The sequence below is a fragment of the Afifella sp. IM 167 genome, assembly GCF_020144925.1.
Classification (GTDB): Bacteria; Pseudomonadota; Alphaproteobacteria; order Rhizobiales; family Afifellaceae; genus Afifella.
In genome coordinates, this window is the sequence record NZ_NSLC01000011.1 from 55,709 (window position 1) to 112,278 (window position 56,570).

The 56,570-nt window shown below is 66.9% G+C and carries 49 protein-coding genes (2 of these 49 running past the window's edge); 23 read left to right on the forward strand and 26 right to left on the reverse strand.

What is annotated here, in order from left to right:
- The 4 genes from CLD20_RS17870 to CLD20_RS17885 all read right to left on the reverse strand — a co-directional run.
- A protein-coding gene (locus CLD20_RS17870; RefSeq protein ID WP_224408029.1) for an SMP-30/gluconolactonase/LRE family protein crosses the window boundary here: on the reverse strand, positions 1-1,136 show its 5' portion. The gene continues 985 nt to the left of window position 1, outside the view; 1,136 of the gene's 2,121 nt are visible here — the first part of the coding sequence; it begins with the start codon at positions 1,134-1,136; the stop codon falls past the left edge of the window.
- Positions 1,137-1,190: 54 nt separating this feature from the next.
- On the reverse strand, positions 1,191-2,198 hold the full coding sequence (locus CLD20_RS17875; RefSeq protein WP_224408097.1) for a sugar ABC transporter substrate-binding protein: 1,008 nt from the start codon (positions 2,196-2,198) through the stop codon (positions 1,191-1,193).
- A gap of 45 nt (positions 2,199-2,243) precedes the next feature.
- A complete protein-coding gene (locus tag CLD20_RS17880) occupies positions 2,244-3,224 on the reverse strand; it encodes an ABC transporter permease (RefSeq protein ID WP_224408030.1) in 981 nt (326 codons plus the stop codon).
- Positions 3,225-3,416: 192 nt separating this feature from the next.
- Entirely contained in the window at positions 3,417-4,319 is a 903-nt protein-coding gene (locus CLD20_RS17885; RefSeq protein ID WP_224408031.1) for a LysR family transcriptional regulator, read from the reverse strand.
- Positions 4,320-4,430: 111 nt separating this feature from the next.
- Between CLD20_RS17885 and CLD20_RS17890 the strand changes: the two genes are divergently transcribed.
- The 13 genes from CLD20_RS17890 (at position 4,431) to otnC (ending at position 20,097) form a co-directional block, all read left to right on the forward strand.
- Complete coding sequence (locus CLD20_RS17890) at positions 4,431-5,534, forward strand: ABC transporter ATP-binding protein (protein ID WP_224408032.1); 1,104 nt, start codon at positions 4,431-4,433, stop codon at positions 5,532-5,534.
- Positions 5,535-5,536: 2 nt separating this feature from the next.
- A complete protein-coding gene (locus CLD20_RS17895; RefSeq protein ID WP_224408033.1) occupies positions 5,537-7,312 on the forward strand; it encodes an ABC transporter permease subunit in 1,776 nt (591 codons plus the stop codon).
- Positions 7,313-7,373: 61 nt separating this feature from the next.
- Positions 7,374-8,456, forward strand: coding sequence for an ABC transporter substrate-binding protein (locus CLD20_RS17900; RefSeq protein WP_224408034.1), 1,083 nt, complete (start codon positions 7,374-7,376; stop codon positions 8,454-8,456).
- Positions 8,457-8,462: 6 nt separating this feature from the next.
- Positions 8,463-9,581 carry a mandelate racemase/muconate lactonizing enzyme family protein gene (locus tag CLD20_RS17905; RefSeq protein ID WP_224408035.1) on the forward strand — a complete coding sequence of 373 codons (1,119 nt, stop codon included), beginning with the start codon at positions 8,463-8,465 and terminating at the stop codon, positions 9,579-9,581.
- A gap of 56 nt (positions 9,582-9,637) precedes the next feature.
- Entirely contained in the window at positions 9,638-11,131 is a 1,494-nt protein-coding gene (argH, locus tag CLD20_RS17910; protein ID WP_224408036.1) for an argininosuccinate lyase, read from the forward strand.
- A 470-nt stretch (positions 11,132-11,601) separates the two neighbouring features.
- Positions 11,602-12,813: a substrate-binding domain-containing protein gene (locus CLD20_RS17915; RefSeq protein ID WP_224408037.1), complete on the forward strand. Its 1,212-nt coding sequence runs from the start codon at positions 11,602-11,604 to the stop codon at positions 12,811-12,813.
- A gap of 99 nt (positions 12,814-12,912) precedes the next feature.
- Positions 12,913-14,433, forward strand: coding sequence for a sugar ABC transporter ATP-binding protein (locus CLD20_RS17920; RefSeq protein WP_224408038.1), 1,521 nt, complete (start codon positions 12,913-12,915; stop codon positions 14,431-14,433).
- Positions 14,430-15,464 (forward strand): ABC transporter permease, encoded by a 1,035-nt coding sequence (locus CLD20_RS17925; protein WP_224408039.1) that lies wholly within the window; start codon positions 14,430-14,432, stop codon positions 15,462-15,464. Before CLD20_RS17920 ends, CLD20_RS17925 begins: the two co-directional genes overlap by 4 nt.
- An 86-nt stretch (positions 15,465-15,550) precedes the next feature.
- Positions 15,551-16,498 carry a 3-hydroxyacyl-CoA dehydrogenase gene (locus tag CLD20_RS17930; protein ID WP_224408040.1) on the forward strand — a complete coding sequence of 316 codons (948 nt, stop codon included), beginning with the start codon at positions 15,551-15,553 and terminating at the stop codon, positions 16,496-16,498.
- A 34-nt stretch (positions 16,499-16,532) separates the two neighbouring features.
- Positions 16,533-17,276: an FCD domain-containing protein gene (locus CLD20_RS17935; protein ID WP_224408041.1), complete on the forward strand. Its 744-nt coding sequence runs from the start codon at positions 16,533-16,535 to the stop codon at positions 17,274-17,276.
- A complete protein-coding gene (locus CLD20_RS17940) occupies positions 17,273-18,178 on the forward strand; it encodes an SMP-30/gluconolactonase/LRE family protein (protein WP_224408042.1) in 906 nt (301 codons plus the stop codon). Before CLD20_RS17935 ends, CLD20_RS17940 begins: the two co-directional genes overlap by 4 nt.
- A gap of 15 nt (positions 18,179-18,193) precedes the next feature.
- On the forward strand, positions 18,194-19,462 hold the full coding sequence (otnK, locus tag CLD20_RS17945; RefSeq protein WP_224408043.1) for a 3-oxo-tetronate kinase: 1,269 nt from the start codon (positions 18,194-18,196) through the stop codon (positions 19,460-19,462).
- On the forward strand, positions 19,459-20,097 hold the full coding sequence (gene otnC, locus CLD20_RS17950) for a 3-oxo-tetronate 4-phosphate decarboxylase (RefSeq protein WP_224408044.1): 639 nt from the start codon (positions 19,459-19,461) through the stop codon (positions 20,095-20,097). Before otnK ends, otnC begins: the two co-directional genes overlap by 4 nt.
- A 67-nt stretch (positions 20,098-20,164) precedes the next feature.
- Here the strand turns inward: otnC and CLD20_RS17955 are convergent, their stop codons facing one another.
- Positions 20,165-21,625, reverse strand: coding sequence for an AMP nucleosidase (locus CLD20_RS17955; protein WP_224408045.1), 1,461 nt, complete (start codon positions 21,623-21,625; stop codon positions 20,165-20,167).
- Between the two features lie 142 nt (positions 21,626-21,767).
- The gene (gene putA / locus CLD20_RS17960) at positions 21,768-25,271 is read right to left on the reverse strand and encodes a bifunctional proline dehydrogenase/L-glutamate gamma-semialdehyde dehydrogenase PutA (RefSeq protein ID WP_224408046.1); all 3,504 of its coding nucleotides are present in this window, start codon (positions 25,269-25,271) and stop codon (positions 21,768-21,770) included.
- Between the two features lie 61 nt (positions 25,272-25,332).
- On the opposite strand from putA, the gene CLD20_RS17965 reads away from it, so the two are divergent.
- On the forward strand, positions 25,333-25,863 hold the full coding sequence (locus CLD20_RS17965) for an Lrp/AsnC family transcriptional regulator (protein WP_224408047.1): 531 nt from the start codon (positions 25,333-25,335) through the stop codon (positions 25,861-25,863).
- Between the two features lie 21 nt (positions 25,864-25,884).
- Here CLD20_RS17965 and CLD20_RS17970 read toward each other — a convergent pair whose 3' ends face one another.
- Genes CLD20_RS17970 through CLD20_RS18010 form a run of 9 tightly spaced genes read right to left on the reverse strand, consistent with a single transcriptional unit; the run spans position 25,885 to position 35,274 of the window.
- Positions 25,885-27,528, reverse strand: coding sequence for a class I adenylate-forming enzyme family protein (locus CLD20_RS17970; protein WP_224408048.1), 1,644 nt, complete (start codon positions 27,526-27,528; stop codon positions 25,885-25,887).
- Complete coding sequence (locus CLD20_RS17975; RefSeq protein WP_224408049.1) at positions 27,525-27,947, reverse strand: Zn-ribbon domain-containing OB-fold protein; 423 nt, start codon at positions 27,945-27,947, stop codon at positions 27,525-27,527. The genes CLD20_RS17970 and CLD20_RS17975 overlap by 4 nt, the downstream gene beginning before the upstream one ends.
- Entirely contained in the window at positions 27,944-29,164 is a 1,221-nt protein-coding gene (locus CLD20_RS17980; RefSeq protein WP_224408050.1) for a thiolase family protein, read from the reverse strand. The genes CLD20_RS17975 and CLD20_RS17980 overlap by 4 nt, the downstream gene beginning before the upstream one ends.
- A gap of 12 nt (positions 29,165-29,176) precedes the next feature.
- Positions 29,177-30,565: an MmgE/PrpD family protein gene (locus tag CLD20_RS17985; RefSeq protein WP_224408051.1), complete on the reverse strand. Its 1,389-nt coding sequence runs from the start codon at positions 30,563-30,565 to the stop codon at positions 29,177-29,179.
- 49 nt (positions 30,566-30,614) lie between these two features.
- Positions 30,615-31,898: a TRAP transporter large permease gene (locus CLD20_RS17990; RefSeq protein ID WP_224408052.1), complete on the reverse strand. Its 1,284-nt coding sequence runs from the start codon at positions 31,896-31,898 to the stop codon at positions 30,615-30,617.
- Positions 31,899-32,537 carry a TRAP transporter small permease gene (locus tag CLD20_RS17995; protein ID WP_224408053.1) on the reverse strand — a complete coding sequence of 213 codons (639 nt, stop codon included), beginning with the start codon at positions 32,535-32,537 and terminating at the stop codon, positions 31,899-31,901. It lies immediately after the preceding gene.
- Positions 32,518-33,528 (reverse strand): TRAP transporter substrate-binding protein, encoded by a 1,011-nt coding sequence (locus CLD20_RS18000; protein ID WP_224408054.1) that lies wholly within the window; start codon positions 33,526-33,528, stop codon positions 32,518-32,520. Before CLD20_RS18000 ends, CLD20_RS17995 begins: the two co-directional genes overlap by 20 nt.
- 38 nt (positions 33,529-33,566) lie before the next feature.
- Positions 33,567-33,887, reverse strand: coding sequence for a DUF4387 domain-containing protein (locus tag CLD20_RS18005; protein ID WP_224408055.1), 321 nt, complete (start codon positions 33,885-33,887; stop codon positions 33,567-33,569).
- A 19-nt stretch (positions 33,888-33,906) separates the two neighbouring features.
- Entirely contained in the window at positions 33,907-35,274 is a 1,368-nt protein-coding gene (locus CLD20_RS18010) for an acyclic terpene utilization AtuA family protein (protein WP_224408056.1), read from the reverse strand.
- 229 nt (positions 35,275-35,503) lie between these two features.
- Here CLD20_RS18010 and CLD20_RS20455 point away from each other — a divergent pair, with 229 nt between their 5' ends.
- Positions 35,504-37,240: a thiamine pyrophosphate-binding protein gene (locus tag CLD20_RS20455; protein WP_224408057.1), complete on the forward strand. Its 1,737-nt coding sequence runs from the start codon at positions 35,504-35,506 to the stop codon at positions 37,238-37,240.
- Here CLD20_RS20455 and CLD20_RS18020 read toward each other — a convergent pair whose 3' ends face one another.
- The gene (locus tag CLD20_RS18020; RefSeq protein WP_224408058.1) at positions 37,241-37,903 is read right to left on the reverse strand and encodes a GntR family transcriptional regulator; all 663 of its coding nucleotides are present in this window, start codon (positions 37,901-37,903) and stop codon (positions 37,241-37,243) included. It lies immediately after the preceding gene.
- Between the two features lie 166 nt (positions 37,904-38,069).
- The gene (locus tag CLD20_RS18025; protein ID WP_224408059.1) at positions 38,070-39,026 is read right to left on the reverse strand and encodes an ornithine cyclodeaminase family protein; all 957 of its coding nucleotides are present in this window, start codon (positions 39,024-39,026) and stop codon (positions 38,070-38,072) included.
- A 200-nt stretch (positions 39,027-39,226) separates the two neighbouring features.
- Here CLD20_RS18025 and CLD20_RS18030 point away from each other — a divergent pair, with 200 nt between their 5' ends.
- Complete coding sequence (locus tag CLD20_RS18030) at positions 39,227-40,489, forward strand: FAD-binding oxidoreductase (RefSeq protein ID WP_224408060.1); 1,263 nt, start codon at positions 39,227-39,229, stop codon at positions 40,487-40,489.
- Between the two features lie 61 nt (positions 40,490-40,550).
- On the opposite strand, the gene CLD20_RS18035 is transcribed toward CLD20_RS18030, so the two are convergent.
- Entirely contained in the window at positions 40,551-42,254 is a 1,704-nt protein-coding gene (locus tag CLD20_RS18035; protein WP_224408061.1) for a thiamine pyrophosphate-binding protein, read from the reverse strand.
- Between the two features lie 145 nt (positions 42,255-42,399).
- Between CLD20_RS18035 and CLD20_RS18040 the strand changes: the two genes are divergently transcribed.
- Positions 42,400-43,251: an IclR family transcriptional regulator gene (locus CLD20_RS18040; protein ID WP_224408062.1), complete on the forward strand. Its 852-nt coding sequence runs from the start codon at positions 42,400-42,402 to the stop codon at positions 43,249-43,251.
- On the opposite strand, the gene CLD20_RS18045 is transcribed toward CLD20_RS18040, so the two are convergent.
- The 3 genes from CLD20_RS18045 to CLD20_RS18055 all read right to left on the reverse strand — a co-directional run bounded on the left by CLD20_RS18045 (position 43,237) and on the right by CLD20_RS18055 (position 46,290).
- Positions 43,237-44,745: a tripartite tricarboxylate transporter permease gene (locus tag CLD20_RS18045; protein ID WP_224408063.1), complete on the reverse strand. Its 1,509-nt coding sequence runs from the start codon at positions 44,743-44,745 to the stop codon at positions 43,237-43,239. The two genes, CLD20_RS18040 and CLD20_RS18045, sit on opposite strands and share 15 nt — an antisense overlap.
- A gap of 10 nt (positions 44,746-44,755) precedes the next feature.
- Positions 44,756-45,226, reverse strand: coding sequence for a tripartite tricarboxylate transporter TctB family protein (locus tag CLD20_RS18050; RefSeq protein ID WP_224408064.1), 471 nt, complete (start codon positions 45,224-45,226; stop codon positions 44,756-44,758).
- A gap of 101 nt (positions 45,227-45,327) precedes the next feature.
- Complete coding sequence (locus CLD20_RS18055; RefSeq protein WP_224408065.1) at positions 45,328-46,290, reverse strand: tripartite tricarboxylate transporter substrate binding protein; 963 nt, start codon at positions 46,288-46,290, stop codon at positions 45,328-45,330.
- An 83-nt stretch (positions 46,291-46,373) separates the two neighbouring features.
- Between CLD20_RS18055 and CLD20_RS18060 the strand changes: the two genes are divergently transcribed.
- The 6 genes from CLD20_RS18060 (at position 46,374) to CLD20_RS18085 (ending at position 51,943) form a co-directional block, all read left to right on the forward strand.
- Positions 46,374-47,195, forward strand: a complete 822-nt coding sequence (locus tag CLD20_RS18060) for an SDR family NAD(P)-dependent oxidoreductase (RefSeq protein ID WP_224408066.1) — start codon at positions 46,374-46,376, stop codon at positions 47,193-47,195.
- Positions 47,196-47,197: 2 nt separating this feature from the next.
- Complete coding sequence (locus CLD20_RS18065; RefSeq protein ID WP_224408067.1) at positions 47,198-48,139, forward strand: NAD(P)-dependent oxidoreductase; 942 nt, start codon at positions 47,198-47,200, stop codon at positions 48,137-48,139.
- Complete coding sequence (locus CLD20_RS18070; protein ID WP_224408068.1) at positions 48,136-49,008, forward strand: SMP-30/gluconolactonase/LRE family protein; 873 nt, start codon at positions 48,136-48,138, stop codon at positions 49,006-49,008. The genes CLD20_RS18065 and CLD20_RS18070 overlap by 4 nt, the downstream gene beginning before the upstream one ends.
- Before the next feature lie 43 nt (positions 49,009-49,051).
- Positions 49,052-50,107, forward strand: a complete 1,056-nt coding sequence (locus tag CLD20_RS18075) for a TRAP transporter substrate-binding protein (protein ID WP_224408069.1) — start codon at positions 49,052-49,054, stop codon at positions 50,105-50,107.
- Between the two features lie 67 nt (positions 50,108-50,174).
- Positions 50,175-50,675 carry a TRAP transporter small permease gene (locus CLD20_RS18080; protein WP_224408070.1) on the forward strand — a complete coding sequence of 167 codons (501 nt, stop codon included), beginning with the start codon at positions 50,175-50,177 and terminating at the stop codon, positions 50,673-50,675.
- A gap of 8 nt (positions 50,676-50,683) precedes the next feature.
- Positions 50,684-51,943 carry a TRAP transporter large permease gene (locus CLD20_RS18085; protein WP_224408071.1) on the forward strand — a complete coding sequence of 420 codons (1,260 nt, stop codon included), beginning with the start codon at positions 50,684-50,686 and terminating at the stop codon, positions 51,941-51,943.
- Positions 51,944-52,017: 74 nt separating this feature from the next.
- On the opposite strand, the gene CLD20_RS18090 is transcribed toward CLD20_RS18085, so the two are convergent.
- From CLD20_RS18090 to CLD20_RS18110, 5 genes are all read right to left on the reverse strand, one after another.
- Positions 52,018-53,352: an aspartate aminotransferase family protein gene (locus CLD20_RS18090; protein WP_224408072.1), complete on the reverse strand. Its 1,335-nt coding sequence runs from the start codon at positions 53,350-53,352 to the stop codon at positions 52,018-52,020.
- A gap of 104 nt (positions 53,353-53,456) precedes the next feature.
- A complete protein-coding gene (locus CLD20_RS18095) occupies positions 53,457-54,437 on the reverse strand; it encodes an aldo/keto reductase (protein ID WP_224408073.1) in 981 nt (326 codons plus the stop codon).
- Positions 54,438-54,469: 32 nt separating this feature from the next.
- A complete protein-coding gene (locus tag CLD20_RS18100; protein ID WP_224408074.1) occupies positions 54,470-54,865 on the reverse strand; it encodes a cupin domain-containing protein in 396 nt (131 codons plus the stop codon).
- A gap of 85 nt (positions 54,866-54,950) precedes the next feature.
- Complete coding sequence (locus tag CLD20_RS18105) at positions 54,951-55,817, reverse strand: DUF1028 domain-containing protein (RefSeq protein ID WP_224408075.1); 867 nt, start codon at positions 55,815-55,817, stop codon at positions 54,951-54,953.
- Between the two features lie 59 nt (positions 55,818-55,876).
- Positions 55,877-56,570, reverse strand: partial view of a DUF2235 domain-containing protein gene (locus tag CLD20_RS18110; protein ID WP_224408076.1) — the 3' portion only. It continues 470 nt past the right edge of the window; only the last 694 of its 1,164 coding nucleotides appear in the window; its start codon lies beyond the right edge, outside the window — the gene reads right to left on this strand; it ends in the stop codon at positions 55,877-55,879.

Below are 56,570 nucleotides of genomic sequence, written 5' to 3' on the forward strand. Positions count from 1 at the left end.
ATCACCTCGACGGTGCGCAGCTTGTCGTTTAGCCGGTAGGGCGAGGCAGGATCGGTCGTCTTCGGCGGCGGCGGCAGGTTGAGATAGGTGGGCGAGACGTAGCTCTTGCTGAGGAGCTGCTCCTTGTTGCGCACCCACCGCATGTCCAGGAAGACCGCCGCGATCAGGAATATGCCGAGCACCGTGGAGGTGATCGAACCGGGCACGCCGAAGCTGATCAGGCTGTTGGTGATGATCAGCACCAGCAAGGCACCGAGGATGGCCTTGGCCACCGATCCGCGCCCGCCGCCCAGCGAATTGCCGCCGAGCACCACGGCCGTCAGCGCCGAGACCTCCATGCCGATGCCGGTATCGGCTCCGGCGCTTCCCAGGCGGGCCGCGTAGAGGAAGCCGGCGACCGAGCACAGGATACCGGACCAGACATAGGCGAGGCACACCGTGCGGCGCACATTGATGCCGGCGTTATAGGCCGAACGGCGCGCACCGCCGACGGCCGTCAGCCGCCAGCCGGGCCGCATGCGCGACAGGACGATGTGCCAGACGATCGCAATGAGCCCCGACACCAGAAGAGAGAGAGGGAAGCCGTAGACCGTGCCGAAACCGATGAAGTCCCACAGGGCGGAATCGGCGAAGCCCGTCACCAGCGCGGTCGAATAATGCAGGAAGACGATGACGTATACGGAACGCAGGATGATCAGCGTCACCAGCGTCGTCAGAAAGGCGCGCAGCCTGAGGTAGCCAATGAGCACCCCGTTGAGGAGCCCGTAAAGGGCGCCCATGGCGAGCACACCGGCCAGCACGATGAGGACGGGCAGTTCCCAGACGTTCATCCCCAGCAGGGATCCGAGCACGGCCATGGCGAACATGGAGCCGACGGAAAGGTCGATGCCGCCCGACAGAAGGACGATCGCCAAAGCGAGCACGATCAGTCCGAACTCCGCCATCTGCCGCCCGAGGTCGGACAGGCTCGACAGGGTGAAAAAGTTCGGAAGCAGCGGTCCCAGGACTGCAATCACGATCAGCAGGACCAGGAATGGAATCGCGTTGTCCACCCAACGCTTGGAGAGCACCTCCCCGATCAGGTGATCGGGGAGGTATTTGTATCGCAGCCGCGTGAGGCTGGCCTGGCTGAACATCTGGACTAGACCCCTGGAGACACTTCTCGATCGGCCGCGCTATCGGCCGGCGACCTACTTGAGATCGTCGAGCGACCAGCAGTTACGGGGGGTCAGATTGTCCTTCGTGAGCAGCGTCAGGGGCGTGTAGTAGGTGTTCTTGATCTCGCCCGCCTTGGCGTCGGAGAGCAGGATCTCGACGATCTGCTGGTTCAAGATATCGCCCTGAAGGGGGACGTCGTAGCTGACGATCATATCGAGCAGGCCCTTCTCGATATTCTCGCAGCCATTCGTCGTGCCGCCGCCCGACGTGACGACATAAACCTGGTCGCTCTTGCCGGCTTCCTGGATCGCCGCGCCCGCGCCGACATCCTGGTTGTCCCAGTTGCCGACGACGCCGCAAAGGTCCGGATGCTGCTCGAGCACCGTCTCCATGATGGCCCGCGCCTTGGCCGGATCGTAATTGGCCGCCTGCTCGGAAACGACCTTGATGTGGTCGAGCTTGTCGAACACGTCATGATAGGCAAACAGCTCGTAAAGGTTCGACGCCGCGGTGGGCACGCCCTGCATGATGGCGATCTTGCCGGACGTGTCGGGACCGCATTTGTCGGCGAGTACCTTCGCCTCGATGTAGCCCACCTTCACCCAATCGGCGCCGACATAGGAATCGGTGGTGTAGGAGGATTCCAGATTGACCTGAAGGACCTTGATGCCGGCGGCCTCGGCGCGCTTCAGCAGGCGCGCATAGGATTGCACATCCGGGTTGTGGATGATCATCAGGTCGGGCTTTTCGGAGATCAGCGCCGTGATGGCACGCGTGCCGGCATCCGTGCTCCAGTTCGGATCGCGGATCTCGAAGGTGTAGCCGAGATCCTCGGCCTGGCGACGCATGATCGCCGCCCAGCCCTCGGTGAGGTCGAAGCCCATGGCAAGCGGGACGAACACGACGCGCTTGCCTTCAAGCGGCTTGTAGTAGGGGTCGCGGCGCTCGGCATTGTCGAGCCCCTGTGTGGCAGCGCTTGCCGCCAACGCGCTGCCCAGCAGCGCCGATGCCGCCAGGAGCACCGTGCAGACCTTTCGCATGTTCAACAAGATTCTTTCCTCCCGTTTTCGGTCTGACAGACCGTTTTAGATGTCCCCCTGCTGTTGCTGAGCGGTTTGCTCGTCGCGGGGGTTGATGAAGCTGTCGATGATCAGGGCAAAGAGCAGGATCACGCTCTTGATGAGGTTCTGCTCGGTGTAGGGAATGTCGAGGATCGTCATTCCATTCAGCAGCACGCCGACGAGAAGCGTGCCCACAAGGACGTTGCGCACGCCGCCTCGCCCGCCGCTGAGGCTGATGCCGCCCAGCACCACGACGAGCAGCACGTCGTAGATCATCGTCGAGTTGTAGATGCGCGTGCTCATGCTCGACACGGCCGAGGACATGATGATGCCCGCCGCGTAGGCGATGAGGCTGGTCAGGATGAACTGCGCCACGATCAGAAGGCGCACGGGAATGCCGACGATGCGCGCCGCCAGGATGTTGTCGCCCGTCGCGTAGACGAAGCGGCCGAAGCGCGTGTAGCGCAGCAGGACCCACATCACGAGCGCCAAGAAGCCGACCGCGATGATCGGCATCGGGATCCCCAGAACGTTGCCCGTTCCCAGAAACGAGAACCAGGGATAGTTCGAGGGCGCATTCTGCACATCGACCTGGAAAAGATACGCCCGGCCGGTGCCGTAGACGATCAGGCCCATGGCGAGGGTGGTGAAGATGGCAGGGACGAGCGCGTAGGCGACCAGAATGCCCGTGGCGGCGCCGACGAGGATGGCAAAGCCCATCCCGAAAAGCAGCGCCCAGCCGAGCGGGGTCCCCGACTGCACCATCGACAGAACCCAGGAGGAGGCGACGACCATGGTGGCGACCATCGCCAGGTCGATGCCGCGACTGATGATGACCAGCCCCATGCCGATCCCGAGGATGCCGAGGATGGAGACGCTCCTGACGAGCGAAATGAGATTGTTGACCGTCAGGAAGTTGCTCAGCGTCAGCGAAAAACCAACGAAGAGAAGCGCTGCCAGCGCCGCAACGATCCCCTCCTGCGAGAGCCTCATTCCCGATGTCATCGTCCCTCCCGGCAGCCGGGGCGCGACGCCCGAACGATATCGCGGAAAATACTTCAGTATGATTGTATGATTGTCAACGGGCCAGAGGATGCAACCGGGGAAGTCGGGCACTGGGCACCCGCTCGCCCGACCGCCGGCGCGACCGGCCGCCCAGCCGCATGATGGGCAAGCCGCCCGGCCCCAGCCGCCGGTCTATTGCGCGCTTCGCTCTGACAGGGGTGCATTCGCTCCGATGCAGGCCTCCACCAGATACTCGCCCAGCAGGATGTCTCCGTCGCGCCTGTAGATGGCCCAATAGTTTGAATCCGGCATCGTGCTGCAGTCGAGGTCGAGCTTGCGGATCTTGTGGAAGCGCAGCAGATCGGCTTCGGCTGCGATGGTCATCACGACGCCAAAGCCGAGCCCTCGCGAGACCATTTGCAGGATCGCTTCGGTGGAGTTGCTGCCGTTCAGCTCCACACCATTGATCTCGTTTTCCTTGATGTAGTCGGAGAGAGCCCGGAAGACGCTCGAGGTCTTCGAATAGGTGAAGACGTGACCGGACACGTCGGCGATCGAGCGGACGTCGCGTACCTGCGCCATCTTCCGGCTGGCAATCCAGCAATAGCCGTAGCTGGCGACCGGCGTCGAAACGAGATTGGCTTCCTCGACCGGGCCGATAACCAGAGCAAAGTCAATCTCGCCATTGGCCAGCATCTGGCGGAGGACGATGGTCCGATCGATGTGGAGCTCCACCTTCGCCTGGGGATTGCTCTTGTAGATCTCAGCCATGAGATACGGGGCCCATCTGGAGACAAGAGCGCCGGGTATGCCGATCCGCGCATTGCTCACACGCCCGCGCACCCCGCCCACGAGGCGACGCATGTCGTTGGTCGCATCGAAGACCCGCTCGACGTGCCGCATCAGGCGATGGCCCGTCACGGTGAGGCGAGCAGGGCGGGACGTGCGGTCGAACAACTCCGCGCCGAGCTCGACCTCCAGGGCCCGGATTCTCGAGGAGATGGCGGGCTGGGTCGTGTGAAGCTTCTGTGCCGCGGCCGAGAAGCTCCCCAGAATCGCGATGGCATGAAACGCTTCGAGCTGCCGGATCTCCATACCCTTAGATAACTCACGTTTATGAAATGATATCAATATTATAAATTATAAAAATCTTACTTGATGTCCTATGGTCCGGGCCGTCGTGAAATTGCCTGTCCGGAGAAGCGCTTGCAGGATCGGGATCATCGCCAGCCAAAGCTCGAGCTGAGAGGCGTCTCCAAGCGATACGGAGATTTCGCAGCGCTGAAGCGGACGGATCTGAGCGTCTCTGCCGGAGAGTTCGTCACGCTTCTCGGGCCGTCGGGCTCGGGCAAGACCACCCTCTTGACGATCGTCGCGGGTCTTTCCGCATCGAATACCGGCGAGATCTGGATCGACGGCGCGGAGGCCACGAACCAGCCGGTCCACAAGCGGGACATCGGCATGGTCTTCCAGAACTACGCGCTCTTCCCGCATCTCAGCGTCTTCGAGAACGTCGCCTTTCCCCTGCGAATGCGCCGCACACCCGAGAGCGAGATCAAGCGCAAGGTGAACCGCATGCTGGAGGTCGTGCACCTGCCGCATGTCGGAGACCGTCTCACGCGGGAGCTGTCCGGCGGGCAGCAGCAGCGCATCGCGCTTGCCCGCTGCGCCGTCTACGAGCCGTCGATCATCCTCATGGACGAGCCGCTCGGAGCCCTCGACAAGAAGCTGCGCGACCAGATGCAGGTGGAGATCAAGCGGCTCCACACCGAGCTCGGCGCCACGATCCTCTACGTCACCCACGATCAGGAAGAGGCAATGGCGATGTCGGATCGCATCTGCCTGATGAACCGGGGCGGCATCGAGCAGCTCGGAACGCCGCAGGAGCTATATTTCCGGCCGACGAGCAAATTCGCGGCCGACTTCCTCGGCACCTCCAACCTCTTCGGCGCAAAGGTCGAGGGGGTCGGCGAGACCATCGATCTCAGCACCGGCTTCCATGCCTCGATCTCGGCCTTGCGCGGGGCCGACGTCGGCCCGGGCGAGGAGGTGGATGTGATGGTCCGCCCCGAACATCTGCGCCTGCTGAAGGATGGGGAGACGGCCGACAATGTCGTCCCGGCCACCTTCGAAGGGACCATGATAACCGGCTCCGTGACGCGGCACTGGGCCCGCCTCGACGATGGCACCACCATTGTTGCGCTTTCTTTGACGACCGGTCCGACCCTCTCGTTCCAGCCTGGAGAAGCCGTGCGCTTCGGCTGGCCGAAGGACGGAACGGTCCTCATCCGGCCGGCACGGGAAGGCTGAGCATGCGGGCCGCTCTGGCAAGGCTCGCCACAGGCGTGCGCCCCCATCTTGGCCTGGGGCCGGCGCTTCTGCTTCTGGCGATCGTGTTCCTGATCCCGGTCGTCCATCTCCTGCAGCTGAGCTTTCTCGATTCCGCCAAGGGCTTCTCGCTCGAGCATTATCTGAGGCTCTTCCAGACCTCGCTCTACGTCAAAATCCTCGCCAACACGTTCAAGATCGCGGGCCTGACCACGGCGCTCTGCCTCATCTGCGGCTATCCGATCGCCTATTTCATCGCGACCAGCGCGGGACGAGGAAAGGCGTTCCTCGTGCTCCTGGTGCTCATGCCCTTCTGGACAAGCGTGCTCGTGCGCAGCTTCGCCTGGATCGTCATCCTCGGGCGCCACGGCCTCCTCAACCAGATGCTGACAGCCGCGGGCATCACCGATGCGCCACTCGACCTCATCTACAACCTCGGCAGCGTCCTCGTCGGCATGACGCACGCGCTGATGCCGCTCGCGATCCTGACGATGCTGGCGGCAATGCAGAACATCGATGCGAACCTCTCGCAGGCCGCCGGAACGCTCGGCGCCCGCCCCTCGCAGGCCTTCTGGCGCATCTATTTCCCGCTTTCGCTGCCCGGCGTCGCCGCGGGCGGGCTCCTGGTCTTCATCACGGCCGTCGGCTTCTTCATCACCCCCATCCTCCTGGGCAGCCCGCAGGAGACGATGCTCGCCCAGATCATCGTCATCCAGATCGACGAGATGCTGAACTGGGGCTTCGCCGGGGCGGTGGCGGTGCTCCTGCTCATCGCCTCGATAGCCGTCTTCTACGTGTTCGACCGCGTCGTCGGCATGTCCGCCCTGACGGGCGACATGGCCCCCGCAGGCGCCGGCAAGCAGGGCTTCCTGTCGCGCGCGGGCAGCCGGCTCGGCTACGCGCTGATCGCCGGCCTCGGCTGGGTCTGCGACTATCTCGGAAGCGGCTGGGATCGCATCTTCGGCACGCGCGGGCCCCATGGCGGGCGGCGCTACGGCGTCCCGATCGCGGCAATCCTCGTCGTCCTCTTCCTCGCCCTGCCCTCCTTCGTGCTCGTGCCCGTCTCGTTCTCGGGCAGCTCGTTCTTCCAGTGGCCGCCGGTCGGCTTCTCATTGAAGTGGTACGACGCCTTCTTCTCCTCGCCGATCTGGCGCAGCGCCATGATCCGGTCGGTCTATGTGGGCCTCGCCACGGCGGTCCTGTCCGTCGCGATCGGCATCCCCGCGGCCTTCGCCCTGTCGCGGGGCCGGATGGTCGGCAAGACGGCGCTGATGGCGTTCATCCTCATGCCGCTGGTCATGCCGCACATCATCGTGGCGCTGGCGCTCTTCTACTCCTTCTCGAAGATCGGGCTCGTCGGCACGTCGCTCGGCCTGGTGCTCGGCCACACCATCTTCTCTCTGCCCTACGCGATCGTGACGATCCTCGCGGTCCTCAAGAACTACGATATCCGCCTCGATCAGGCGGCCTGGACGCTTGGGGCAAGCCGGCTCGTCGCCTTCCGGCGGATCACGCTGCCCCTGATCAGCGCCGGCGTGATCACCGCCTTCCTCTTCTCCTTCGTCAAGTCGTTCGACGAGCTGACCGTCGCACTGTTCATCAGCGGGGGTGTCGCCACCACGCTGCCCCGGCAGATGTGGGCGGAAGCGCTCCTGAACGTCACCCCGACGCTGGCCGCCGTCTCCACCCTGATCCTCATCCTCGTCACCGTCGTCATCCTGGCAGGCGAGTACATCCGCAGCCGGCAGCCCTCTTCGTGAGCGCGCCCCCACGTCCGTCATCCGAGTGTCCCTTCAACCAAAAACCAAGAGGAAGAAGACGATGACCAAAACGAAGATCACACGCCGCGCGGTGCTGCAGGGCATCTCCGTAAGCACGGCCGCCCTTGCCATGCCCGCCGTCTGGCGTCCCGCCCGGGCCGCGCAGAGCCTCGTCATCTCCGATCCCGGCGGCGTCTACACCCGCGCCTGGACCGCCGCCTACTACGAGCCCTTCGCCAAGGAGACCGGCATCGACATCGTCCCGGTCGTCCGGCGCTCCAACCCCTCCGCCGAGTTCAAGGCGCAGGTGGAGACCGGCAACTATAACTGGGATGTCAGCGGCGGCGTGAACTCCGACGTGGCGGACCTCGTCGCCTCCCAGGGCCTTACCGAACCGCTCGACCTCAGCGGCGAGGCGATGGGACAGATCCCCGACGACATGAAGTCCGAGCATTATCTCGCGGACAGCATCGTCACGTTCGTCCTCGCCTATCGGACGGACGCCTTCCCGAACGGGCTCACATCCTTTGCCGACATCTGGGACCTTGAGGCCTATCCGGGACGCAGGGCGCTGCGGCGTCTCGCCCGCGACACGGTCGAGATCGCACTGCGTGCCGACGGCGTGCCGGGCGGCGATGAGATCTACCAGGTGCTGTCCACGGAAGACGGCTGGAAGCGCGCCTTCGCCAAGCTCGACGAGATCAAGCCGCACGTGCAGGTGTGGTGGGATTCCTCACCGCAGAGCGCCCAGCTTCTGCAGAACGGCGAGGTGGACATCTGTCCTGCCTTCAATGCCCGGGCGCAGTCCGCCGCCGATGCCGGCGCGCCGGTCGACATCAACTGGAACCAAGGATTCTACAGCGCAACGGGCTGGTGCATCCCCAAAGGCACGCCCAAGGCCGACCTCGCCCGCGAGTTCGTGAAGTTCTGCGCCAATCCCGAGCGCCAGGCGGCGGTTACAGAGATGCTGCCGAACGGCCCGAGCAATCCGAAGGCCTACGACTTCATCCCGGAAAAGACCGCGAAGATGCTGCCGACCTATCCGGCGAACTTCAAACAGACCAAGCCGGTGAACGGCGCGTTCTGGAGCGATCACAAGGCCGAGGCGGATCGACGCTTTACCGAGTGGCTCCTCCAAGGCTGATCAGAAATGAAGATCGAGAACCTGGAACTCCGGGAAATACGCACACGGCTTCCCTCCGCCTTCAGCGGGGGGACCTACCGGCTGAATGAAAGGGCGGCACTTCTGTGCCGCATCACCGCCACCGGCGGCGTGACGGGCATCGCCTGCGTCGGCAACGAGACGGTCTACGGCCCGGGGCTGAAGGCCCTGGTGCGGGAGGCTTTCCGAGAGTTCCTCGTCGGCAGCGATCCCACCGGCATCGAGACGCACTGGCAGCGGATGCTGGGCTTCGACAAGGCCTATATCGACCGCCCGGCCCTGATGGGCGCCATCGCGGCGGTCGACGCGGCCCTGTGGGATCTCAAGGGACACATCACCGGCCTGCCGGTCTGGAAGCTTCTGGGCGGCAACCAGCCAAGAGTGCCGGTGATCGGCATCGGCGGCTATTACGAGACCAGCGCCGAGGAAAGCGGCATCCGCGAAGAGATCCGGCGGTATCGCCAAGCGGGGCTTGGGGGCATCAAGTTCAAGGTGGGCGCCCGCTCGATCGAGGAGGATGTGGAGCGCCTGCGCATCGCCCGCGACGAGGCCGGCCCGGGCTTCATCATCGTGGCCGATTCCAACATGGCGTGGACGGTGCCGGACGCCATCCGCTTCGCCGAGGCGATCCTGCGCTACGATCCGGAATGGCTCGAAGAGCCCGTGCGCCCGCGCGAACTCGCGCGCGGCCTGCGGGAAGTCCGCTGGAAGACCGGAATCCGCACCGCGGCGGGGCAGTCCGAGCCTTCCGTGTTCGACGCCTACCAGCTGATCGCGTCGGAAGCGGCCGACGTCGTCAACGTCACCTACAACCGGGGCGGCGGCATCAGCGGCTGGATGAAGCTCGCCTCCGCGGCAAGCTTCTCCGGCGTTCGCATGGGACAGGTGGGCGAGCCGCATATCAGCATGCACCTGATGGCGGCCATCTCGAACCACACCTGCGTGGAATGCTATCCGGACCCGGCTCGCGACCCTTTCTGGGCGAACCTCTACACCGACCGGCCGGAGCCGGCCGATGGCTGCATCACAGCGCCGGACAGGCCAGGTTTCGGTCTCACCTTCGACGAAGACGCCATCGAGCGATACGCGGTCGAGCCATGGGCCTGACGCTGAACGACCGGGCAGCCGGGAAAGGCAACGGCGGCCCGCAAGACGATCGACCCATGTCCGAAACGGGTAGCGCCGGCCGGCTCGAACAACCGGCCGCGGATAGCCTGGTCGCGTTCTTCGAGGCACCCCACCTTGAACGGGAAAAAGCCCAGTTTCCCTACTTCCTGAAGGTCGATCTCGCACATGCGGTGATGCTCAGCGAGGAGGGTATTCTCTCGCCATCCCAGGCGGCACTCCTGCTCAGGGCGCTGACGCGGATCGAGCGGCTGGGCGTCGACGGCCTCGACCTCGATCCACTGGGTGGCAGCATGCTCTTCCAGATCGAGCAGCTCCTTTCCGCAGAGGTCGGCGAGGATATCGGCGGCCGTCTTCACATCGGCAGGAGCAGGCTCGACCAGGGGCCAACCGTCCGCCGACTCTACAAACGCAACATGCTTCTCGGCATCCTTGCCGCGATCAACGAGCTTCGGGCGACGCTGATCGAGCGGGCGAGCCTTCACACAGAGACGGTGATGCCGGGCTACACCTGCCTGCAGCACGCCCATCCCGGCGTGTTTGGCCACTACCTTGCGAGCTTCGCCGCCAAACTGGCCGACGACTTCTCCCGGCTCACGGCCGCCTATGAGCGCCTCAACCTCAGTCCTCTGGGCGCGGCCGGGCTTTCCGGCACGTCCTGGCCGATCAACCGCACCCGGACAAGCGAACTGCTCGGCTTCGACGGCCTGGTCAAAAACTCCAAGCTGGCGCGGGAGGCCTACTACGCGGCCGAGGTGGCGGGCGGTCTGGCGATGCTGATGTCGACGCTGAACGACCTGGCAACGGACCTGCATCTGTGGTCGAGCTACGAGTTCGGGTTCATCGAGCTCGCCGACGAATTCTGCGGGACGAGCAGCATCTTTCCGCAGAAGAAGAACCCCACAGCGCTCGAAGCGATCAAGTTCGCGGCCGGCGAAGCGATCTCCTGGCCCTCCGTCATCCTGACGACCTTCCGCGCCGAGGGCACCGGCGATGTCGTCATGCGGGAGGCGCCGATCCTCGACCGAGCATGCTCTCTCAGCCTCGGAGGGCTGAAGCTGATGGCACCCATCATCGAAACGGCGTCCGTCGACGAGGCGCGGATGCGTACGCTCGCATCGGCGAACTGGTCGACCGCCACGAGCCTGGCCGACGATCTCGTGCGTCATCGTGGATTCTCCTTCCGGCGCGCCCACCTGATCGTGGCGCGCTTCGTCCGGATGGCCATGCAGAGAGAAGTCACCACCGAGACGGCGACCGGCGCCCTGCTGGACGAGGCGGCCTCCAGCCTCGGCCTGCAACCGCCGGGTTTCGACGATCAGAGAGTCCGGCAGGCATTTGACGCGCCAGCCTTCGCGCGCTCGCGCATTTCCCCCGGCTCCATCAATCCGGGCGAGGTGGCAAGCCTTATCGACGATGCCCGAAGCGACCTGTCTGCGTCACAGTCCTGGCACGGAGAGAGGCTCGAACGCCTCGGCAGGGCGGACGAGATGCTCAAGCTTGCAATCGGCGAGATCGTTTCCGCCGGCTGATCGCAGCGGCAGCGTTCGCTTTCATTACGAGATCGACACGAACCCGCGCCACCCCACGGCTGGCGCGGGTCTGTTCCTTCCTCAGGGGCCCGCCCCGACAGGGCCGCATTCGCCCTGCGAACAAGCACAAGACTCGCGGCTGCGATCGTCATCTCCACCGCATCGTCGCGATGGTCCGGCCCCCGCCGCTGGAAGCCGTCTCGCTCCACGCCGCGCACCGGCAAATCTCAAGAAGCAGATTTCTCCCGGCCAATGGAAGCGGGCTCCAGACGAGCCTCCGCCTGCGGTCGATGCTGGAACTTGACAGCCGCACCCAGCGAGAAAGCCCGCGGCTCGGCATTCGAACCTGCGGTCCCCAGGAGGGCGCACCGTCCCAAAGTGCCGCCAGCTAGCAAGCAGGTTGACGATCATCCTATCAACCTATTATACCACCCGAAAAGAACTCGTAAGCCCCCAGGGAGGATGTTTAAATGAGGCATATTGAAGCCCCCAATTCCTATGGCCTTTCGGCCCGGCGAGCACTGCGGTGCGCGTCGCTCGCCGCGATCGGCCTGACGCTCCTGACGAGCGCAGGCGCCGCGGAAACGCGGGCCAAGCCCTTCGAGGCATGGCCGGAGCCGCAGGTGCGGGCGAACATGTCGGTCGACGAGGCCAAGAAGATCGTCGAGGAGCGCTCGCGCGAGCAGACCGAATGGTTCGGACCGACGAGCGGCCCGAAGGCCACCGACGAGCCGGTCAAGGTCATCTACGTCTCCGCCGACCAGTCCTACGTGTCCTTCGTCAACTGGGGCCGCGGCGTCCAGGATGCCGGCGAGCTTCTCGGCTGGGACGTTGAAGTGCTGAACGGCAAGGGCACGGTCACCGGCGTCCTGCAGGCCATGCAGCAGGCCGTCGCCAGCAATCCGACCGCCATCATCACCTCCGCCGATGCGGGCGCCCTGCAGGATCCGATCGGCCAGGCCGTCGACAAGGGCATCCCGGTGATCGGCATTCATGCCGCCGCCTTCCCGGGCCCGAACCCGGAGGCGAACCTCTTCACCAACATCACCTCCAATCCGGCCGAGATCGGCGAGACCCAGGCGGCCTATGTGCTGGCGAAGTCGGACGGCCAGGCGAAGGTCCTGCACTTCCTCGACAACAGCTTTGCTATTGCCCGTTTCAAGGCCAAGGCCGCGACCGATCCGATCAAGAACTGTGAGGGCTGCACCTTCGTCGACATGGTCAACATCCCGATCGCCGACCAGACGCGCCGCATTCCCTCCGTCATCTCCGGCATCCTTGCCAACCAGGGCAACGAATGGTGGGGGACGACCTGCTGCGACAACTTCTATCCCTATGTCGCCTCGGCCCTGCGCGCCTCGGGCGTGGCTCCAGACAAGGTCAAGCTCGTGGGCTCCGACGGCCCTCCCTCGGCCTATGACATGATCCGCAAGGGCGAGTACGAGGTCGCCACCGTTCCGGAACCGAGCACGCTCTTCGGCTTCCAGGCGATCGACGCCGTGGTGCGCGCCATGGCCGGCGAGGAGCCCTCCAAGTTCGTCCAGCCCACCTATCTGGTGACCAAGGAGAACGCGGACGCGGAAGGCGGCGACAAGAACGAGTTCATCCCGAGCAACAATTTCGCCTGCCACTACGAGAACATCTGGCGCGGCACCGACAAGGACTGTTCCTCCGGCAGCTAGACCGGCTGCTTGGGCCGGGCTCCCCCGGGAGCCCGGCCCACCTTGTCCTTGCGCCAATGTTCAAGCGTCGCCTGATTCAAGCGGCAAAGTGAGCGGATTGTGGACCACGTTCTCTCCATCAAAGGGCTGAACAAGCGCTTCTACGGCGCGCTCGCCCTCGACAATGCCGACTTCGCTCTGCGCCCCGGGGAGATTCACGCCCTCATCGGCGAGAACGGCGCCGGAAAGTCGACGCTGATCAAGATCCTTGCCGGCGTCTACACCATGGATGCCGGGCAGATCCGGGTGGAAGGCAAGCTCGTCGACCCGATCAAGGAAGACCTGCCGATCGGCTTCGTGCATCAGGATCTCGCCTTTGCCGACGACCTCAGCGTCGGCGAGAACATCGCGCTGGGCGCGGGCTATCCCCTGCGCGGCGGCCTCATCGACTGGCGCGCCGTCAACGACCAGGCGCGCCGGATCTACGACGTCATGGACGAGGAACCCCTCGATCCGAACCGGCTGGTGGCAACGCTCAGCACCTCGGAGCGCGCCATTCTCGGCATCGTGCGCACGCTCGCCAATGCCCCGAAGGTATTGGTGCTCGACGAGCCGACGGCCGCCCTTCCGGAAAACGACAGCAACCGCCTCTTCGCCGCCATGCGCCAGCTGAAGGCGGCCGGCACCAGCATCATCTACGTCTCGCACCGCCTCAACGAGCTCTTCGGCCTCGTCGACCGGGTCACGGTCTTCCGCGACGGACGGCGGGTGCATGTCACGCCGATCGAGGAAACCAATCCCGACAGGCTGGTGGAGCAGATGCTCGGCCGTGCCGTCGACCTTTCGCACAGCAACGCCCGCCCCGAGGCCGCAAAGCCGCCGATCCTATCCGTCGAGGATCTCGTCGTGCAGCGCCGGGGGCCCGTCAGCTTCACCGTCAGCCCCGGCGAGGTCGTCGGCCTCGTTGGGCTTCGCGGCGGCGGCCAGGAAGCCATCGGCCGCGCCATCTTCGGCGCCATCGAGCCCGACAGCGGCCGCATCCGGCTGGACGGCACCGAGCTGAAACCCGGACGCTCCATCGGCGACAGCATCAAGGCGGGCGTCGTCCTGCTGGCGGGCGACCGCACCGGCGAGAGCGCCTTCGCCGGGATGAGCCTGATCGAGAACCTCTTCGTCAATCCGCTGCTGGAAAAGCGCGCGCCATGGAAGCCGGTCTCGCCGGCAAGCGAGCGCAAGGCCGTGGAGAAGATCCTGGAGGACTTCGACGTGCGTCCGCGCAATCCCGACTCGCTGATCGACTGGCTGAGCGGCGGCAACCAGCAGAAGGTGTGCATCGCGCGCTGGCTCAAGGCCGACGCCAAGGTCGCCATCCTGGAAGAGCCGACCGCCGGGGTCGATGTCGGCGCCAAGCTCGCCATCTACGACCTGCTGCGCGAGGCGGCGAAGGAGGGGCTCGCCCTCATCGTCATCTCCACGGATCTGGAAGAGGTCGCGGCCATCTGCGACCGCGCCCTCATCGTCAACCGCGGACGCATCTCGTCGAGCCTCGCCGGCGAGGATCTCACCGTACACGCACTCATCGCGCATTCCTCCGCGGGCGCCGCGCCCGCCGGGACCGCGATGGCGGAGCAGCACCCATGAAAGACGCCACCCCGGGCACAGCGACGGCAGGAACGATGTCAGCAAGCCGCAACAAATCCTTTTCCGCATCCATCGTCAGCTTCGCGGCGAATTACGGTCTGGCCGTCATCTTCGTGCTGGTGCTGGTGATCTTCTCGATCCTGCGCCCGACGACCTTCATGAGCGCCGGCAATATCGGCAACCTTCTGACCAGCCAGTCGGTCTCCGCGCTCCTGGCGCTCGCGGTGATGATGCCGCTGACCACGGGACGCTTCGACCTTTCGATCGGCTACCATGTCGGCCTCGCCCAGGTGCTGATCGTCGGCCTGCAGGTCAATTCCAACATTCCCTGGCCGGTCGCAGCGGCGATCGTGCTGGTCGTCGGGCTGGCGGTCGGCCTTCTCAATGGCATCCTGGTGACGCGCCTGAAGATCGATTCCTTCATCGCCACGATGGGCGTCGGCTCGCTGCTTTACGGCATCTCCAACTGGTACACCGACGGCCAGCAGATCCCCGGCTTCAACCTGCCGGATTCCTATACGGCGGTCTCCTCCAGCCTCGGCCCGGTACCGATCCCCGCGCTCGTCGTCGTCGCCGTCGCCTTCGTGCTGTGGCTCGTCCTGGAGCGCATGCCGGCCGGCCGGGGCCTCTACGTGATCGGCTCCAATCCGCGCGCCGCCGAGCTCACCGGCCTCAACGTGCCGCGCTATGTGACGAGCACGTTTGCGACCGCGGGCGTGCTGTGCGCCATCGGCGGCATCCTCCTCGGCAGCATCCTGCGCTCGGCAACGCCCTCCGTCGGCCCGGAATACCTGCTGCCGGCCTTTGCCGGCGCCCTTCTCGGCGCCACCTCCATCCGCCCGGGGCGGGTCAATGTCGGCGGCACGCTGCTGGCGATCCTCATCCTCGCCTTCTCCTTCTCCGGCGTGCAGCAGCTCGGCGCGGCCTTCTACGTCGAATACCTCTTCAACGGCGGCATCCTCGTCATCGCGGTGGCGCTCTCCGTCTACGCCGCAGCGCGGCGCCGGGCCGCCGCCGTGCAGTCCTCATGAGCGCGCCCGCCGGCCGCCCCGCCGCCATGGGATGCGCCTGCCGGCATCCCATTGGCGGCGCCAACCAGAATATTGGAGCTTGATTGATGTCTCGTATTGCAGTGGTCGGTTGCGGTGTCGTCGGATCCTCCTGGGCCCTCGTTTTCGCCCGCGCCGGTCTCGATGTCGTCGTGCATGATCCTTCGCCGCAGGCCGCCGCGGCCGTGCCCGAATTCGTCCGCGCCTCCGCCGCCAGTCTCGCCGCACAGGGTCTGGGGAGCGAAGAAGACGTCGCGGCCATGGTCGGCCGCATCACGGTGGCCGAGAGCCTGGCGGAAGCGCTGAAAGGCGCCGACTATATTCAGGAGAGCGCCCCCGAGCGCATCGAGATCAAGCGCGCGCTCTATACCGAGCTCGACGCGCTGGCGGCGCCCGAGGTGGTGATCGGCAGCTCGACCTCCGGCCTGCCGGCCTCCGATTTCACCGAGAACCTGGCGCATCGTGAGCGCTGTCTCGTTGTGCATCCGGTCAACCCGCCGCACATCATCCCGCTGGTGGAACTCGTGCCGGCGCCCTGGACGGCGCCCGAAGCGCTCGCCGCCGCCAAGCAGATGATGCAGAAGGTCGGCCAGTCGCCGATCGAGCTGTCGCGGGAGATCAACGGCTTCGTCGTCAACCGCCTGCAGAGCGCCCTCCTCGGCGAGGCCTTCCGTCTGGTGGAGGACGGGATCTGCTCGGTCGCCGACGTGGACAAGGCCATGTCCGACGGGCTCGGCCTGCGCTGGTTCTTCATGGGGCCGTTCGAGACGATCGACCTCAATGCGCAGAACGGCGTGGCGGAGTACTGCAAGAACCTCGGGCCCATGTACTTTGGGCTTGCGAAGGAGCAGGCCGATCCGCGTGAATGGGGGCCGGCGCTCGTCTCACAGGTCGAAGATCAGCTGCGTCAGGGGACCGCGGCCGAAAACCTGCCGGAGAGGCGGGCATGGCGCGATCGGTTCCTTGCCGGCGTTGTGGCGGCCAAACGCCAGGTGACACAGGAGCAGGGAGGGTGACACCCGCCGCTGCTCCGATCTCAGGAGCGGATCGATGAAGACTGGGACCCAGTTCGTTCTGAAGCGCGACCGGCTATCGGACCAGATCGCCGAGAACCTGGAGGAGATGATCTTCTCCGGCGAACTGAGCGTCGGCGATGCGCTGCCTTCCGAGCGCGACCTGATGCAGCGCTACGGCGTCGGCCGGCCGGCGGTGCGCGAAGCGCTGCTGTGGCTCAACAAGAAGGGGCTCGTCGCCGTTTCCAACGGCGAGCGCACGCGCGTGACGGAGCCCAACCCGACCGATCTCCTGGAGCAGCTGTCGGGCGCCGCCCGGATGATGGCCTCGCGCCCGGAGGGCATGCAGCTCTTTCAGCAGACGCGCCTCTTCGCGGAAGTGGCGCTCGCCCGCGAAGCGGCGATGAACGCCTCGCCGCAGGATCTTGAGACGCTCGGCGAGTGCATGGCGCGCAACCGGGCGGCGCGAAACGACATCGCCGACTTCGCCCGCACCGACGACGAGTTCCATTTCGCCATCGCCAGTATCTCGCGCAATCCGCTGATCACCGCGCTCTACAACAGCGTGCTCGGGCTCCTGCAGGATCAGCGCCACACCTCGTTGCAGAACCTCGAAGCCCTCGATGCGGCGATCGAATGCCATCAGCGCATCTTCGACGCGATCGCCGCCGGCAAGCCGGACGAGGCGGAGGTGGCGATGCGCAAGCACCTGAAGGACGTCGAGAACTTCTACTGGAAGGTGCGCGCCGAGAAGAAGAAGGAAGGGAGACAAAGCCCATGAGCTATTTCGAAAGCCTCGACCCACGCTTCGCCGAGATGATCATTCCGGTCTGCCGGCTCGAGAAGCTTTACGAGGGACTGCGCTGGGGCGAAGGGCCGACCTATTTCGCCGACCAGCGCCATCTCATCTTCAGCGACATCCCCAACAACCGGATGATGAAGTGGGACGAGGCGAGCGGCGAGGTCTCCCTGTTCCGTTTTCCCTCTCATTTTTCCAACGGCAACACCCGCGACAGGCAGGGCCGGCTGGTCTCCTGCGAGCATGCGGGACGGCGCGTCAGCCGCACCGAGCTCGACGGCACGGTAACGACCCTCGTCGATTCCTATGAGGGAAGGCGCCTCAATTCGCCCAACGACGTGGTGGTCAAGTCGGACGACACGGTGTGGTTCACCGACCCGCCCTACGGCATCCTCAGCAACTACGAGGGCTACAAGGCCGACAGCGAGATCGGCGCCTGCCACGTCTATCGCTTCGATCCGAAGGACGGCAGCCTGAAGGCCGTCGCGACGGACTTCGTCAAGCCGAACGGCCTCGTCTTCTCCGCCGACGAGAAAAAGCTCTTCGTCGCCGACAGCGGCCGCTCGCACGACCCGAACGGGCCGCACCATGTGCGTGTCTTCGACGTCGACGGCGACGGCCTTTCCGGCGGCGGTGTCTTCTGCGAGGTCGATCCGGGCGTGCCCGACGGCCTGCGCCTCGACGAGAGCGGCAATCTCTGGGTGGCGGCGGCCGACGGCGTGCATTGCTTCGCCCCCGACGGCACCCTGATCGGCAAGATCCTCATCCCCGAATGCGTCGCCAACCTCTGCTTCGGCAGCCCGCATCGCGATCGCCTCTTCATCGCGGCGGAGACCTCGCTCTGGGCGGTCTATCTCAATACGCGCGGGATCCAGGTTCCGTGAGGCGGGCAGATTGACATGATCCTTGGATGCATCGCCGATGACCTGACGGGCGCGACGGACCTCTCCCTCATGCTCTCCAAGGAGGGACTGCGGACGGTTCAGTCGACCGGCTTGCCGCCACGGGATCTCGACCTTTCCGACGTCGATGCGCTCGTCATCGCGCTGAAATCCCGCTCCATTGCGGCCGAGCAGGCGGTGAAAGTCTCGCTTGAGGCGGCCGAGACGCTGACGGCGCTCGGGGCCCGGCAGCTCCTCTTCAAGTACTGCTCGACCTTCGATTCCACCGACGAGGGCAATATCGGTCCGGTCGCGGACGCCCTGCTCGACTTCGTCGGCGGGACGCAGACGGTCTTCTGCCCCGCCTTCCCTCGCGCCGGGCGAACGGTCTATTGCGCCAACCTCTTCGTCAACGGCGTGCCGCTGGCGGAAAGCCCGATGAAGGACCATCCCCTCAATCCGATGCGCGATTCCGATCTGCGCCGCGTGCTGCAACGCCAGACGCACAGGGGCGTCGGCCATGTCGGCTTCGAAAGCGTCGAGGCGGGAAGCGCGGCGATCCGCGCGGCGCTTGCCGAAGCCCGCAAGAAGGACCTGCCGTTCATTGTGCTCGACACGCTGACGGACCGTCACCTGCGGGAAATCGGCGCCGCGGTCTTCGACCACAAGCTCATCACCGGCGGCTCGGGCATCGGCATGGGACTGCCCGAGGCCTATCGGGCGGCCGGATGGCTGCCGGACCTCACCCCCGCACCCGTTTCCATGGAAGCGCCGGCCGGCCGGCGTGCGATCCTCGCCGGTTCCTGCTCGACGGCGACCCGCGGCCAGGTACGGGCGGCGCAGGCCGCCGGCATCCCCGCCTTGCAGATCACACCCGAGATCGCCAAGCGCGGCGAAGAAGGCGTCGCCGAGGCCCTCGCCTGGGCCAAGGCGCAGCCGCAGGACAAGCCGGTCCTCCTTTATTCGAGCGCCGATCCGGACGTCGTCGAGGCGTTGCAGCGCCAGCTCGGCCGGCAGAAGGCCGGCACGCTCTTCGAGGACGTCTTCGCGGCCCTTGCGCGCGGTCTCGCCGACGGCGGCTTCACCCGGATGATCGTCGCGGGCGGCGAAACCGCGGGGGCCGTCGTGACGGCGCTCGACGCCGGATTGCTCGCCATCGGGCCGGAGATCGATCCCGGCGTTCCCTGGACCCGCAATCTGCGCGGCGTCGATATCGCCCTTGCCCTGAAATCGGGAAACTTCGGGGCGGAAGACTTCTTCACCAAGGCCTGGGAGCAGCTGATATGAGCGAGGCGGCCCTTCGCGAGCGCATTTGCCTGGCCGGCGCCTCGCTGTTCAAGCGCGGCCTCACCTTCGGCTCCACGGGAAATATCTCGGTGATGCTGGACGATGGCGGCTGGCTGCTCACGCCGACCAATTCCTCCCTCGGCGAGCTCGATCCGGCGCGCCTTTCGCGCCTCGACAAGGACGGCAGGCACATTTCGGGCGACAAGCCCACCAAGGAGGCCTTCCTGCACCGGGTGATGTACGCGGAGCGCGGCGAGGCCCGCGCCGTCGTCCACCTGCACTCCACCCATGCGGCCGCCGTTTCCTGCATGGACGGGCTCAACCCGCATGCATGCCTGCCGCCGCTGACGGCCTATTACGTCATGCGGGTCGGGCGCCTGCCGCTGGTCGGCTACTTTCCTCCGGGCGACGAGGAGCTGGCCAAGGCTGTCGGCAAGCTCGCCGGACGGCACCATGCGGTGCTTCTGGCCAATCATGGGCCGGTCGTCGCCGGAACCAGCCTCGACAATGCCGTCTATGCCTCCGAGGAGCTGGAGGAGACGGCGCGCATCTTCCTGCTTCTGCGCTCGGAGCGGACCTCGCCTTTGAGTGAGGCGGCGGTCGACGAGCTGCGTGCGAGATTCGGCAGCGGCTAGGCTGGATTAGGCGGCAAGCCGCATCCGTCCGCGTCAGCACACTCCCACGCCCAAAGCCACACAAGCCTCAGCGGAAGGGCGGCTCGTCGAAGGCACGCAGCTTGCGCGAATGCAGGCGGTCGCCTTCCCGGCGCAGCAGCTCCACAGCGCGCAGCCCGATCTGCAGATGCTGCGAGATCACGCCCTCGTAGAAGCGGTTCGCCTGGCCCGGAAGCTTGATTTCGCCGTGCAGGGGCTTGTCGGAGACGCATAGCAGCGTGCCGTAGGGAACGCGGAAGCGATATCCCTGCGCGGCGATGGTGGCGCTTTCCATGTCGACGGCGACCGCCCGGCTCTGGTTGAGGCGCTGGGCCGAGGCGGTGTAGCGCAGCTCCCAGTTCCGGTCGTCGGTGGTGACGACGGTGCCGGTCCGCAGCCGCTGCTTCACTTCCTCGCCATGCATGCCGCTGACCTGCTTGGTCGCGTCATAGAGCGCGCGCTGCACCTCGGCGATGTTCGGGATCGGGATATCGGGCGGCAGCACGCTGTCGAGCACGTTGTCATCGCGCAGATAGGCATGGGCGAGCACATAATCGCCGATCGCCTGGCTGCCGCGGACGCCGGCGCAATGGCCAATCATCAGCCAGGCATGCGGGCGCAGGACCGCAAGGTGATCGCAGATCGTCTTCGCGTTGGAGGGGCCGACACCGATATTGACCAGCGTGACGCCGCGGCCTTTCGGCCCCATCAAATGGTAGGCCGGCATCTGATGCTTCTTCCAGGCGAGGCTGGAAATCGCCGTTTCCGGGTCGGGCGTCTCGGCGGTGACCATGCTGCCCCCGGCGCAGGACAGCGCCTGGTAGCCGCTCTGGGGGTCGCGCACCTGATCGCACGCCCAGTGGATGAACTCGTCGACGTAGCGGCTGTAATTGGTGAAGAGGATGAAGGACTGGAGATGCTCCGGCGGCGTGCCGGTATAGTGCTTCAGTCGCGCCAGCGAGAAGTCGGTGCGCAAGGCATCGAAGTGGGACAGGGGAAGATCGTTGCCGGCGACGAACAGCCCGTCGGAGACCTCATCGCCGATGAGGGAGAGCTCCGTCGTCGGCAGGTACCGCGCCAGCGCCTGCATCGTCGTGCGATCCAGCTCCAGGTGCCCGTCTTCCAGCACATAGGAAAACGGCATCTCCTGGCGGGAGGGCGCGACACTCATCGCAAGATCGCAGTCGGTGGCGAGAAGGCCGAGCTGTTCGGCGAGATAGGAACGGAAAAGCCGCGGTCGGGTGATGGTCGTCACGTAATCGCCCGGGCGGGTGAAGCGGCCATAGGCGCGCGCCTTGAAACTGCGCGGCTCGGTGCCGTCCCAGGTGATGCGCAATTCGGGATAGCAGAAAAGACCGGCCGCCCGCGCGGCCGGGTCCGGGAGCGTGCCGTCGCGGGCAAAGCGGTCGATCGCATCGCGCAGCGCCCGGTGGGCGTCGTCGTAGAGCGCCTCGATGCGGTCGAGTGCCTCCTCCACGCTTCGAGACGCTTCTGTCTCTGCCGGCTGCATGAAGCCCCCTTGCGTCCCCAGGCGCGTCTTCGCCCTGCCTTCTGGACGCGCAAGAAGAGCTACGCCATTCGGGCAGGCCGGCCAACCCCACAACGGGTCCTATGCCGCCTGCGGATCGGCCGCCAGCCGGCCGGAAAGGCCCCTACGAGGCCTCCTGCGGCAACCCGCCCGCCGCCTGCGGCAAACGCCGCGGCGACGCCTCGGCCGGCCTTGCGGCCAGCTCGGCCTGGGCGAGGAGTTGCGTGTTGCCGCCGGCGGCGGTGGTGTCGATGCACAGATGCCGCTCATGCGCGACATGGGCGATGTCGGGAAGCGAGCGGATGAGGGGCAGGATCGGACCTTCCCGCCGTGCAAGCGCCCGCGCATAGGCCTTCGCGCGTTCTTCATCGCCCCACCACAGCGCGCCCGAAAAGCCCGCAAGGCCGAGAAGGGCCTCGGGCTCGACCCCGCCATCGGCGGCGACCGCCTCGCCGCCCAGCGCCTTCACGGCCTCCACCTGCCGGGCGGAGGCCGCCTCCCCCGGGCCGAGGCAGAGGAGCGGCGCGCGGGCGACAAGCGTCAGGCGGTTGAGCTCGCCCGTCGGGCCGGGCATCTCGGTCGCGGAGATCGTCCGCCCGCGCGGTGCCGCGACAAGCGCCGCCGCAAGGCTCGCCAGATCGGCCGGCCTTTCCCAGCCAATGCCCGGCGCAGGGGAATCCGGGCGGGTGAAGCGGCGCAGATAATTGGGGCCACCGGCCTTCGGCCCGGTGCCCGAGAGCCCCTCGCCGCCGAAGGGCTGGCTGCCGACCACCGCGCCGATCTGGTTGCGGTTCACATAAAGATTGCCGGCGGCGACCTTTCCTGCGACCGCGCCGACGCGGTCGTTGAGCCGCGTATGCAGGCCGAAAGTGAGCCCGTAGCCGGTGGCGTTGACGGCCGCCACGACGGCGTCGATCTCGCTTGCCCTGTAGGTCGCCACATGCAGCACCGGGCCGAAGATCTCGCGTTCCAGATCGGCGATGCCGCCGACACGGATGAGGGCGGGACCGAGGAAGGCGCCGCCTTCCGGCGCCCCGATCTGCCGGATCAGGCGTCCCTCGTGCCGCGCCGTCTCCACATAGGCGGCGATGTCGCGCTCGGCCTCGTGATCGATCAGCGGCCCGACGTCGTTGCTCAAGTGCCAGGGATCGCCGAGCGCGAGCTCGTCCATCGCGCCTTCCAGCATGGCGATCAGGTCGTCAGCGACATCCTCCTGAACATACAGACAGCGCAGCGCCGAGCAGCGCTGGCCGGCCGACTGGAAGGCGGAGGCGACGATGTCGCGGATCGCCTGTTCGGGAAGAGAGGTGCTGTCGACGAGCATGGCGTTGAGCCCGCCGGTCTCAGCGATGAGCGGCGCATCGGCGGCAAGATGCTCGGCCATGGCGCTGCGGATGAGGCGCGCCGTCTCCGTCGAGCCGGTGAAGGCGACGCCGGCAATACGCACATCCGAGGTGATCGCCGCGCCGATGACGGAACCCGGGCCGGGCAGGAGCTGCAGGGCGTCTCGCGGCACGCCAGCCCTGTGCAGGAGACGCACGGCATGCGCAGCGATCAGCGGCGTCTGCTCCGCCGGCTTGGCGATGACGCCGTTGCCGGCTGCAAGCGCGGCGGCGACCTGCCCGGTGAAGATGGCGAGTGGAAAATTCCACGGGCTGATGCAGGCGAAGACGCCGCGCGGCGGATCGGCGAGCGCCGCCGCGCCGGCCGCATAATAGCGGAGGAAATCGACGGCCTCGCGCAGCTCGCCGACGGCATCGGCGAGCGTCTTGCCGGCCTCCCGCGCGAGAAGCGCGAAGAAGGTGCCGAATTCCTCTTCGTAGAGATCCGCTGCGCGGGCGAGGATCGCCGCCCGTTCGGCCGCGGATGCCGCAAAAGCCCGTGCCGCCGCCAGCGCCGTCTCGACATCGGCCGCGCTGGCGTTCGTCACCCGGCCGACCGGCGCCCCGGTCGCGGGATCGAGGGACATTTCGCTTTCGCCGCCCGTCACCGAACCGGCGATCAGCGGCGCCGCCTCGACGGGAGGCGCCACATCGCGCGCGGCGAAGATCCGGGCAAGGGTCGGGCCGTGGCTGATGTCGAACCCGGCCGAATTACGCCGCTCCGGCTGGAAGAGGCTGGTGCCAGTCGCAATCCCCCGTCCCGCATTCGCCGCGCCCCGGTCGAGTTCGGCGAAGGGGCAGCCCACCACCGCCTCCGGCGCGACCTTCTCGTCGGCCAGCTTGTTGACGAAGGAGGAATTGGCGCCGTTTTCCAGAAGCCGGCGCACCAGATAGGCGAGGAGCTCGCGATAGGCGCCCACCGGCGCATAGATGCGGCAGCGGACGTTTTCTTCCGCAAGCACGATATCGTGCAGGCGCTCGCCCATGCCGTGCAGGCGCTGCAGCTCGAAGGCCTCGCGCGGCAGGCCCTGTGCCATGTCGAGCACGGCCGCGACGGTGTGGGCGTTGTGGGTGGCGAATTGCGGGTAGATCCGGCCCGTCATGGCGAGGAGCTTTCGCGCATTCGCCAGATAGCTCACATCCGTCGCCGCCTTGGCGGTGAAGACCGGAAAGCTGTCGAGGCCCTTCACCTGGGCGCGCTTGATCTCGGTATCCCAGTAGGCGCCCTTGACGAGGCGCACGGCAAGGCGCCGGTCGAGGCTTTCGGCAAGCCCGTAAAGCGCCTCGATCGCGCCACCGGCCCGGCGCCCGTAGGCCTGGACGACGACGCCGAAGCCGTCCCAGCCGGCAAGCTCGGGATCGGCCAGCACGGCCTCGATCACCTCCAGCGACAGGGTGAGCCGATCGGCCTCCTCCGCGTCGATGGTGAAGTTCATTCGGGCGCGGGCGGCCTGGCGCGCCAGGTCCCGCAGGACCGGCACGAGCTCGGCCATGACCCGGCCGGACTTTGCCACCTCGTAGCGCGGATGCAGGGCCGAGAGCTTGACGGAGATGCCCGGATTGGCGCGGAAGTCGCGCGCCGCGGCGTGCCCGCCGATGGCGTCGATGGCCGCGGCATAGCTCTGCCGGTAGCGCGCCGCATCGCGGGCGGTCAGCGCCGCCTCGCCGAGCATGTCGTAGGAGTAGGTGTAGCCCCTTGCCTCCTGCCGGCTTGCACGGCGAAGAGCCCCTTCGATCGTCTCGCCGAGGACGAACTGCCGGCCCATCTCCTGCATCGCCCGCCTTGCGCCGAGACGGATCGCGGGCCTTGCGAGGGAGCGAAGCGCCGGCCTGAGCGAGCCTTCTTCTTCCTCGTCTTCCCGCAGGATCGCCTGAACGAGCAGGAGCGCGCGCGTCGCCGCGTTGACGATGCGCGAGGGCGAGCGGCCGAGATGCTTTCGCCAGTCCGTCGGCACGATCTTGTCGGCGATCAGGCGGTCCTGTGTCGGCGCGTCCGGCACGCGCAGGAGCGCCTCGGCCAGGCACATCAGGGCGATCCCCTCCTCGCTCGCCAGACCGTATTCGGCGAGGAAGACCTCCATCAGGCCGGGGCGCGCGCCCTCGCGGATGCGGCGGACCAACTCGGTCGCCCGCTCCGAGATCGCCCGCTGCGTGCCGGCCTCGAAGCCGGCCTCTTCGCGCAGCCTTGCAACGAGTGCGGCTTCATCAGCCGTCTTGCCTTCATCGAGGATAGAAAGTTGATCCATTTCGCGCCATGCCTGATAACTAGCCCAATTGAACCGTTCTATCGGAGTCAGGGCAGCCGAAATGACCAATGTTGGGGACTCGACAGAGAATTCGCCCAAAATCGAGGACAAGAACAGGGCATTCGATCCAACGCGGCTCGACCGTACGGACCGCGCCATCCTGCGGGCCCTTTCGGCCGATGGCCGCATCTCCCTGTCGAAGCTCGCCGCGGCCGTCGGCCTTTCCAAGACGCCGGTGCAGGCGCGCGTGCGGCGACTGGAACAAAGCGGCGTGATCCACGGCTACCGGGCGATGCTGTCGTCGCGCAAACTCGGCCTGGAGCATCTCGCCTTCGTCGAGGTGCGCCTTACCGACACGCGCGAGAGCGCCCTCAAGGCCTTCAACAAGGCGGCCCGCCAGGTGCCGGAGATCGAGGAGTGCCACATGATCGCCGGCGGCTTCGACTATCTCCTCAAGGTGCGTACCGCCGACATGGTGGAATACCGCCGCGTGCTCGCCGAAGTGATCTCCGCCCTGCCGAACATCGCCTCGACCTCGACCTATGTCGTCATGGAGGCGGTCAAGGACGACGCGGTGTCGCCGATCCCCTGAACGGCGCGGCTTTCGCCTCCCTCAGGTCAGGGCCGACAGGGAGGGCGCGGCAGCGTCCCAGGTCTCGATGCCGTTCGCCGCGAGGGCGGGCAGCACGGCCTTCTTGGCGATCTTGCCGGAGGGCGTCTTCGGCAGCTCGGGAAGATAGGCGACGTAGCGCGGCACCTTGAAGGGCGCGAGCTGCTTGCGGCACCAGTCGACGACGGTCTCGGCCGGCAGATCGGCGGGCGCCACGCCCGGCGCGAGCTTCAGGCAGGCCATCACCTCCTCGCCGCGCAGATCGTCCGGCACGCCCACGGCGGCGGCCTCCTCCACCTGGGGCAGCGACATGAGCACGCTTTCCACCTCGCTGGCGGAAATGTTCTCGCCGCTGCGCCGTATGACGTCCTTGATCCGCCCGAGCATCGTCATGAAGCCGTCGCGGTCGCGCACGAACAGGTCGCCCGAGCGGAACCACGCGCCACAGAAGGCGGCGCGCGTCGCTTCCTCGTTGGCGAAATAGCCCTGCATCACGCCGGGCCCGGCGATCCAGAGTTCGCCGGGCGTGCCGTCGCGCACCTCGTTGCCCTCGGCATCGACCAGCTTCAGGTCCCGAAAGGGCACGGCGAGGCCGCAGCTTCCTTCCATCCAGTCGACCTCGTAGGGCATCGCCACGGCGGCACCGGTCTCCGTCGTCCCGTACATCTCGCGCACCGGCGCGCCGCCGAGGCGCTCCTCGACGTCGGCGCACAGATGCTTCGGCATGGCCATGGTGCCAGCCCAGGCCAGGGAAAGATCGCCCCGCCGGGGGGCGAGCGGCTGCTTGGCGAGCGCCGGCGTCACGCTGCAGAACTCGATGCGATGGGCGAGCAGCCGGTCGAGCATGCGCGTCAGGCTCGGGCGCGGGGCGACGCAGGCGGTGATGCCGCCCCAGAGCGCCATGAGGAAGCGCCACTGGCCGCCCATGTAGTGGAACGGCATGTCATGCAGCAGCCGGCCGATCGGCGGTCCCTGATGAAGCCGCGTCAGCGCGAGCACCAGCCAGTAGCGATGGGGGAGCACGCAGGCCTTGGGTGCCCCCGTCGAACCTGAGGTGAACTGCAGGGTCATGACCTCGTCGAGGTCGACCTGCGGGTTCTCGGCGAGCGGCTCCGACGCCGAAACGAGCTGATGCCATTCGCCCGCCGTCCCTGAAACGGCGGCGCCATGCACCACCACGCGCCCCAGCGGCAACGGAAAAGCCTCGCCCTCGCGCTCCAGCAGATCGCGATGCGCCGCGTCGATGACGAGGAGCTCGGCGCGGCCGCCGGTCAGCACATGGTCGAGCTCGCGCTGCGTGTAGCGCGTGTTGATCGGGATCATGACGGCGCCGAGACGTGCAAGCGCCATCCAGGTGATGGCGACCGCCGGCACGCTCGGAAGCATCACGCCGACTTGGGTGCCGCGTGCAACGCCGAGGCGGCGCAGTGCGGCGGCGCAGCGTGCCACCTGTTCTCCGAATGCGCCGAAGGTCAGGCTCTCGCCGTCTTCGATGGAGAGCCAGCAGACCCGGTCGCGGTAGCGCTCCACCGCCCGATCGAGGAGCGCGCCGAGATTGGCCGGCAGGGGCGTTTCCTCGACCTCGCGCCTCTTCCGGCCCAGCGCCTCCAGGATGGCGGCGCGACGCGCGGCCTCGGCTTTGCTCATCGCGCGATCCGGAAGGTCGGCAGCGGAAAGCGGGCAGCGTCGGCCTTGCCCACAAGGGCGACGCCTGCCCCGCTCTCAAGCTCCTCGCCGTCCGCCACGAGAACCCGGGCGATCATCGAGATTCCCTCCTCCAGAGCGATCTCGGCAAGGCCGATCGGCGCCTCGGCATCGAAGGGCGCGGGCAAGCCGCGATGGATCACGGAGAAGGAGACGACGGTGCCCTTGCCGCTCGCCGGCCGCCAGACGAGCCGGTCCGACCAGCAATGGGGGCAGACCGGGCGCGGATAGAAGACAGCCTTGCCGCAGCCTTCGCAGTGCTGCAGCACAAGCTCGCCCGCCTCCCGCCAGCGCTTCAGCATGGGCGCATTGTCGGGCGTCACACGCGCCTCGGGATAGGCGGCGCTCACTTCGTTGGTCATTGCGCGCGCTCCAGGATCATGGCGCTTGCCGAAAGGCCGTGGCCGTAGGCGACCATGCCGTAGCCGGAAACGAGGCCGCGCCGCGCCCCGGCGACCTGGCGCGCGCCGCCCTCGCCGCGCAGCTGGCGGACGGCCTCGGTGAGGCCGATCATGCCGCCGCCGCCGCCGGTCTGGCCGCAGGAGAGCTGGCCGCCCCCGGTGTTGAGCGGCAGGTCGCCGTCGAAGGTCATGCGCCGTTCGGCGAGAAAGGGGCCGATCTCGCCCTTGGCGCAGAAGCCCAGATCCTCCAGCTGGATCGCCACCATGATCGGGTAGTCGTCATAGGCCTGGACGAAATCGAGGTCCCCGGGGCCGAAGCCCGCCGTTTCGTAAAGGTCGTCGCGGAAGACTTCCCAGCCGCCCCTGAGCGGGCTCACCTCGCCGAGGGGGTGGTTGTGACGCTCCGCGGCCGCCCGAACCGCCACAGCCTTGCCGGAAGGCGCCTCCTCAAGCGGTCCGACGAGGATCGCTTCGGCGCCCGAACAGGGCATGACGCAGTCGAAAAGGCGGATCGGGTCGGCGATCAGCGGCGCCGTGAGATAGTCCTCAAGGGTCATTTCCTTGCGCAGGAGCGCCGCCTCGTTCCGCCGCGCATTGGCGCGCTGGTCGACGGCGATGCGGCCGAGCTGCTCGCGCTTGGTGCCGTAGGTCTGCATGTGCTTGCGCTGGATGATGCCGAAAAGGCCGTTCATGCCGCCGAAGCCGTGCGGCGCCAGATAGTCGCCGATGGAGCCGTTGAAGCGCCCGATCCTTCCACGGAAGAAGGCGCCGTCCTGCGCGGCACCGGCCAGGCAGAGGACATGGCTCGCCCGCCCGGCCTCGATGGCGTGGACGGCGTCGAACACGTTGACGACGGCGCCGGCGCCTCCGGCATTGCCAATGCTCGCCCAGGAGACGGAAAGGCCGAAAGTCTCCGCCAGCGTCACCGCATTGTCGGGCGGCAGCGTCGTGGAGCTGACGGAAATTCCGTCGACCGCCGAACGCTCGAGCCCGGCACTTGCGAGCGCCGCACGCGCGGCTTCGGCCATATAGCCGGCCTCCGAGCGGCTCGGGCTCTTCTCATAGGCCGAACTGCCATAGCCGATGATGCCGATGCGATCGGAGACGGCGCGATCGGAGACAGCGCGATCGGAGACGGGGCGCGCGGGCGCGCGGGACGTGGAGGGGGACTGGCTCATCGTTTCTGCCTGCTATCCGATCAGCGCCACGAGCCTGTCGAGCGAGGCGGCCCCTTCGATGCCGTTGATCTCGTCGATGATGTCGTCGACGCGGCTGTCGCCCAGCGCCGCCGACGAAAGATCGGCAAACTTGCCCTCGATCTCGGCGCGGCTCATCGGCGCCTCCGGCTCGCCCTTCGGGAAGGGAACGAGGCGCTCGAAGCTGCGGCCATCGGCAGCGCTCACCGTGACATGGGCCGGCCATTCCTGAGGGAAGCGCGCCGTCATGCCGTCATCCGCCTGCACTTTCACCCGTTCGGCGAAGGCCTGAAGGTCGGGGCGCGCGACCAGATCCTCGGTGAAGTCCGATTCGCCCACTTTGCGCTTGAAAGCTGCGACCGCCAGACTGAAGGGGATGCTCATCTTGGCGTCGAAGAGGCTCTGCGGCCTGGTGCGGTGCGGCCGCCCGTCGACGGCGATGCCGTAGGTGGTGATCACGACAGAGGCGATGTCCTGCGGCTCAAGGTCTTCGGCGGCGAGAATATCCAGGAAGCCGTCGATCGGCGCGTGGTTGTAGCGGCAGCAGGAATAGGGCTTCAGACTGGTGCGCGAGACTTCCCACACCTCGCCCATATTTTCCGTCACCAGGGAGAGATCGTAGTCGCCGGAAAAGCTCTCGCAGAACCCCTTGGGCTGCTCGATCACGTTGCGGCTGCCGGTGAAGCCCCTGGCGGCGAGAAGCGCGGCGAGGACGCCGGCGCTCGCCGCATGGCCCGGACAGAGCCGCTTTCCCATGTCGCCGTCGCCATAGATCGAACTGTTGATGCCGGCCGCCTGCACGCCTGCCAGGCCAAGGGCGTCGCGCATGCGCTCGCTGTCGAAACCGAGCAGCGCACCTGCGGCGGCCGCCGCGCCGAAGGTGCCGCAGGTGCCCATGCTGAGAAAGCCCCTGCGCCAATGGTCCGGCTGCACGGCGTTGGCGATGCGCAGGCACGCCTCGTAGCCGACGATGATGGCGCGCAGAAAGTCCGCCCCGCTCGCCTTCTCGCGCTCGGCAATGGCGATGGCGGCGGGAACGACGGCGGCGCCGACATGGGTGATGGAGGGCCGGTGCGTATCGTCGAGCTCGATCACATGCGCGATCAGGCCGTTGAGATAGGCCGCATTGGTGCAGGAGGTGCGAAAGCCGAGACCCCAGGCCGAGCTTTCCGCCGTTCCTCCGAGCGCGCCGAAAACCTCGGCGGCGATACGGGCTTCTTCGGTGCGAAGGGCGCCGAAGGCACAGCCGAGGAGGTCGAGCACCATGACGGCGGCATCGTCGCGGGCCTTGCGCGGCACATTCTCAAGTTCGATGCCGACGAGGAAGTCGGCGAGCGCCTTGGTGACGGCCCTGTCCTGCAGGCCCCCAGCGTGAACGTTCATCGGGATGGATCACTCCGGTTGAAGATCGGATCGAAAGCTTCGCCCACCATCAAGGGCCCCAGATCAGGTTGGGCAGGAAGAGCACCGTCTGCGGCACATAGGTGACGAGGAGCACCGTGCCGAAGAGCGGGATGTAGAAGGGCAGCACCGCCCGCACGACGCCGCCGAAGGGCGCCCGGGCGATCGCGGCGGCGATGAACAGGCTCGGCGCCACCGGCGGCGTGAGAAGGCCGATCAGCAGATTGACGTCGACGAAGATGCCAAGATGGATCGGGTCAAGGCCGAGCTGCGCTCCGAGAACCAGCATCGTCGGCGCGACGATGACGAGCGCGGCGACCCCTTCAATCAGCATGCCGAAGATGGCGAGCCCGATGTTGAGGATGAGCAGGATGAGGAACGGGCTGGACGTGATGGAAAAGAGCACCGCCGCGAAGGCCTCCGGCAGCTTCTCGATGGCGATCGCCCAGCCGAAGGCGTGCGCGCCGGCGACCATCAGCATGATGAAGCAGGTGGCGACGATGGTGTCGTCGATGGCGCGGATCAGCGAGGCGAAGCGGAGCTGGCGATAGCAGACGCCGAGCACCAGAGCATAGACGGTGGCAAGCACGCCCGCTTCCGTCGGCGTGACCACGCCGCCCAGGATGCCGCCGATGATGATGACAGGGGTGACCAGTGCCGGCAGAGCGTGCCACAGCGCCTCCCCCAGCTCGCGCATGCCGGCGCGCGAACGCCGCGGGCAGCTGACGAAGCCGAAGCGGTCGAGGACGTGGATGAGCACCATCATGGAAGCGCCCATGATGATGCCCGGAATGATGGCTCCGGCGAACATCCGGCCGACGGAAACCCCGGCAAGCCCCGCCCAGACGACCATGCTGATACTCGGCGGGATGATAGGCCCGATGGTGGAGGAGGCGGCGGTCACCGCGGCGGTGAAGGAGGGGTCGTAGCCCCGCTTCAGCATCGCCTGCGTCTCGATCGTGCCAAGGCCGGCGACATCGGCGGAATTGGAGCCGGACATGCCGGCGAAGACCATACTGGCGAGCACGTTCACTTGCGCCAGGCCGCCCCGGTAATGGCCCATCAGCGCGTTGGCGAAATTGAAGATCCGCTCCGTCACGCCGATCTGGTTCATCACGTTGGCCGCCAGCAGGAAGAAGGGGATGGCGAGAAACGTGAAGCTGTCCATCGTCCCGAGATACCGCTCGATGACGATGGAGGGATTGAAGCCGCCGTGGAGCGTGTAGGCACCCGCGGCGAGCATGAGGGAAAAGCCGATAGGGAAGCCGACGACCAGAAGGGCGCAGAGCGTCCCGATGAGGATGAGCATGCCCATCTAGTCGCCAATCTCCAGCTTGCGGGCCTCGTCCAGCTCGTCCGACTGGGACAGGCTGCCGGCAAAGCCGAAGCGGTTCGCGATGGTGATCGGCACGGTCTCGCCGAGGAAGGTTTCCTCCAGAAAGACCAGGATCGAGGTGATCATCATGGAGATCAGCGACCAGAGCAGCGCGAGCGAGATCCACGAGCGCGGCATGTGATTGAGCGGGCTGAAGAAGCGCCGGTAGAGCGTATGCAGGCCCATCGCCTCGTGGATGAGGAAGGCGAAGAACAGCGCCAGCACGATCGACAGGACGATGCGCAGCATCCGCTGCCAGCCGGGAGGCAGAACCACCACCAGGCCGCGCAGCTGCAGATGGCGCCCGCGCCGGAAGACGACGGCGATCCCGATCAGGACGAGGGCGGTGAACAGATACATGATGACTTCATGCGTCCAGGCGACCGGCGCCCCCAGGCCGTAGCGCATCACCACGTTGAAGCTGACGAGGCACAGGATCGCGACGATGCAGACCATGCAGAACGCCGTCTCGACAACCTCGCTCAGATCGACGAACCGGCGCAGCAGGACCCGAAAGGGGGTCGCGATGGCGCGGACCGGATGGCCCGCGCCCGCCGCGTCAGTTCGTTTCGGAGTCAAGCGCCACGATCCTCTGGTAAAGATCGGGAATGTTCCAGAAGCCTTCCGCTTCCAGCTTCGGGCCGAGGTTGTCGATGATCTTCTGGCGGAAGGGCGCCGGGTCGGCGTCGATGATCTCGGCGCCGCGCGATTCCAGCGTCTTGCGCAGTTCCTCTTCGCCCTTCTCGGCCTTTACCCAGGCGGCCGCATTGGCCTCCGTGACCGCCTCGCTGAGAGCGGTCTTCTCCTCGTCGCTCAGGCTCTCATAGACCTGCTCGTTGATGAAAAGGCCGGTCGGCTCCCAGTTGTGGCCGGTGTTGAGGATGTACTTGCCGGAATCGGTGAAGCGCTCCGATTCGATGCCCGACATGCTCGACTGGACGACGTCGATGATGCCCTGCGAGAAGGCGAGGTAGGTTTCCGTCCAGGCGACGGGCGTCGGCACCGCGCCGAGCGCCTCCAGCGAACGCGCATAGCCCTCCACGGAGGGGATGCGGACCTTCTTGCCCTGCATGTCCTCCACCGTGCGGATCGGCTCCTTGGAGATGAAGGTGCTCGGACCGCGCACCGCCGCCAGCGACAGGGCGCGCACGCCCGTTGCGTCGATGAGCTTCTGGTTCATCTCCTCGAAGACGTCGCTCTTGGCGAATTTGGCGATGTGGTCGGCCGAGGTGAAGAGGAAATAGACCGACAGGATACGCCAGTTATCCTCGTAGCCGCCGGCAAAGACCGCCGTTCCGCCGAACATGTCCTGGCTGCCGGTCATCACAGATTCCATCTGCGCCGGCGCCGCGCCGAGCTGGCCGGCGGGGAAGATCTGGATGTCGAGCTCGCCGTTCGTCTTCGCCTTTGCGCGCTCGGCCATGTCGGCGAAGGCTTCGGTCTGTGGATGGTTCGGCGCCGTCGTGGTGCCGAGACGCAAGGTCTTGGCATCGGCCGTGCCGGTGCCGGTGCCGCAGGCGATTGCCAAGGCCATGGCCGAAGCAAGAAGGGTCGCAAGGTGGCTTTTCATTGTGTTCCCCTAGGTATGATTTTTGCCACGTCCCGCCGTCAGCCGACGTCGGGGATCTCGATCTGCGTCAGCGGTACGTGCTGCTGGCAGCCATAGACATCCGTTTCGCCGAAATCGCCGGAGCCGATGGGGCGACGGATGGTGATCTTGATCGCCAGCGCCGGATCGTACGGGCGGCAGACGAGAACCTCGTTGTGCGAGACGCGGTAGAGCTCGGAGACGAGCTCTCGCGTGATCGCGCCGCTGTTCTTGACGCGCTCGTAGTTGTCCCGGTCCTCGAACATGATGTCGAAGGTGAGCTCGAAGGGACCCGCATTCTTGCTGCGGATCACCTGCGCGTAGTCGATGAGCTTGGCCATGCTGAGCGTGCCCTTCCGGCTAGTTCTTCACGTCCACGAGCTGCATCGGGAAGACCTCGCAAGGGTCCTCGAGCGGCAGCAGGTGGTAGACGGAGAAGCGGTAGGCGGGGCCGACCGGCACATTGAAGGGCGAGAAGGGGTAGGCGAGATTGCCCGCGGTGGTGACGATGCCCGGATAGCCGATGTGCTGGAGCGTGCCGCGCACGAACATGGCGATGGCGTTCGCCGCTTCCTGCGTCGGGGCCACCGCCTCGATGAGAAGGCCGATCTCCTTGGCCACGAAGTCCCGGTCGGGCTCCAGCGACCCCATCACGGCATCGCGCCCATAGGCGTGATAGGCCAGCTTCCAGTCGCCGGCGGAAGAGACGGGAAAGCGCTTCTGCGCGCGGGCGCGGGCCTCCTCGAGCACATGGTCGAACTGGGCGATCATGATCGGATCGCGCACGCCCACCATGACGATGCTGCGATAGCCGATGAACTCGGCCCCCTCCAGCTTGACCATGTAGCGCTCGTCGGGAACGAAGCGGCTGCCGGCGACGCGCACGGTGCGCGGATCGATCTGCTCGAAGGTGCAGTCGGTCAGGTCGTTGGTGCCGCCGGGGCCCGGCTGGATGCAGGGGTCGCCGCGCTCGTAGAGCGAATGGGCGGCGACCGAAGTCGGCGTGCATTTGAACGCCTCGGCGCCGGGACGCACGTCGAAGGCATCCCTGGAGAGCCGGCCGAGCATCGGCTCGGCGAGATCGCAGGGAACCGCCGAGATGCCGCCGCATTCGAGGATCTTGCCCATATGGAGGGCAAGGCCACGGTTGAAGCCTTTCAGGATCGGCATGGCGGCGAAGACGGCGTCGTCGCAGGCGCGGCCGCACAGGATCACATCGGCGCCGGCCTCCAGCGCCTTGATGATGGGTTCCACGCCCATCTGGCCGCAAATCGGGCCGCAGCGGTCGATGATATCGGCGTCGAGCTCGTTTTCCGGCCCGAGCGAGGCGAGACCGCCGAGATCGGAGATGCGGCGCTTGAGGGCATTCTTGTCGAGCTCGGCATCGACGAGCGCCATCTTGAAGGAATAGCCCTTTTCGCGGGCGATCTCCTCGATGATCTCCGCGCCGATCTTGAGCTGGTCACGCGCGCCGCTGGTAAAGACCGAGCCGACGATGAGCGGGATGTTTCGCTCGATCGCCTGCGTCAGCATGATTTCGAGGTCGTGCTTGTAGGTGGAGCGCGGCAGGAAGGCCTGGCCGCTGCCGTGGTAGTAGGGGCCCATATCGGTCGAGCCGGCATCCTGACCGATGAAATGCGCGCCTTCGTCCAGCGCGGCCTTGAGAGCCTCGGGAGGATAGCCGCTGCCCAGCGACCCGCACGGGGCAACGCCGACGATCTCGTCCATTTCTGTCTCCATCGGACCGCGCCCGCGGCCGAGCGAGCGGCCGGGCGACGTGGGTCATGTCAAACTGTATGCAGATGCTTGAACAATTTTGGAAAGGCGTCAACCCTTCATTTCAGAGGGTTTTTTGGCATCATGGCCTGCGACGGTGCGGCCAGCTTGACCCATTCCACATCACGGAATACAAATCTGCATACAGTTTTTACGCCCTTCAGCGCCAGAGGTTTGACGAGTGAATTCCTTCAGCCCGGTCTCCGCCGGAGACGACACCGCCAAGAACGACAAAGTGACCGGAGCCGAGGCCTCGGTCCTGATGCTGCAGCAGCACGGCGTCTCCCACATCTTCGGCCTGTGCGGCGATACCAGCCTGCCCTTCTACGACGCGCTCGCCCGGCTCAATCACGGCATGAAGCACATCCTCACCCGCGACGAGCGCGCCGCCGGCTACATGGCGGACGCTTATGCCCGCGTCACCGGCAAGGTCGGCGTCTGCGAGGGCCCCTCCGGGGGCGGCGCGACGCACATCCTGCCCGGCGTGGTGGAAGCGAACGAGAGCTCCTCGGCCGTCGTGTCGATCACCTCCGACGTTCCGGTCACGGCACGCGGGCGCTATCCGCTGACCGAACTCGACCAGACGGCGCTTTTCCGGCCACTGACCAAGTGGAATGCGGTCGCCGATCACGTCACACAGATTCCCGGCATTTTCCGCACAGCCTTCCGCGCCGCCACGACCGGCAAGCCGGGGGCGGCCCATATCGGCCTGCCTTACGACCTGCAGAAGCAGACGCTGGAGGCCTCCGACATCTGGAGCCTGCCGGAGCATGCCCGTTTTCCGGCCTTCCGCACGGCCCCCGACCCGGCCCTGGTCGAGCAGGCGGCCCATCTGATCGCCGCAGCCAAGCGCCCGGTGCTGATCTGCGGCGGCGGCTGCATCCAGTCCGGCGGAACCGCCGAGCTTGAGGAACTGGCGATCATGCTCAACGCGCCGGTGGCCTCCACCGTTTCGGGCCATGGTGTCATCTCCGACAACCATCCGCTCGCCGTCGGCGTGGTCGGCGCCAACGGCGGCACCGATGCGACGCGCGAGATCGTGGCGGAGGCCGACTGCGCCATCTTCATCGGCTGCCGCGCCGGCTCCACCTCCACCGAGCACGGGAACGTGCCGAGCAGGGACGTCACCATCGTCCATATCGACATCGACCCGATGGTGGTCGGTGCCAATTACCGCTGCGATGCGGGCCTCGTCGGCGATGCCAAGCTCGTGCTTGCCAGCCTCAACACGGCCGTCGCGGCCCGCATCGGCAAGCGCGACCCGGACCGGCAGTTGGTCGAGCGCCTCGCGGCGATGCGTGAGGCGAAATGGCGGAACTTCGATCTTCTCGCCCGCTCCGACGACAAGCCGATCCGGCCCGAACGCGTCATCGCGGCTCTGCAGAGAGAGTTGCCGGAGGAGGCGATCATCGTCGCCGATCCGGGCACGCCCTGCCCGTATTTTTCCGGCTATTATCGCTTTGCGCGCGCCGGCCGCCACTTCATCAGCAACCGCGCCCACGGCGCGCTCGGCTACGCCATGGCGGCCGGCATGGGCGCCTGGTACGGACGCCCCGACGTGCCGGTCGTCTCGGTGATGGGCGACGGCAGCTTCGGCTTCACCGTCGGGGAGCTGGAGACGATCACGCGCATGCGCATCCCGCTGAAGATGGTCGTCTTCGCCAATTCCGCCTTCGGCTGGATCAAGGCGAGCCAGAAGGACGGCTATCAGGAGCGCTACTATTCGGTGGACTTCAACCGCACCGATCACGCGGCCGTCGGCGCGGCCTACGGCATCAAGTCCTGGCGGGTGGAAAACCCGGCCGAGGTGGAGACCGCCATCCGCGAGGCGCTCGCCCATGACGGGCCGGCGCTGATCGATGTCCACAGCCAGCCGCTGGAGGAGTCCGCCGTCCCCGTCAGCCAGTGGATGGGCTGATCAGGACCGCGCGAGCGCCTGTCCGACGAAGATGTCCCCGTAGAGCTGGCGGATGGAGGTATCGATCTCGTCGAGCCGCTTTTCGATATGCATGCTCATCAGCTGGGCCGCCCGATCGGCGTCCCGGCCGACGATCATCATCAGGATGTGGCGATGCTCTTCCTGGGTCGCCGGACGGCCGCGCCGGTTGAGATCGATCCAGCGGATCGGCCGGATGCGGTCGTTGACGTTCTTGAGGGTGCGCAGGATCTCCATGTTGCCGGACATGCGCATGATCGATTCATGGAAGGTCTCGTCATAGGAGACGAGGGCGCTGATCGGTTCATGCCGCGGATCGGCGGTGGAATCGAGAAACGCCCTCAGATTCTGCAGATCCTCGTCGCGCGCGTTCTGCGTGGCAAGGCGCACGCCGGCAACCTCGAGCACCGTGCGCAGCTGGTAGAGCTGGAAGATCTCATTGGGATCGAGCGACTTGCAGAAGAAGCCCCTGGAGGGCTGCGTGGTGAGGAAGCCTTCGATGGCGAGCCTGTTCAGAGCCTCGCGCAGCGGCGTGCGCGAGACGCCAAGCTTGCGGGAGACCTCAACCTCGTTGATGCGCTCGCCGGGCCGGATCTCGAATTCGTTGATCATGGCGAGGATACGCCGGTAGGCGAGCTCGACCATGCTTTCCTTGCCGTCTCCCCTCGCCCTCCGTTCCTCCCGGTCCGAAGCGCTAGCGACCTTCGCGTTCGTGGTCAAAGGCTGGTTTCCTCCTGCTTTTCTTTCTGACGCGCCTTGAGGCGCAAGGCCAGATCAATCGGTTCGAGCGGGCTGTGGCATCGGCCCGCGTTCATAGACAAAGCCGGGTCCCGAGCCCCCGTTCCCTCGCCCGGCGCACCGCAAGGTCGGCCGCGGCGAGGTCGGCGAGCGCCGTGCCCGGAAAACAAAAGCCGAGCCGCTCGTCGCCATTCGCCCGCCCGAACTCGCCGGTGGCCAGCCCGGCGAAATCGCCTGCAAAGACCATCCTGGCCAGGTGCGGCTCCGCCTCGGCGCGCAGGGCCGTGGACGGGCCGTCGTCGGTGAACATACGGTCGAAGGCGGCAAGGCCCCCGTCCAGCCAGGCGGCACCGTGATCCACCAGGAAGGCGGTGCTCCCCGGGGAAAGCTTCGCCGCGTCGATGAAGGGGGCGACGGCCGGGACGCTGGAAACGAGGAGGTCGCTCGCGGCCAGCACCTCGTCGGCCGTGGTCGCCACCTCCGCCTCGATGCCCATCGCGGCGGCCGTCCTCGCCAGCGCGGCGATGTTCTTCTCCCCGCGCCCGAAAAGCACGAGGCGCTGCAAGGGGAAGGCCTCGGCAAACGCCTCAAGATGGGCGCGGGCCTGGGCCCCGCAGCCGACGAGGCCGAGCGTTCCGGCATCCGGTTTGGCCAGATGGCGGGCCGCCAGGAGGCTCGTCGCGGCCGTGCGCCGGGTCGTCAGCTCCGCCGCGCTGAGCACCGCACGCGGCTCGCCGCTTTCGTCGTCGCACAGGATCATCAGGCCGAGATAGGCCGGAAGACCGCGCGCCGCATTCTCGCTGCCGTGTGCCAGCCATTTCAGGCCGCCCGCCAGCCCCGATGCTGCGGCGGGCATGGCGAAAAAATCGGCCCCGTCGGCGCGCCGGATGATGCTTTTCGGCGGCAGTTCCACCGCACCCTGCGAGCGCAGCGCGAAGGCGGCCGCGATCGCGTCGGCGATGTCGCAGGCGGAAAGATCGAGCGCGCGCAGATCGTCGCTGCCGAGATAAAGAAAATGGGAAGCTGCCATGGCCGGCCCGGCTTCCGTTCTCATGCGGGCATCTGCGTCCATATCACTGCCGTTTCGGCGCCGTCACGAGCAGATCCCTTGGGGTCCGGTTTGGATTCCCGGCGCTGTTTACAGGCCCAAAGCTATCATATACCGAATTGTATTCAAGCCTGTGTTCTATGCGGTCTCCGGCCTCGCCGGCCGAACGAGGAGCAAATTCCATGTCACGGACGGTCGTCATCGGCGCCGGTGTCGTCGGCGCGCTCAGCGCCATCGAGCTCCTGCGCCACGGTCACAAGGTCACGATCGTCGAGCCGGAAGATCCGGGCGGCGAGCAGGCCGCAAGCTACGGCAACGGCTGCTGGCTCTCCTCCCATTCCGTCATTCCGACGAGCGAGCCGGGCATCTGGAAAAAGGTGCCCGGCTATCTCTCCGATCCGCGCGGGCCGCTTTCCATCCGGCCCGGCTACCTGCCGCAGGCGGCGCCATGGCTGCTGCGCTTCATCAAGGCCGGCGGCACCGAGGCGCGCATGCGCCGGATTGCGGCAAGCCTGCGCAGCCTGACGGCCGGCGCGCCCCAACTCCACGCCGATGTCGCCGCCGAGGCCGGCATCGCCGACCTGATCGACGCGACATCGGGGCTGATGCATGTCTACTCCTCCCGGCAGGCCTTCGAGAAGGAGCGCCTCGGCTGGGAGATCCGCCGCTCGCTCGGCATCGGCTGGGAGGAACTGGAGGGCGAGGCGCTGCGCCGCATCCAGCCGGATCTCGACCGGAGCTTCTCCTTCGGCGTCCTCGTTCCGGAGGCCGGCCATTGCCGCGCTCCGGGCCGCTATGTCGCCGGCCTCGTCGCTCATGCCGTGGCGCGCGGGGCCGAACTCGTCACGTCGCATGCGCGCGACTTCGAGATCGAGAACGGGCGGCTGCGCGCCGTGAAGACCGACCGCGACACGATCGCCTGCAGCGCGGCCGTGATCAGCGCCGGCATCCATTCCAGGCCGCTTGCGGCGCGCGCGGGGGACCGCCTGCCGCTCGAGAGCGAGCGCGGCTACCATGCCGAGATCGACGACCCGGAGGTCGCCCCTGCCCTGCCGATCATGGCGAACGAGCACAAGTTCGTCGCCATCCGCACGCTCGGCGGCCTGCGCGCCGCAGGCCAGGTGGAGATCGGCGGCCTCAAGGCGCCGCCCAACTGGAACCGCACCGCCATCCTCCTGGAGCGTCTGCAGGCGCTGTTCCCGGACCTGCCGAGGAAGCTCGCCCCGGAACGCGTCCGCACCTGGATGGGACATCGGCCGAGCCTGCCGGACGGCCTGCCCGCCATCGGCCACGCCTCCGCCACGCCCGACATCGTGCATGCCTTCGGGCACGGGCATATCGGCCTCGTCAGCTCGGCAAGAACCAGCCGGCTGGTGGCCCAGCTCGTCTCGCGCGATGCGTGCGAGATCGACATAGCCCGGTTCTCGCCGACCCGCTTCCGCTGAGGGTGAGACCGGCCAGGCAGCGGGGCGGTGCCTGCTCGCCTGCCGGTTCGCCATGCATCGCCTAGCTGGCGAGCGGCTCCAGCGCGTCGTAGTCCGAGCAGTCGCGATGGCTGGCGGCCGGATCGACCTTGACGTCGACCACCACCGGTCCACCCATCCTGTGCGCCTCCTCCAGCGCATCCCGAACCTGGTCGGGCTCCGTCACGGTCAGGCCCTTGCCGCCGAGGCCCTCGGCCACCTTGGTGAAGTCGTGATCGCCGAAATCGACGGCGATCTTCCGGTTGCCGAGATTGTCGCGCACCATGCCGAGGCCGGCATTGTTGGCCACTACGTAGACGACGTCGAGATTGTTCTCGGCCGCCGTCGCCACGGCGTCCATGGTCATGACGAAACCGCCATCGCCAATGACGCCGGTCACCCGGTTGCCCGGACGATTGATCTTCACCGCCGTCGCCGCCGGGGTGCTCCAGCCCATGCCGCCGAGGCCGCCGGGCGCGACGAGCTGGTTCGGCGTGCGCAGGCAAAGCCGCGTCGTCGCCCAGATGCGGTTGGTGCCGGCATCCATGGTGAGGAGGTCGCCCGGGGAGAGAAAGCCGTCGAGGCCGCGCATGATGTCGGCGTAGTGGACGGTTCCCGGCCGCGCGGGAATCGTCTCGATGACGCCGTAGCCGTTCTTCACCTTGATCTCGGCGAGGCCGGCCAGGCGCTTTTCTCGCCCGCTCGAATCGATCGCCTCGCGGGAAAGCATCTCCACCACCTCGGCCGCATCGCCGGTGATGGCGAGATCGACCGGATAGACCCAGCCGGCGTTGCGCGCATCGATATCGACCTGCACCAGCGTCTGCTCGCCCGGACGGATCATCTCCGCATCGCGGAAGCGGGTATATTCGGCCCCCATGCTGCAGCCGAGCATGACGACGAGATCGGCCGCCTGCAGCGCCCGGTTGGAGGCCTTCGTGCCCCAGGTGCCGATCATGCCGACGGCGACGGGCGAGGTTTCGTCGATGACGCCCTTGCCGTGATAGCTGGAGGCGACGCCGATGCCGTTCGCCTCGGCGAAGGCCTGTAGCGCCGGGCCGCAGCGGCTCATATAAACGCCGTTGCCGGCGACGATGATCGGCCGCTCCGCCCTGGCGATCAGCTCTGCCAGGCGGGAAACCGCGGCGGCGTCCGCATGGGTCGGCGAGGCGGCGAGATAGCCGCCGGTCGGGTAAAGACGGGCCCGCGGGCTTTCGGGCAGTTCCTTCTGGATGATGTCGGACTTCATGATGACCGCGGCCGGACCCTGGCGCGGCGCGGCCGCGTGCTTCATGGCGAGCTGCATGCCGTAGACGGCTTCCTGCGGCTGGGTGGCGTAGGTGGCGAACTTGGTCATGGTCTTCATCACGGCGAAGGCGTCGGCCGCGCCGTAATCGCCGGTCATCGTCTGGTAGACGCCGTACTGGGCGAAGCCGTCGTAGCAGGAGGTGTCGGTGAGGATGACCATGGGCGAGCCGGAGAAATAGGCCTCCAGGATGCCGAAGGCGCCGGTGGTGGTGGAGAAGGGGCCCTGCGCCATCAGAAGGCCGGGGCGGCCGGTCAGCTTGCCCGTCACCTGCGCCATCACAGACGCGCATTGCTCGGAGCGCGCCAGAACGACCTCGAAGTCCGAGCGGCGCTCGTCGAAGGCACGCAGCGACCAGGTGATGCCGAGGCCAGGGAGGGTGAAGCCGCGCGTGATGCCGCCCTCGATCATGGTGCTCAGCACCGCCTCATTGGTCTTCATGCTTCTCTCCCTTCAGCACCATGCTCTTGCGCATGGAAAATAATGGAACATAATTCTGTTCAATGAAACATTCACCGCCCCTTTGGCAAGAGAGCGCCGGCCCCGTCGCATGGGAAATCTCGCCGCCGGCGCTATAGTGGAAGCCATGCCAGCGCCCGATTCGAAGACCGCATCGCGCCCGAGAGGACGCCCACGCCAGGGCGCCGCGCCCGGGCATGCCGACGACACGCCGGCCGAGTCGCCCGCCGTCGGTACGCTGGCGCGCGGCCTTGCGGTCCTGCGCTGCTTTCGCGCCGAGGACAGGGTCATCGGCACGCAGGAAATCGCCCGCCGCACCGAGCTGCCGAAGGCCACGGTCTCGCGCCTTGCCGCCACGCTCGCCGAGCTCGGCTATCTCCGCTTCGTGCCGGAGGTCGGCAAGTATGCGCTCTCCAGCCAGGTGCTGACGCTCGGCTATGCCGCCCTCGGACGCACCGGCCTCGGCGAGTTTGCCCGGCCCTTCATCGAGGAGCTGATCTCCACCGGCGACTGCGCCGTTGCCATCTCCATTCGCGACGACCTCGACATGATGTTCGTGGAGCTCGCCCGCCGGCCGAGCGCCATCCTCCTCAACCTCACGGTCGGAGCGCGCATCCCGATGCTGTGGAGCGCGCCGGGCAGAGCCTATCTCGCCGGCATCGAGGAAGGGGAGCGCGAGCGTCTCCTGGAACGCCTCGCCGCGCGCGAGGGGGCGGGCTGGCCGCAGGCGAAGAAGACGGTCGAGGAGGCCATCGAACGGGCACGGCGACAGGGTTTTGCCGATGCCATCGGCAGCTGGCGTCCCGAGCACAACGCCATCGGAACGGTGCTGCGCGATCCGACGACGGGCGAGATCTACACGCTCAGCCTCGGCGGGCTCGCCTCGGGCCTGCCGCGCGAGCGACTGATGGCGGAGTTCGCCCCGCGTCTTCTGGCAGCGGCCGAGACGATCAATTCCCGCCTCTCAGGCCTCGTCTGAGGCCTCCTGCGCGCGCCGGCGGGCCCTTGCCCTCATGTCGCGCAGCAACGGCCAGACGAGAAAGAGAAGCGTCAGGACGAACAGCGCAAGCGCGATCGGCCGCTCGAAGAAGGCGAGGAAATCGCCGCGGGTGATGAGCAATCCCTGGCGCAGCGACTGTTCGATCATCGGCCCCAGAACCATGCCGATGACCATCGGCGCGACGGGAAAGCCGGTGAAGCGCATACCGGCTCCCACCAGCCCCGCCGCGAGGGCCACCCAGATGTCGAGCATGTTGCCGCGCACGCCATAGGCGCCGATCATCGCAATGACGATGACGAGGGCGATCAGGAGCGGCTCGGGGATGCGCAGGACGCGGGTGAAGGCCTGCGCGCCGAGCGCGCCGGTGGCAAACATCACGAGGTTCACCAGCACCAGCACCATGAAGATCGCGTAGACGAGCTCGATATGGTTGTTGAAGAGCTGCGGGCCGGGCGTAACCCCCTGGATGATGAGCGCGCCGAGCATCACCGCCGTCACCGGATCGCCGGGAATGCCGAGGGCGAGCGTCGGTACGAGCGCGCTGCCGGTGACGGCATTGTTGGCGCTTTCGCAGGCAATCAGCCCGTCCGGCTCGCCTGTGCCGAACTTGTCGCCGCGCGGAGAAGACCGGCGCGCTTCCGAATAGGCGAGAAAGGCCGCGGTGGCGGCGCCCGTGCCGGGCAGGGCGCCGACGAAGGAGCCGATGAGCGAGGAGCGCAGCAGCACGCCGATCCGGGGCTTCCAGTCCCGCAGCGGCGGCAGCCGGAAACCGACACGAAAGGTCGCCGTGTTCTCCGGCCGCCAGCGCTCTTTCGCCCGCACGAACATCTCCCCGAGGGCGAAGAGCCCGACGACGGCGGGGATCAGCTCGATGCCGGCCGACATCTCGAAGCTGCCGAAGGTGAAACGCAGGTCGCCGGTGATGGGATCGGTGCCGACCGTGGCGACGGCGAGGCCGGCGAGGCCCGAAAGGAGCCCCTTGGCCATCGCGCCACGCGAGACGTTGGCGATGCAGGTGAGGGCGAAGATGCCGAGGGCGAAATATTCAATCGGCGTGAAGTTGAGCGAGAAGGCCGCCAGATAGGGCGCCGCGATAATGAGGACGAGGACGGAGAACAGGCCTCCCAAGGTGGAGGCGGCCGTCACCCAGCCAATGGCGAGATCCGCCTCGCCCCGCGCCGCCATCGGATAGCCGTCGAGTGCCGTCGCGGCCGCCTGCGGCGTGCCGGGCGTGTTGAGGACGATCGCCGTGATCGAGCCGCCGTAGACCGAGCCGCAATAGACGCCCAGCATCAGGGCGATCGCGGGCACCTGCGGCATGGTGAAGGTGAAGGGCAGCACCATGGTGACGCCCACGACGGAGCCGAGGCCCGGCAGCACGCCGACGATAACGCCGACGATCGTGCCGGCGACGATGGCAAGAAGGCTCAACGGCGTCAGCGCGTCGGCCAGCCCGCTCAGGATGAGGTCCATCTGCTACCCGCTAGAATGAATTGAACCAGGGAGAGCCCGGAAGGATGATCAGGAGCACCTCCTGGAAGAGGTACCAGACCGCGACCGAGTAGAACGCGGCGACCGGCAGGACGACGACGATGCGCCGGTAGCCGAGCATCAGGCTGGCGGCGAGAACGAAGAGAAAGCTTGAGAAGAGAAAGCCGATGAGGCCGATCCCGGCGCCGTAAAGCACCGTGACGAGGATGATGCCCACAACCCGGCCGGCCGTGGAGACATCGACCTTTTCAGCGCTGCCGCGAAGGCTCTCCACCGCGACGAGGATACCCAGCGCGACCATCGCTCCGAGGACGATCCGCGGAAAGAAGGTCGGCCCCATGGCGTGGCTCATCAGGCTGAGCTGGTACTCTTCCCGAAACGATTCCGTGAAGAGAACGACGGCCGCGCCGATGAAGAAAGCGGTCATCAGAAGCGGGCCTATGCGGCCCGAAAGCTTGCTCATGCGCGCAGCCTCCCGTTACTGCCCAACCTTATGCGCGGCCCGGCCCTGATGCGCCGCCTGCCCGGCCGGGGATACGGCCGGGCGATGAGGATGGAAAAGGCCTATTTCGGCTCGAAGCCGGCCTCTTTCAGCAGCTGCCTGTTCTGCTCGTAGCGCTGATGGACGAAGGCGCCGAATTCCTTGGCGTCCATATAGGCGACGGGCTGGCCGAGCTTGTTCATGTGCGCCTGGAAGGGTTCCGATTCGATCGCCTGGTGGCAGGCATCGTCGAGCTGGGCTACCGTCTCGGCAGGGGTGCCCTTGGGCGCGACGAGACCGCCCCAGATGGGGAAATCGAGATCGAAGCCCTGCTCCTTGGCGGTGGCGAGGTCGGGCATGCCCTCCAGCCGCTCGCCCTGCAGGATCGCCAGCGACTTGATCTGGTCGCGGTTGCTGGAGAGGAACGAGATGTGCGGCACGAAGATGTCCGCCGTGCCGTCGAGGAGGGCCTTCAGAGCCGGCCCGTCGCCGTTCACCGGCAGGTAGGTCATCTCGATCCCGGCTTCCTCGGCAAGCGCGAGGCCCGCAATGTGGGGTATGGAGCCGATCGCCTGCACGGCGAAGGTCAGCTTGCCCGGGTTCTCCTTGCCGTAGGCGATGAGGTCGTCGAGCGTCTTGAAGGGCGAATCCTTGCGCACCGCGATCGATGTCGGCGCCGAATAGGCGAGACAGACATATTCGAAGGAATCGACGTCGTAGGGCAGCTTGCGCAGATGCGGCTGCGTGGTCAGCGGGCCGACCGGGGCCATGCCAAGCGTGTAGCCGTCGGGCTTGGCCCGTCCCGCCTCGGCGACACCGATCGTGCCGCCGGCGCCGGCCGTGTTCTTCACCACGATCTCGCCGCCCAGCGCCTTTGCCATCGGCTGCTGCATGGTGCGCGTCGTGATGTCGGTGCCGCCGCCGGCCGCAAAGGGCACGACGATGGTGACGGGCCGGTCCGGAAAGGCCTGCGCCGGAGCCGAAAGGCCCGCGAGCGAGATTACGGCGGCCGCCAGAGCGGCGGACATCGTCCTGCTGGGTTTCATCTGAGTTCCTCCCTTATTAAGCCTTGACGCGGAGTAGTTCCGCTGATTGGATTTATGTTCCATTTTATGAGCCTCGAAGAAAGATGCAAATCGAAAATCGGGAGGAAGAGCTCGGACCGGAGATGCCGAAAGAAAAATGTCGGCGGTTCGAGGGAAAGGCCGCGCTGGTCACGGCAGGCGCCAAGGGCCTCGGACGCGAGGTCGCCAGCCGGCTCGCCCATGAAGGCGCGCGCGTCGTCATCTGGGACAACGACGCGGAGGCGCTCGATTCCTGCCGCGCCGAAACGGACCCCGAGCGGCTGCACTGGATCGCGACCGACCTTCTCGATGCCGGCGCCATCGAGGCCGCCTTCAAAGAGACCCGCGCCGCTTTCGGTCCACTCGACATCCTGGTCAACAACGCCGGCGGCTCGCTGCACACCCCGCAGGCCTTCCTGGAAGAGAGCGAGGAGGACTGGGCCCGGGTCATGGGCCTCAACCTCGACGCCGCCCGCCGCACCGCCCGCCTCGTCCTGCCCGGCATGATGGAGCGGGGCTACGGTCGCATCGTCAATATGGGCTCCAAGGCCGGGCGCTTCGGCTCCTTCTTCGCCGGCGCCAACTACGCCGCCTCCAAGGGGGCCGTGCAGGCGCTCACCCTGCAATGGGCGCAGGAATACGGCCGCCACGGCATCACCTGCAACGCCGTCTGCCCGGGCGCCATCCTGACGGAGCGGGTCGACCGGCTTCTCTCCGAGCGCAAGACGCCGGAAGAGCGCAAGGAGATGCTCGCCGGCATTCCCGTCGGCCGCCACGGGCGTGTGGAAGACGTCGCCGCCGCCGTGTGTTTCCTCGCGGCCGAGGAGGCCGGTTTCGTCACCGGCGTGATGCTGGACGTCAATGGCGGCCAGGCAATGGTGGCCTGAGGATGGAAGGCGCGCACGACACGCAGAGCCTCGGCCCGGTCCTCGTCACCGGCGCGACCGGCTTCCTCGGGGCATGGCTGATCGCCGCCCTCCTGGAGCGGGGGGAAACGGTGCATGCGCTCGACATCGTGGAGGACCGGCGGCTTCTCCTCGACCTTGCCGGCCAGGAACGAGCCGGCGAAGTCGCATGGGCGGTCGCGGACGTGACGGACGCCGCGCAGGTGGAGAAGGCCGTCGCCCGGGCGGGCGCACGCGCCGTCGTGCATCTGGCGGCGCTGACGATCCCGCCCTGCCGCGAGGATCCGGCGCGCGGCGTCGCCGTCAACGTCATCGGCCATGTCAACGTGCTGGAGGCGGCGCGCCGGAACGGCGCCGAGACGGTGCTCTATACCAGCTCCGCGGCTTCCCATCCGCGCGGCCCTCTCAACGCGCCGGCCAATGTCTACGGCGTGACCAAGCGCGCCGTGGAGGACATCTCCAAGGTCTATTTCCTCGATCACGGCCTTGCCACGATCGGCCTCAGACCGAACGTCGTCTACGGCCTCGGCCGCGCCGCCGGGGAAACCGCGGCGATCTCGGAAGCGATCCGGGCCGCGGCGGAGGGCCGACGCTACACCATCCCCTACGCCAGCAGCATGTGCTTCCAGTATGTGGAAGAGGTCGTGGAGGTGATGCTGCGCTGCCTGGCGGCCCGTCCCGATGGGCCGATCGTCTCCGACATCACCGTGGAGCAGGAAACGGTCGACGATCTGCTCGCCGCAATCCGCGCCGTCGAGCCGGGTGCACAGGTCGACCGGGCCGACAGACACCGGCCCTCCCCCGACGTGCCGCTCGACGACGCGCCCCTGAGGGCGCTGATCGGCACCTGGCGGCATGTCCCGCTCGAGGAAGGCGTCCGCCGCACCATCGAGCGCCACCGCGCGCGCCTGGAAACGGCGGCATGAGCTGCGTCGACGTCGTGGTGGAACGGGCGCACATCCTCGGCGAGTGCCCGCTCTGGGACCACCGCGAGGGGCGGCTTCTTTGGATCGACTGCCTCGGCCAGAGCGTGCACGGCCTCGACCTCGACAGCGGCGAAGAGAGCCGCCTCGATCTTGAAACGCGCATCGGCTCGATCGGCCTTCGCCGCGCAGGCGGGCTGATCGCCGCCACCAAGCAAGGCTTCGCCGCGCTCGACCCTGTCAGCGGCGCGCTGCAGCTCCTCATGCCGGTCGAGGCCGCCATGCCGGGCAACCGCCTGAACGACGGCAAATGCGACCGCGCCGGACGCTACTGGTGCGGTTCCATGAACGAGACCTTCGCCGGACCGACCGGCTCGCTCTATCGCCTCGGCGCCGATCTCCGCCTGGAGCGGCTTTTCGGCGGTGTCGTCGTCTCCAACGGCATCGCCTTCAGCCCGGATGACGCGCGCATGTATTTCGCCGATTCCCGCCGCGAGGTGGTCTACGCCTTCGACTTCGACCTTGCCGCCGGCACGATCTCCAACCGGCGCGTCTTCATCGACTTTGCCGGCGCCGGCATCGGCCGGGCCGACGGCGCCACGGTCGACGCGGAAGGCAATTACTGGTGCGCTCTCGTCTTCGGCGGAGCCGTGGGCTGCTTTGCCCCCGATGGCCGGCTCCTGGAAAAGATCGCGCTGCCCGTCACGCACCCGACCATGTGCGCCTTCGGCGGGCCCGACCTCGACATCCTATTCGTGACGAGCGCCACATGCCTCGCCGACGGCCCGGAAACGGAGCCTCTGGCCGGCGCTCTCTTCGCCATTTCCGGCACGGGCGCACGCGGACTGCCCGAGCCGCAATTCGCCGGCTGACGACGCCGGCACACCAACAATAATCCGCGACGGAGGAACGACGATGACCCTGGCAAGGAACCTTCATGCCGCAAGGAGAGGGCTCGCCGCCCTGGCTCTCCTGGCGCTCGGCTACACCCTGGCGCCGGCACCCGCAAAAGCCGCCGACGTGACCATCAGGATCGGCCAGTGCTGCGCCCCCGAACAGGCCTACGGCGTCTACGCCCACGGCTTTGCCGACAAGATGGAGAAGGCCTCGGACGGCCGGATCAAGGTCGAGGTCCTCGACGGCGGCGTCATGGGCAGCGAGCAGGAGATGGCCCAGCAGGTGCAGCTCGGCACCCTGCAGATGGGCGCCATCACCTCCAACAACGTCGCCCAGCTCGCCCCCTCGCTCAACGTCCTGGTGCTGCCCTACCTCAACTCCAGCATGGAGGAGCTGGTCGGCGATGGCGGCCTGTTGCGGCCGGGCCCCTACCGCGACGAGCTCAACAAGCGCGTACTCGCCGAATCCGGCTCGGTGCAGATCATCGGCGGCTACACCAACAGCTTCCGCAAGCTCTTCACCCGCAACACCTGCGTGGAGACGCTCGGCGATCTTCAGGGCCTGAAGATCCGCATCCCGAAGAACCCGGTGATGGAAAAGATGTGGGCCGCATGGGGCGTCTCGACCTACCCGATCGCCTGGTCCGAGACCTTCGGCGCCATCCAGCAGGGCGTGGTCGACGCCTTCGACAGCCCGCTCGATGTGATTCCGCGCATGGGCTACTACGAGCACATCAACTACGTCATCGACACGCACTACCTGCCCCAGGCGGCGCTGCTGATCGTCAACAAGCCGTGGCTCGACAGCCTCTCGCAGGAAGACCGCGACCTCATCATGAAGATCGCCGACGAGAACGACGTCTGGCACTACAACTGGGTCAAGAACGACCAGGAGACGCTGAAGAATAACCTGATCTCCGAGCACGGCACGACCTTCTGCGAGCTGAAGGACGCCGACGAGTGGAAGAAGAAGGCCCAGGCGATCTGGCCGGAACTCTATTCGCTCGTGGGCGGCGGCAAGGACTGGGTCGACACGACGCTGCACTACAAGGAAACGGGCGAGATGGCGAACTGAACGGTTCTTTGGCAATGGCCGGCGGCTCTCAGCCGCCGCCGGCCGCAACCGGGAGGAGGCCGCGTTCATGAAAGCCGCCCGTCTGCTTGAGCAGGCCGAGCTGTGGATTTCCAATCTGTGCCTGGCCGGCCTCGTCGTCGTGCTCGCGCTGCAGGTCTTCTTCCGCTACGGGCTGGAACTCGGCCTGTCGTGGAGCGAGGAGGTCTCGCGCTTCCTCTTCATCTGGTTCGTCTACATCTCCGCCAGCCTCGCCGCGCGCGCCGGCACGCATGTGCGCGTCACGGCCTTCGTGGAAATGCTGCCGCGGGCGGCCAGCCGCGCGACCAAGGTCGCCGCCGACCTCGTCTGGATCGCCTTCAACGCGATCGTCGTCGTCTCGGGAGTGCTCCTGTTCTGGCGCATGCTGCAATACCCGGTCTACTCCACCTCGCTGCTCCTGCCGCTCTCCTGGATCTACCTCGTGATCCCGCTCGCGCATCTGATGATGATCGCGCGCATCCTGCAGCGGCTCGGCCGCTGGGACGACCCGGCGAGTTCGGCGGTCGCAGCACGCTCGGGCGAGGGCTAGGGCATCCCATGCTGATCGGCGTCACCCTCATCGTCAGCCTTCTGATCGGCGTGCCGATCTTCGCCGCGCTCGGCGTCGCGGCGATGACCGATTTCCTGCTGTCGCCGATCCCGCTGGCGACGCTGGCGCACAGCCTCTTTTCCGGCGTCGACAAGTTTCCGCTGATCGCCATCCCCTGCTTCGTGCTGGCCGGCTCGATCATGACGCGCGCCGGCATCACCGAGGACATCGTCCGCGTCATGCGCATCGCCGTCGGGCGCGCGCCCGGCGGGCTCGCCGTCGTCACCATCCTTTCGTGCATGTTCTTCGCCGCCATCTCGGGCTCCGGCCCCGGAACGGTGGCGGCGATCGGCGGGCTCCTCATCCCGGCCATGGCCGCCCAGGGCTACGACCGGGGCTTTGCCGCGGCCGTCGCCTCGGCGGGCGGCACGCTCGGCATCCTCATTCCGCCCAGCAACCCGATGATCATCTACGGCGTGCTGGCCGGTGTCTCCATCGGCGACCTGTTCATCGCCGGCCTCCTGCCGGGCCTGCTCATCGGGCTCGCCCTGATGGCGACGGCCGTCGGCATCTCGGCCCTGCGCGGCTATCGCGGCCAGGAAGAAGGCTTCGACGCCAGGAGCCTGTGGCGCGCCATTTTCACCGGCATCCCCTCGCTGCTCGCCCCGGCCGTCGTTCTCGGCGGCATCTATCTCGGCATCTTCACGCCGGTGGAGGCCGCCGTCGTCGCCGTGCTCTATGCGCTGCTCGTCGGCATTCTGGTGAAGCGCAGCATCGGCCTGCGACAGATCTGGGCGTCGCTGTCGGAGACGAGCGCCATCTGCGGCGGGCTGATCCTCATCATGGGCACCGCCATCTTCTTCGGCCAGTTCATGGCGCTGAACCAGGTGCCGCAATCGCTGGCGGCGGCGCTGCTGGCGATCACCGACAATCCGGTGACGATGCTCCTGTTGATCTCGGCGATGCTGCTGGTGCTCGGCACCTTCATGGAGACCCTGTCGACGATCATCATCCTGACGCCGATCCTGCTGCCTCTGGTGAAGAAGCTCGGGATCGACCCGATCCATTTCGGCATCATCCTGGTGGTCACCAGCGAGGTCGGCTTCCTGACGCCGCCGCTCGGGGTCAACCTTTTCGTCGCCTCCGGCCTGTCGGGCGTGAAGCTGGAGACGCTGGCGCGCCGGGTCATCCCGTTCCTGGTGGTGCTGGTCGCTGCCCTCCTCGTCATCCTGCTGGTGCCGTGGCTCAGCCTGGCGCTGATCCGATAAGGGCCGGACGGCAATGCCGTCCGGCCCTCTGTCTGCTCTTCCGCTTCGCCCCGGAAACTGCCGGGGCGCCGGGCTCAGATTTCCTTCAGCGTCCTGCGGATGACGTCGACGATCTCGTCGACATGGCTCTTCTCGGCGACGAGGGCCGGGGCGACGATGGCGGTGTCGCCGGTGAACTTCACGTGGCAGCCGTTCCAGAAGAGCTTCTTCTGCAGCTCCGTGCCGCGCGTGCCCGGCGCGCCGGAGGGATGCACCTCCACGCCCGCCATCAGGCCGAGGCCGCGGATATCGCGGACGATGTCGAGATCCTTCAGCCCATAGATGGCGTCGAGGAAATAGGTCTCGAGTTCGGCGGCGCGCTCGAAGAGACCCTCGCGCTCATAGATGTCGAGGGTCGCCAGTCCCGCCGCACAGGCGACCGGATGGGCCGAATAGGTGTAGCCGTGGAAGAACTCGATGGCGTTCTCGGGCGAGGCCTCGATGATGGCCGAATAGACCTCCTCGCGGGCCGCCACGGCGCCCATCGGGATCGAGCCGTTGGTAAGGGCCTTGGCCATGGTCATCAGGTCCGGCTTCACGCCGAAGCGCTGGGCGGCGAAGGGCGTTCCGAGGCGGCCGAAGCCGGTGATGACCTCGTCGAAAACCAGAAGGATGCCGTTGGCATCGCAGATCTCCCTCAGCCGCTCCAGGTAGCCCTTCGGCGGCACCAGCGTGCCCGTCGAGCCGGCGATCGGCTCCACGAAGACGGCAGCGATGGTCGAGCCGCCATACATGTCGCAGAAGCGCTGCAGGTCGTCGGCAAGCTCCGCGCCCTTCTCCGGCTGGCCGCGGGTGAAGGGTGCGTCGGCGTCCCAGGTGTGGCGCATGGCGACGACATTGGGGATGACGCCCGGAAAGGTCTCACGGTTCTTCACCATGCCCGACAGCGACACGCCGCCGATATTGACGCCGTGATAGGCGCGCTCGCGGGTGACGAAGCGCAGGCGCTGGCCGTCGCCGCGGGCGCGGTGATAGGCCATCACCATCTTCAGCGCCGTGTCGATCGCCTCCGAGCCGGAATTGACGAAGAAGACATGGTTGAAGCCGTCCGGGAGGATACGCGTCAGCTTGTTGGCGAGCGCGAAGGAGCCGGGATGGCCGAGCTGGAAATGCGGCGAATAATCGTTCTGCAGCATCTGGGCATGCACGGCATCGGCGATCTCGCGCCGGCCGTGGCCGGCCGCCACGTTGAACAGGCTCGATGAGCCGTCGACGATCTTGCCGCCCTTGTGATCCCACAGATACATGCCCTCGCTCTTGACGACGAGGCGCGGCGAATTCTGGAAGTCACGGTTGGCCGTGAACGGCATCCAGTGCTCGGCGAGCGAGTTGGTGGCGAACTTCTGCAGCGGCTCGGCGAGCATCGACATCTGCCTGATCCTTTTGGTGGAACCTTCTGCCGGAGCTTAGGACCGCCCTTGGCGCAAATTCTTGCGCCAGAGCGGGCCGTGCCGGAGGGCCAGAGTTTAGCGGTTCAGCGGTCGATCCTCGACAGCTGGGCTTCGTTGTAGCGGGCGCCGGCGATTTCGATCGCGGCCAGCGCCTCGTCGATCCTTTGAACATCCGCCTCGGTCATTTCAACCTCGACGGCACCCAGATTTTCTTCCAGCCGATGAAGCTTCTTGGTGCCGGGGATCGGCACGATGAAGGGCTTTTGCGCCAAAAGCCAGGCGAGCGCGATCTGCGCGCGGGTGACGCCCTTGGCGTCGGCGATCGCACCAATCGCGTCGATCAGCCCGCGGTTCGCCCGGCGGTTCTCTTCGGTGAAGCGCGGCACGTTGTGACGGAAATCCGCCTTGCCGAACTCCGTCTTTTCATCGATCGCGCCCGTGAGGAAGCCCCTGCCGAGCGGGCTGAAGGGAACGAAGCCGATGCCGAGTTCCTCCAGCGTCGGAAAAATCTCTTCCTCCGGCTCGCGCCACCACAGCGAATATTCGCTCTGCAGCGCGGTCACGGGCTGAACGGCATGGGCCCTGCGAATGGTGCCGGTGCCGGCCTCCGACAGGCCGAAATGGAGGACCTTCCCTTCCTCGATCAGCTCCTTCACCGTGCCGGCGACCTCCTCGATCGGCACGGATGGATCGACCCGATGCTGGTAGAAGATGTCGATCCGGTCGGTCCGGAGGCGCGCAAGGGATTCCTCGCAGACCTGCCGGATGCGCTCGGGCCGCGAATCCACCCCCTTGGCGGCATTGCCATCCTCGAAGCCGAACTTCGTGGCGATAACGACCTCGTCGCGAACAGGCTCGAACGCCTCGCCGAGGAGCTTCTCGTTCACGAACGGGCCGTAGGCCTCGGCCGTGTCGAAGAAGGTGACGCCCCGCTCATGCGCTCCGCGCAGGAACGCAACGCCCTCTTCGGGCTCGAGGCCCTGGCCGAGGCCGAAGCTGAGACCCATGCAGCCACAGCCGAGGGCGGAGACTTCAAGGCCGTTACCGAGCGTTCTCTTTTTCATGTTGGGATTCCTTGTTCTGCCGGCTCGTCCGGTCAGCCGAGATAATCGGCGTCGGATACCTTCTCCAGCCAGGTGACGGGCGAGCCGTTCTCGACCTCGGCGATGGCGATATGGGTCATGGCGCTCGCCTCGGTGGCGCCGTGCCAATGCTTCTCGCCGGGAGAGAACCAGACGACGTCGCCCGGCCTGATCTCCTCCTTCGGGCCGCCCTCGCGCTGCGCCCAGCCGAGACCGGCGGTGACGATCAGCGTCTGGCCGAGCGGATGGGTATGCCAGGCGGTGCGAGCGCCCGGCTCGAAGGTGACGATGGCACCGCCGACCCGCGCCGGCTCCGGCGCCCTGAAGGGCGTATCGAGGCGCACCGATCCGCTGAAATACTCCTCCGGCCCTTTCGCCGAAGGTTTGGCGGCATTGCGGGTGATCTCCATGCATTTCTCCTTCCTGGACGTGGCGGGCGGGGCGGCAGGACACCGCCCGGACGAGGCCGCAGCCTCGCCTCTGTCACCTCTCGGCCTATCCGCCCTTGCGCGTGCGGATATCGGCCAGCACCTCGGTGTCGATCATGGCATCTCCGCGGATGCGGTTGTCGTAGTTTTCCACGCCCATGAAACGGGCCATGGCCTTGATCTTCTCGGCGCCCCAGCCGGCGGGCGGCGCGCCCTTCAGGTAGCCCTCGCCCGTCAGAACCGCCGTGAGATAAGCATCCGTCGCCTCGTCGATCGGAACAAGGTTCTCCTTCTTCGAGGGGAAGTAGGACAGACGGTGGAGCCGGTAACAGCGGGCGAGCTCGCCGATCGGGTCTTCATGATCGTAAATGGAGATGTCGACGGATTTTTCCTGCCTGCCGCCATAGCCGGCGCCGGCCTCGAACACCTGCAGCCCCGCCGATTGCACGCCGCGAAGCTCGCCGCCCGCCTCCTCTCCCGCCTCAAGCGCCGCAATGAGGCGTGCCGCGAAATCGCCCTTGCCCGCCTCGAAGGCTTCGACCATCGCCTCCGGCACCTTGCGGGAGGCCAGCGAATTGCCATGGGCGAGCGCATTTTCGCTCGCCGCCATTCCGGCCTCCCCGTCCCAGGAAAGCACCTCGGCACCGGTATGCTGCGCCCGGCTGCCGTCGGCGGCGAGGATGGCGATCTGCCGCTCTCCTTCGTTGTCGTCCCCGGCGAGAAGCAGCTCCAGAACCGTGGCGGGCGGCACCTTGAGGGCGAGAAGATCGAGCCCGCGGCCGCCGTGATCCGGGTTCGAAAAAGCCTGCGTGGCGATGACGCCGACGCCCGCGCGCCCGTGGCAGATGAGGCCGGAAACGCCCGGGAACTTCGACTGGACGGCGATGCCGAGCGCGCCCGTCGCCGGATCGCGGGCGAGGATCGAATAGGTCATGCCCCGGCTATAGCGAAGGCGGCGGAAAATCGCGAACCGCCCCGGCACCGAAGAGGCCCTTACTCCTCCACGACATAGCTCTGCGGCAGGTTCGGGTGCTTCTCGCCGAGCTTTTCCATCCGCTGCAGCACGGAGCGGTGGATGCGCGCGCCCTCGGGCACGGCGCGCCGCTCGAAATATGGGATCGACCAGCCGAGGAAGCTCGGGCGCGTGGAATCGGAGGGCGTGCGGCGCGGCAGGAATTCCAGGATCGACCAGGCCCAGTTCATGGATTCATGCCGCCTGCCGAGCGGATCGGGCGGCACGTATTTCTGCGTGTTCTGACCGTAGACGAGAAGGTTCACCGAGCGGGTCACGTAAGAGAGCCCCATGTCGCCCGTCTCGTCGATCATCCATTTCAGCGGGATCTTGATGAGGCCGCTTTCGGTCTCCGGATAGCCGCCGCCGACATCGCCGTGGACGCCCGCGAACCAGACCTCCCGCGCATCCTGCGGCACCGCCGCCGACCTGTTGAACGGATTGCCCCAGTATTCGCCTCCCTCCGGCCAGAGCTTGGGGCGGAACATCGTGCGCCGCTCGTCGATCGCCACGGCATGGCGCACGGCCTCCACGCTCCAGTTCTTTTTGGTGAAGGCGTGCGAGCGCAGGCGCGGCCCGTAGCGGCCGCTCTCGATGACCGAGGCCACCGTATCGAAGAGGCCGAGAAGACGGATCGGCGGGCGATCGGGATCAAGGGTCCGCTCGTAAAGTCGC

What these genes read in the sequence shown, in the direction of transcription:
- CLD20_RS18070 (WP_224408068.1), top strand. Translation starts at nt 48,136, where the DNA reads ATGAGCTGCGTCGACGTCGTGGTGGAACGGGCGCACATCCTCGGCGAG.
- CLD20_RS18010 (WP_224408056.1), bottom strand. Translation starts at nt 35,274, where the DNA reads ATGGACGAGATCGTCGGCGTTGCCCCGTGCGGGTCGCTGGGCAGCGGC.
- CLD20_RS17915 (WP_224408037.1), top strand. Translation starts at nt 11,602, where the DNA reads ATGAGGCATATTGAAGCCCCCAATTCCTATGGCCTTTCGGCCCGGCGA.
- CLD20_RS17905 (WP_224408035.1), top strand. Translation starts at nt 8,463, where the DNA reads ATGAAGATCGAGAACCTGGAACTCCGGGAAATACGCACACGGCTTCCC.
- CLD20_RS17895 (WP_224408033.1), top strand. Translation starts at nt 5,537, where the DNA reads ATGCGGGCCGCTCTGGCAAGGCTCGCCACAGGCGTGCGCCCCCATCTT.
- CLD20_RS17990 (WP_224408052.1), bottom strand. Translation starts at nt 31,898, where the DNA reads ATGGGCATGCTCATCCTCATCGGGACGCTCTGCGCCCTTCTGGTCGTC.
- CLD20_RS17955 (WP_224408045.1), bottom strand. Translation starts at nt 21,625, where the DNA reads ATGCAGCCGGCAGAGACAGAAGCGTCTCGAAGCGTGGAGGAGGCACTC.
- CLD20_RS18040 (WP_224408062.1), top strand. Translation starts at nt 42,400, where the DNA reads ATGCCAGCGCCCGATTCGAAGACCGCATCGCGCCCGAGAGGACGCCCA.
- CLD20_RS17975 (WP_224408049.1), bottom strand. Translation starts at nt 27,947, where the DNA reads ATGACCAACGAAGTGAGCGCCGCCTATCCCGAGGCGCGTGTGACGCCC.
- CLD20_RS17875 (WP_224408097.1), bottom strand. Translation starts at nt 2,198, where the DNA reads ATGCGAAAGGTCTGCACGGTGCTCCTGGCGGCATCGGCGCTGCTGGGC.
- CLD20_RS18065 (WP_224408067.1), top strand. Translation starts at nt 47,198, where the DNA reads ATGGAAGGCGCGCACGACACGCAGAGCCTCGGCCCGGTCCTCGTCACC.
- otnK (WP_224408043.1), top strand. Translation starts at nt 18,194, where the DNA reads ATGATCCTTGGATGCATCGCCGATGACCTGACGGGCGCGACGGACCTC.
- CLD20_RS18035 (WP_224408061.1), bottom strand. Translation starts at nt 42,254, where the DNA reads ATGAAGACCAATGAGGCGGTGCTGAGCACCATGATCGAGGGCGGCATC.
- CLD20_RS18050 (WP_224408064.1), bottom strand. Translation starts at nt 45,226, where the DNA reads ATGAGCAAGCTTTCGGGCCGCATAGGCCCGCTTCTGATGACCGCTTTC.
- CLD20_RS18080 (WP_224408070.1), top strand. Translation starts at nt 50,175, where the DNA reads ATGAAAGCCGCCCGTCTGCTTGAGCAGGCCGAGCTGTGGATTTCCAAT.
- CLD20_RS18095 (WP_224408073.1), bottom strand. Translation starts at nt 54,437, where the DNA reads ATGAAAAAGAGAACGCTCGGTAACGGCCTTGAAGTCTCCGCCCTCGGC.
- CLD20_RS17900 (WP_224408034.1), top strand. Translation starts at nt 7,374, where the DNA reads ATGACCAAAACGAAGATCACACGCCGCGCGGTGCTGCAGGGCATCTCC.
- CLD20_RS18045 (WP_224408063.1), bottom strand. Translation starts at nt 44,745, where the DNA reads ATGGACCTCATCCTGAGCGGGCTGGCCGACGCGCTGACGCCGTTGAGC.
- CLD20_RS18030 (WP_224408060.1), top strand. Translation starts at nt 39,227, where the DNA reads ATGTCACGGACGGTCGTCATCGGCGCCGGTGTCGTCGGCGCGCTCAGC.
- CLD20_RS17970 (WP_224408048.1), bottom strand. Translation starts at nt 27,528, where the DNA reads ATGAGCAAAGCCGAGGCCGCGCGTCGCGCCGCCATCCTGGAGGCGCTG.
- putA (WP_224408046.1), bottom strand. Translation starts at nt 25,271, where the DNA reads ATGGATCAACTTTCTATCCTCGATGAAGGCAAGACGGCTGATGAAGCC.
- CLD20_RS18025 (WP_224408059.1), bottom strand. Translation starts at nt 39,026, where the DNA reads ATGGCAGCTTCCCATTTTCTTTATCTCGGCAGCGACGATCTGCGCGCG.
- CLD20_RS18000 (WP_224408054.1), bottom strand. Translation starts at nt 33,528, where the DNA reads ATGAAAAGCCACCTTGCGACCCTTCTTGCTTCGGCCATGGCCTTGGCA.
- CLD20_RS18085 (WP_224408071.1), top strand. Translation starts at nt 50,684, where the DNA reads ATGCTGATCGGCGTCACCCTCATCGTCAGCCTTCTGATCGGCGTGCCG.
- CLD20_RS18020 (WP_224408058.1), bottom strand. Translation starts at nt 37,903, where the DNA reads ATGGTCGAGCTCGCCTACCGGCGTATCCTCGCCATGATCAACGAATTC.
- CLD20_RS17935 (WP_224408041.1), top strand. Translation starts at nt 16,533, where the DNA reads ATGAAGACTGGGACCCAGTTCGTTCTGAAGCGCGACCGGCTATCGGAC.
- CLD20_RS18005 (WP_224408055.1), bottom strand. Translation starts at nt 33,887, where the DNA reads ATGGCCAAGCTCATCGACTACGCGCAGGTGATCCGCAGCAAGAATGCG.
- CLD20_RS18055 (WP_224408065.1), bottom strand. Translation starts at nt 46,290, where the DNA reads ATGAAACCCAGCAGGACGATGTCCGCCGCTCTGGCGGCCGCCGTAATC.
- CLD20_RS17965 (WP_224408047.1), top strand. Translation starts at nt 25,333, where the DNA reads ATGACCAATGTTGGGGACTCGACAGAGAATTCGCCCAAAATCGAGGAC.
- otnC (WP_224408044.1), top strand. Translation starts at nt 19,459, where the DNA reads ATGAGCGAGGCGGCCCTTCGCGAGCGCATTTGCCTGGCCGGCGCCTCG.
- CLD20_RS18090 (WP_224408072.1), bottom strand. Translation starts at nt 53,352, where the DNA reads ATGTCGATGCTCGCCGAGCCGCTGCAGAAGTTCGCCACCAACTCGCTC.
- CLD20_RS17985 (WP_224408051.1), bottom strand. Translation starts at nt 30,565, where the DNA reads ATGAACGTTCACGCTGGGGGCCTGCAGGACAGGGCCGTCACCAAGGCG.
- CLD20_RS17885 (WP_224408031.1), bottom strand. Translation starts at nt 4,319, where the DNA reads ATGGAGATCCGGCAGCTCGAAGCGTTTCATGCCATCGCGATTCTGGGG.
- argH (WP_224408036.1), top strand. Translation starts at nt 9,638, where the DNA reads ATGTCCGAAACGGGTAGCGCCGGCCGGCTCGAACAACCGGCCGCGGAT.
- CLD20_RS17940 (WP_224408042.1), top strand. Translation starts at nt 17,273, where the DNA reads ATGAGCTATTTCGAAAGCCTCGACCCACGCTTCGCCGAGATGATCATT.
- CLD20_RS17980 (WP_224408050.1), bottom strand. Translation starts at nt 29,164, where the DNA reads ATGAGCCAGTCCCCCTCCACGTCCCGCGCGCCCGCGCGCCCCGTCTCC.
- CLD20_RS18100 (WP_224408074.1), bottom strand. Translation starts at nt 54,865, where the DNA reads ATGGAGATCACCCGCAATGCCGCCAAACCTTCGGCGAAAGGGCCGGAG.
- CLD20_RS17930 (WP_224408040.1), top strand. Translation starts at nt 15,551, where the DNA reads ATGTCTCGTATTGCAGTGGTCGGTTGCGGTGTCGTCGGATCCTCCTGG.
- CLD20_RS18105 (WP_224408075.1), bottom strand. Translation starts at nt 55,817, where the DNA reads ATGACCTATTCGATCCTCGCCCGCGATCCGGCGACGGGCGCGCTCGGC.
- CLD20_RS18060 (WP_224408066.1), top strand. Translation starts at nt 46,374, where the DNA reads ATGCAAATCGAAAATCGGGAGGAAGAGCTCGGACCGGAGATGCCGAAA.
- CLD20_RS17880 (WP_224408030.1), bottom strand. Translation starts at nt 3,224, where the DNA reads ATGACATCGGGAATGAGGCTCTCGCAGGAGGGGATCGTTGCGGCGCTG.
- CLD20_RS17925 (WP_224408039.1), top strand. Translation starts at nt 14,430, where the DNA reads ATGAAAGACGCCACCCCGGGCACAGCGACGGCAGGAACGATGTCAGCA.
- CLD20_RS18075 (WP_224408069.1), top strand. Translation starts at nt 49,052, where the DNA reads ATGACCCTGGCAAGGAACCTTCATGCCGCAAGGAGAGGGCTCGCCGCC.